This window comes from Pseudomonas sp. Irchel 3F3, assembly GCF_900187545.1.
Taxonomy (GTDB): domain Bacteria; phylum Pseudomonadota; class Gammaproteobacteria; order Pseudomonadales; family Pseudomonadaceae; genus Aquipseudomonas; species Aquipseudomonas fortuita.
Genome location: NZ_FYDS01000006.1, coordinates 57,672 through 113,093, shown reverse-complemented (window position 1 = coordinate 113,093; position 55,422 = coordinate 57,672). Strand labels below are relative to the sequence as shown.

Here is a 55,422-nt window from a genome sequence, read left to right as displayed (position 1 = left end):
TTCTATCGCTTCAGAAAGAACTGACCCCAACATCCGATGTTTCTGATGCTGGCATTAAGCTTTGTTTCAGTTGTACATGGTTAGATTCGCCACCCCCATGTCGAGTCTGCCCCATGCGTCATCTTGTTCGCCTGTTTCTTGTCCTGGTCGTTATCGGTCTGCTCCTGCTCGGCTGGGCCGGGCAGGAATTTCGCCTGTTCGAGCGGGGCTGGTTCAACCTCAAGACGTGGTGGCAGCCCGCCGAGCAGAGCATCGGCCTTGACCGCTACCGTGTGGTGGTGGAGGCGCAGCCGGTCGAGGGGCTGGATGATGATATTTCGGCGCTGACCTACGACCCGGACCGAAAAACCCTGTTCACCGTCACCAACGCCCGCTCGGAGCTGATCGAGCTGTCGCTGGACGGCCGTATCCTGCGTCGCATACCGCTGACGGGGTTCGGCGACCCAGAGGCGGTGGAGTATGTCGGGCCCAACAGCTATGTCATCACCGACGAGCGTCAACAACGGTTGATTCGTGTACGGCTGGAAGACGACACGATGTTCCTCGACGCCGGTGATGCCGAACAGCTCAGCCTGGGCATCGGCCTGAATGGCAACAAAGGGTTTGAGGGGCTGGCTTACGATTCGGCGGGCAAGCGGCTGTTCGTGGCAAAGGAACGCGACCCGATGCTGATCTATGAGGTTCATGGCTTTCCCCATGACAACCCGGAAAAGCCTTACGCCGTGCATGTGGTGCAAGACCGCAAGCGTGATTCACGGCTGTTTGTGCGGGACTTGTCGAGCTTGCAGTTCGATGAGCGCAGTGGGCATTTGCTGGCGCTTTCGGATGAGTCACGGCTGGTGCTGGAGCTGGATCTGGAAGGCGTGCCCTTGAGTACCTTGTCGTTGCGCAAGGGCTTTCAGGGGTTGCAGGCGACGGTGCCGCAGGCGGAGGGGATTGCAATGGACGAGGCGGGGACCATCTATCTGGTCAGTGAGCCTAACCTGTTCTATGTGTTCAAGCAGCCGGCGGAGTGAGCAGGTGGGGCTGCTTTGCAGCCCATTCGCAGCACAAGGCTGCTCCTACAGGAAATCGTGTACCCCTGTAGGTGCAGCCTTGGCTGCGAATCGAGGGCAGAGCCCTCGCCGAAGATTACTCGGCCTTCAGGCTCTTGACGCCTTCAGGGGTACCCAGCAGCAGCAAGTCTGCCGGCCGCGCCGCGAACAGGCCATTGGTCACCACGCCAACGATGGCATTGATTTGCGCTTCCAGCTCCACCGGGTTGGTGATCTGCAGGTTGTGCACATCGAGGATCACGTTGCCGTTGTCGGTGACCACGCCTTCGCGGTACACCGGGTCGCCGCCCAGCTTGACCAATTGACGGGCCACATGGCTGCGCGCCATCGGGATCACTTCGACCGGCAGCGGGAAAGCGCCCAGTACCGGCACCAGCTTGCTGCCATCGGCGATGCAGATGAAGGTCTTGGCCACAGCGGCGACGATCTTCTCGCGGGTCAGGGCCGCGCCGCCACCCTTGATCAGGTTCAGGTGCGCGTCGCTCTCGTCGGCGCCGTCCACGTAGAATTCCAGCTCGCTGACACTGTTCAGCTCGTAGACCGGGATGCCATGGCCCTTCAGACGCTGGGCAGTGGCTTCGGAGCTGGCGACTGCGCCGTCGAAGGCGGTCTTGTGCTGAGCCAGGGCGTCGATGAAGAAGTTGGCAGTCGAACCGGTACCGACGCCGACGACGCTCTTTTCATCCAGCTTGGGCAGAATGAAGTCGACAGCGGCCTGGGCGACGGCCTGTTTGAGTTGGTCCTGGGTCATGCGGGCTCCGAAAGGGGCAGGGCGGTTTTCAAAGTTGCCTAGTATAACGGCTTGGGCGGCTTTGCTGTGGTCGCCCGACGTAGCGCTGGGGTAGACTCGCAGCCCTTGTCCCGCGGCCCAGTGATGCTTTCCCGATGCTCGAACAGTACGTCAAGAAGATCCTCACCTCGCGCGTCTATGACGTTGCCGTCGAAACCCCGTTGCAGAGCGCCGGGCAGCTGAGCAAGCGCCTGGGCAACCAGATTTTGCTCAAGCGTGAAGACCTGCAGCCGGTGTTCTCGTTCAAGATCCGCGGGGCCTATAACAAGCTGGCGCAGCTGACGGCCGAAGAGCTGGCCCGTGGCGTGGTCACTGCCTCGGCCGGCAATCATGCCCAGGGCCTGGCCCTGGCTGCGCGCGAGATGGGCATCAAGGCCACTATCGTAATGCCTAAAACCACCCCGGAGATCAAGATCGAAGGTGTGCGCTCGCGCGGTGGCAAGGTCGTGCTGCATGGCGACTCGTTCCCCGAGGCGCTGGCCTATTCGCTGAAACTGGTCGAGGAGAAGGGCTTTGTCTATGTTCACCCTTACGACGACCCGCACACCATCGCCGGGCAAGGCACTGTGGCCATGGAAATCCTGCGCCAGCACCCTGGGCAGCTGGACGCCATCTTTGTACCCGTGGGCGGTGGCGGCCTCATTGCTGGCATTGCTGCCTATGTGAAGTACCTGCGCCCGGAAATCAAGGTGATCGGTGTCGAGCCGGACGATTCCAATTGCCTCCAGGCGGCGATGGCTGCCGGTGAGCGTGTGGTGCTGCCTCAGGTTGGGTTATTTGCCGACGGCGTGGCGGTGGCGCAGATCGGCCAGCATACATTCGATATCTGCCGCCACCATGTGGATGAAGTGGTGACGGTCAGCACCGACGAGATCTGCGCGGCTATCAAGGATATCTACGACGATACCCGCTCGATCACCGAGCCTGCCGGCGCCTTGGGCGTGGCGGGTATCAAGAAGTATGTCGAGCTTTATGGCGTGACCGGGCAGACGCTGGTGGCTATCGACTCCGGCGCCAACGTCAACTTCGACCGCCTGCGCCATGTGGCCGAGCGTGCCGAGCTGGGTGAAAAGCGCGAAGCGATCATCGCCGTGACCATCCCGGAACGCCCGGGCAGCTTCAAGGCCTTCTGCGAGGCGATCGGCAAGCGCCAGATCACCGAATTCAACTACCGCAAGCACACCTCCGACGAAGCGCACATCTTCGTTGGCGTACAGACCCACCCGGAAAACGACCCACGGGCGGCGCTGGTGCAGCATCTGACCGATCAGGGCTTCCCGGTTACCGACCTGACCGACAACGAACTGGCCAAGCTGCACATTCGCCACATGGTTGGCGGCCATTCGGCCGGTGCCAGCGATGAAATGGTGTTGCGCTTCGAATTCCCCGAGCGGCCGGGGGCGTTGTTCAACTTCCTCAACAAGCTGGGCGGGCGCTGGAATATCTCGATGTTCCATTACCGCAACCATGGCGCGGCTGACGGGCGCGTGGTGGCGGGGCTGCAGGTGCCGGAGGACGAGCGCCACCTGGTGCCGGCAGCGCTGGCCAAGATTGGTTACCCATACTGGGACGAGACCGAGAACCCGGCTTACAAGCTGTTCCTGGGTTGAGCGGCTAAGCTTGGCTTATCGCTCAAGGATGTGAAGACATGGAACACCTGACCACCCTCAAGACCTTGCACATCATCGCCACCGCACTGCTGTTTCTGGGCGCCCTGGGCCTTGCGGTGTGGACGGTGCGCGCCCGTCGACAGGGCGATGCCGAGGCCTATGCCAAACTGCTGCGCCGGCCGCTGGTATTTGTGTGGCTGGTGATGGGCCTGTGCCTGGTGAGCATGCCGTTTACCGGCTGGTGGCTGGTGCACCTGGTGGGTTGGCCGCTGGGGCAGGCCTGGGTGCTGGCGTCCAGCGTCATCTATACCTTCGGCGCGCTGGCCGTGTGGTGGCTGCTGGTGCGGCTGAACCGGCTACGCAAGGCTGAAGTGGTGGGGTTGCGGTTTACCCTGGCGCTGGCGGTGTTCAGCGGGGTCTGCTTCCTGTCCATTGCCGGGCTGATGGGCGCCAAGCCAGTCTGACAGCCTTGGGTTGCCTGTGCCGGCCTCTTCGCGGGTGAACCCGCTCCCACAGGTACGGCGCAGCCCTCAGGCCTGATACGGTCCCTGTGGGAGCGGCTTTAGCCGCGAAGAGGCCAGCACAGGAAAACCTCAATCGCGCAACGAAACCACCGGCCACCCGCGCTTCTCGGCCTCGGCCCGCAGGTTCGGGTCGGGGTCCACCGCCACCGCATGCGTCACCCGCTGCAACAACGGCAAATCGTTCATCGAGTCGCTATAGAAGTAGCTGTCCTCAAGGTCAAAGCCGTTCTCCAGCATCCAGCGCTCCAGCCGCGTCACTTTGCCTTCACGGAAACACGGTATATCGGTACTGCGCCCGGTATAGCGGCCGTCGCGCATCTCGCATTCGGTCGCCAGCAATACTCGCACCCCAAGGCGCCGGGCAATCGGTGCGGTTACAAAACGATTGGTAGCGGTGATGATCACCAGCTGGTCGCCCGCCTCGCGGTGCTGCTGCAGCAAGGCCAGGGCTTTGGGCAGGATGATCGGCTCGATGCAGTCGCGCATGAAGTCGCGGTGCCATTCGTCGAGCTGGGCCACAGGTGTTGCCGCCAGAATCTCCATGGAAAAGGCCAGGTAGGCCTGCAGGTCCAGGGTGCCGTTGAGGTAGTCCTGGTAGAAGCCATCGTTGCGTTGCTTGTAGGCGACCGGGTCGAGAATGCCGCGCTCGCAAAGGTAATCACCCCAGGCATGGTCGCTGTCGCCACCGAGGAGGGTATTGTCCAGGTCGAATAAAGCCAGGCGCATCGCGGTCACTCGCATCAGCCACAGGGGAGGCCCGCAGAATACGGAGTTTTCACGCTGCTGCACATAAGCTTGGCAGGCGCGTTGCTGCGCTCGCAAGCTTTGTGGAACAATGCGGTGACATGCGTTTGCGAGGTTGCTGCCGTGATCGACCCGGATGGTTTTCGCCCCAATGTCGGGATCATTCTCACGAATGATGCCGGGCAGGTGCTATGGGCTCGACGGATCAACCAGGATGCCTGGCAATTTCCCCAGGGTGGTATCAACCCTGACGAGACGCCGGAAGATGCCCTGTACCGCGAGCTGAACGAAGAAGTTGGCCTTGAACGCGACGATGTGGAAATTCTTGCCTGCACCCGTGGCTGGTTGCGTTATCGTTTACCCCAGCGACTGGTACGTACCCACAGCCAGCCGCTGTGCATCGGCCAGAAGCAGAAGTGGTTCCTGCTAAGGCTGGTCAGCAGTGAACAGCGGGTGCGGATGGACCTGACCGGCAAGCCGGAGTTCGACGGCTGGCGCTGGGTGAGCTATTGGTATCCGCTGGGCCAGGTTGTGACATTCAAGCGCGAGGTGTACCGGCGCGCCCTGAAAGAGCTAGCACCGCGTCTGCTGACGCGCGACTGACGACGGAGTTCGACCCCGAGCCATGCTCAATACGCTGCGCAAGATCGTCCAGGAAGTAAACTCCGCCAAAGATCTCAAGTCGGCGTTGGGGATCATCGTCTTGCGCGTCAAGGAGGCCATGGGCAGCCAGGTCTGCTCAGTCTACCTGCTTGACCCGGAAACCAACCGCTTCGTGCTGATGGCCAGCGAAGGCCTGAACAAGCGCTCCATCGGCAAGGTCAGCATGGCCCCCAACGAGGGCCTTGTTGGCCTGGTGGGTACCCGGGAAGAGCCGCTGAACCTGGAAAACGCCGCCGACCACCCGCGTTACCGCTACTTTGCCGAAACCGGTGAAGAAAAATTCGCCTCCTTCCTGGGCGCGCCGATCATTCACCACCGCCGCGTGGTCGGGGTGCTGGTCATCCAGCAAAAGGAGCGCCGCCAGTTCGACGAGGGCGAAGAAGCCTTCCTGGTCACCATGAGCGCCCAGCTCGCCGGGGTAATCGCCCACGCTGAAGCCACTGGGTCGATCCGTGGCCTTGGCCGCCAAGGCAAGGGTATCCAGGAGGCGCGCTTCGTCGGCGTGCCTGGCTCGCCTGGCGCTGCCGTGGGGCGCGCGGTGGTGATGCTGCCGCCAGCCGACCTGGAAGTGGTGCCGGACAAGGCCGTCGATGACATCGACGCTGAACTCAAGCTGTTCCAGAATGCCCTTGAAGGCGTACGTGCTGACATGCGCAAGCTGTCGGCCAAGCTGGCCACCCAGCTACGGCCTGAAGAGCGCGCGTTGTTCGATGTGTACCTGATGATGCTCGAAGATGCAGCCCTGGGCGGCGAGGTGACCGAAGTCATCAAGACCGGCCAGTGGGCGCAGGGCGCCCTGCGCCAGGTGGTCGGCGAGCACGTCAGCCGCTTCGAGCTGATGGACGATGACTACCTGCGCGAGCGCGCCTCCGACGTCAAGGACCTGGGCCGGCGCCTGCTGGCCTACCTGCAGGAAGCCCGCTCGCAGTCGCTGGTGTATGCCGACAACACCATCCTGGTCAGTGAGGAGCTGACACCGGCCATGCTCGGCGAAGTGCCGGAAGGCAAGCTGGTCGGCCTGGTCTCGGTACTGGGTTCGGGCAACTCCCACGTCGCCATCCTCGCCCGCGCGATGGGCATCCCCACGGTGATGGGCCTGGTTGACCTGCCGTACTCCAAGGTCGACGGTATCGAACTTATTGTCGACGGGTACAAGGGCGAGGTGTTCACCAACCCCAGCGAAGTGCTGCGCAAGCAATACAGCGAAGTGGTTGAGGAAGAGCGCCAGCTGGCCCAGGGCCTGGATGCCCTGCGCGAACTGCCATGCGTTACCCCCGACGGCCACCGCATGCCGCTGTGGGTCAACACCGGCTTGCTGGCCGACGTGGCCCGTGCCCAGCAGCGCGGCGCCGAAGGGGTAGGCCTGTACCGCACCGAAGTGCCGTTCATGATCAACCAGCGCTTCCCCAGCGAGAAAGAACAGCTGGCCATCTACCGCGAGCAGTTGGCCGCCTTCCACCCGCTGCCGGTGACCATGCGTACCCTCGATATCGGCGGTGACAAAGCGCTGTCGTACTTCCCGATCAAGGAAGAAAACCCGTTCCTGGGTTGGCGCGGCATCCGCGTCACCCTCGACCACCCGGAAATTTTCCTGGTGCAGACCCGCGCCATGCTCAAGGCCAGCGAGGGCCTGAACAACCTGCGTATCCTGCTGCCAATGATTTCTGGCATCCACGAGCTGGAAGAAGCGCTGCACCTGATCCACCGCGCCTGGGGCGAGGTGCGTGACGAAGGCACCGACGTGCCGATGCCCCCGGTGGGCGTGATGGTGGAAATCCCCGCGGCGGTGTACCAGACCAAGGAGCTGGCACGCCAAGTCGACTTCCTGTCGGTGGGCTCCAACGACCTGACCCAGTACCTGCTGGCGGTGGACCGCAACAACCCACGGGTTGCCGACCTGTACGACTACCTGCATCCGGCGGTGCTGCAAGCGCTGAATACGGTAGTGCGCGACGCTCATGGCGAAGGCAAGCCGGTAAGCATTTGCGGTGAGATGGCGGGTGACCCGGCGGCGGCCATCCTGTTGATGGCGATGGGCTTCGACAGCCTTTCGATGAACGCCACCAACCTGCCGAAGGTGAAGTGGATGTTGCGCCAGGTGAACATGAGCAAGGCCAAGGAGTTGCTGGCCGACGCCTTGAGCCATGACAACCCGCAGGTTATCCACAGCTCGCTGCAGCTGGCCCTGAAGAACCTCGGGTTGGCGCGGATGATCGGGCCAGGGGCCAACAAAACCCTCTGAGCGTTAGGTTGCCTGTTACGGCCTCTTCGCGGGACAAGCCCGCTCCCACAGGGGTTGCGCAGATCCTGAAGACCCCGCGGTAGCTGTGGGAGCGGGCTTGTCCCGCGAAGAGGCCCGCACAGGCAGCATCAAATGATCAGACCAGCACTTCGACCTCACCCAGATGAGGTTGCGCAGATCCTGAAGACCCCCGCGGTACCTGTGGGAGCGGGCTTGTCCCGCGAAGAGGCCCGCACAGGCAGCATCAAATGACCAGACCCGCACTTCAACCTCACCCAGATGAGGTTGCGCAGATCCTGAAGACCCCGCGGTAGCTGTGGGAGCGGGCTTGTCCCGCGAAGAGGCCCGCACAGGCAGCATCAAATGATCAGACCCGCACTTCAACCTCACCCAGATGAGGTTGCGCAGATCCTGAAGACCCCGCGGTATCTGTGGGGGCGGGCTTGTCCCGCGAAGAAGCCCGCACAGGCAGCATCAAATGACCAGACCCGCACTTCGACCTCACCCAGATGAGGTTGCGCAGATCCTGAAGACCCCCGCGATAGCTGTGGGAGCGGGCTTGTCCCGCGAAGAGGCCCGCACAGGCAGCATCAAATGATCAGACCCGCACTTCGACTTCACCCAGATGAGGTTGCGCAGATCCTGAAGACCCCGCAGTACCTGTGGGAGCGGGCTTGTCCCGCGAAGAGGCCCGCACAGGCAGCATCAAATGATCAGACCCGCACTTCAACCTCACCCAGATGCCCACCAAAGGGCCCGAAACTGCGCTCGATCAGCCGCCTTCGTCCCTGATCATCCACGATCAGCACGGTACTCGCCCGGGTCCCATAGTTCTGGCTGGCGATGAACACGCTCGACAGCAATTTCTCGGTCGCCAACCCGACACCTGTCTCGGGCAGGTCGCCATCCGCCGCCGTTTCGTTATCCGCCAGCAAAGCCAGCAGCCGATCCGGCTCTGGCGTTTCCAACAGGCCCTCCAGCCCGCTACGTGCCTTCACCAGCTTTGGCCACGGCGTATCCAGCCCTGCGTTGGATAACCCGTACACCCCGGCGTCCAGCAGGCACGGCGTGGCGTCACGGGCGTGCAGGTAACCCAGCTGTCGCCCATCACCCACCAGCAGGTTGAACCCCGAATACTGCCCACTGCGGCTGGCTACCTGATCCAGGTAAGCCTCGACCCCAAGCTCCCCCTGCAGGTAGGCCGCCACCAGTTCCCCCCGCGAGCGCGGCCCCGGTGCCTGGCCCGGATCGCGGATATTGGTCAGCGCGGCAAAGCGCCCCTGCGGGCCTACGCCCAGCCAGGTACCACCGGCCTCCAGGTCACGCCCGGCGTGCACCCCAGGCGAATCCTCCCAGGCCGCCAGGGGCTGGGTAGGGCGGGCATAGAACTCGTCGCGGTTGGCTGCCACGATCAGCGGCAGGGTGTGCCCCGGCCGCCACGCAAATACGATCAGGCACATCGGTTTGGCCTCTGTGTTTTTTGTCACTGTACCCACAGCAGTCGGGCGGATCCATCCTGACACAGAGTTCACTAGAGCCTCGAGCCCGGCTTCCGTTACCATGCCGGATTGATTTTTCGGGGAAGCCGAATGGAATTCGTGCTCTATCTGCTGTTGGGCGCTTGTGCCGGAGTGCTGGCCGGGCTGTTCGGCGTGGGCGGCGGCATCATCATCGTGCCGGTGCTGGTATTCAGCTTCACCTTGCAGGGCTTCGACGCCTCGGTGCTGACCCACCTGGCAGTCGGCACATCGCTGGCAACCATAGTATTCACTTCGATCAATGCCGTGCTTGAGCACCACCGCAAGGGTGCGGTGCAATGGCCGATCTTCGCCTGGATGACGCTCGGCATCCTCCTTGGGGCAGGTGTCGGCGCCAAGACCGCTTCACTGATCCAGGGCCCGCTGCTGCAGAAGATCATCGGCGTGTTCGCCCTGGTCATCGCCGCGCAGATGGCGCTGGACCTCAGGCCCAAGGCCAGCCGCGGCATCCCCGGCAAACCCTCATTGATCGGCGCAGGCGGTGTGATCGGCTGGGCTTCGGCGATTTTTGGCATCGGCGGTGGTTCGCTGACCGTGCCGTTCCTGACCTGGCGCAGCCTGCCCATGCAGCAGGCGGTGGCCACGTCCTCGGCCTGTGGCCTGCCGATTGCGGTGGCCAGCGCCCTGAGCTTCATGCTGCTGGGCTGGCACGAGGAGCACCTGCCGGCCCACAGCCTGGGTTACGTATACCTGCCGGCGATGGTCGGCATTGCCGTGACCAGCATGTTTTTCGCCCGCTTTGGCGCGCGTCTGGCGCACAAGCTTTCGCCCCGTTTGTTGAAACGCCTGTTCGCAGCGCTGCTGTTCTGTGTCGGCCTCAGCTTTTTGATTTGAATCGAGAGGAAGTTCCATGCTGCCTTACCCGCAGATAGACCCCGTGGCCCTGGCCATCGGGCCGCTGAAAATCCATTGGTACGGGCTGATGTACCTGATCGGCATCGGCGGCGCCTGGCTGCTGGCCTCGCGCCGGCTGAACCGCTTCGACCCCACCTGGTCGCGTGAGAAGCTTTCCGACCTGGTGTTCTGGCTGTCGATGGGGGTGATCGTCGGTGGCCGCCTGGGTTACGTGCTGTTCTACGACCTGCATGCCTACCTGGCCAACCCGACGCTGATCTTCGAGGTGTGGAAGGGCGGCATGTCGTTCCACGGCGGGTTCATCGGCGTGATGCTGGCGGCCTTGTGGTTCGGCAAGCGCAACAACAAGTCGTTCTTCGAGCTGATGGACTTCGTTGCCCCGCTGGTGCCGATCGGCCTGGGTGCCGGGCGTATCGGCAACTTCATCAACGCCGAGTTGTGGGGCAAGGCGACCGACGTGCCGTGGGCGATGGTGTTCCCGCCGTTCAGCGACCCTGCCCAGTTGCCCCGTCATCCGTCGCAGCTGTACCAGTTTGCCCTGGAAGGTGTGGCATTATTCGTGATTCTCTGGCTGTACTCGCGCAAACCGCGCCCGACCATGGCCGTTTCCGGCATGTTCGCGCTGTTCTACGGCATTTTCCGCTTTATCGTGGAGTTTGTGCGGGTGCCTGATGCTCAGCTTGGCTATATCGCATTCGGCTGGTTGACCATGGGTCAGTTGCTCTGCGTGCCAATGATCGTTGGCGGCATCTTCTTGATCTGGTTGGCCTACAACCGCAAACCTACGGCAAAACCAGCCGTATGATTTTCACGGCAGGGGTGATCCTCCCTGCCGTTCTTGTTACAGGAAAGTCATGAAACAGTATCTAGATCTGGTCCGTGAAGTCATCGAGAACGGTACGTTGCAAGGCAATCGCACCGGCATCCGTACCATCAGCATGCCGGGCGCCATGCTGCGCTTCGACCTGCAGAAGGGCTTCCCGGCCATCACCACGCGCAAGCTGGCGTTCAAGTCGGCGATCGGCGAAATGGTCGGTTTCCTGCGTGGCGTGAAGAACGCCGGTGAATTCCGTGAGCTGGGCTGCAAGGTCTGGGACCAGAACGCTAACGAAAACGCCCAGTGGCTGGCTAACCCGTTCCGCCAGGGCCATGACGACCTTGGCGAGATCTACGGCGTGCAATGGCGCCAGTGGCCGGGCTACAAGCGCATTGCGCTGAGCAACCCGGCCGCCATTGAAATGGCCGAGAAGGCCGGCTTCCGTCGTATCGCCCAGGACGAAGAGGACGGCGTCGCCTTCGTCATTCTGTACAAGGCCATCGACCAGGTGCGCCAGTGCCTGGACACCATCGCCAACGACCCCGGCAGCCGCCGCATCCTGTTCCACGGCTGGAACTGCGCGCAACTGGACGAGATGGCCCTGCCGCCGTGTCATCTGCTGTACCAGTTCCACCCGAATGTAGAGACCAAGGAAATTTCCCTGACCCTTTACATCCGCTCCAACGACCTGGGCCTGGGCACACCGTTCAACCTCACCGAAGGCGCGGCGCTGCTGTCGCTGTTCGGCCGCCTGACCGGTTACACCCCGCGCTGGTTCACCTACTTCATTGGCGATGCCCATGTGTATGAAAACCACCTGGACATGCTGAACGAGCAGCTCAAGCGCGAGCCACTGGAAGCGCCGAAGCTGGTGATCAGCGACCGCGTGCCGGCGTTTGCCGAGACGGGCAAGTATGAGCCGGAGTGGCTGGAGAAGATCGAGCCGAGTGATTTCTGGCTGGAAGGCTATGAGCACCATGCGCCGATGACAGCGCCGATGGCGGTCTGATAGATCTCCATTGTTTGAACTGGCCTCTTCGCGGGTTCACCCGCGAAGCTTTTGGCTCAATGCCCGTGACTGCGCCCCACATGCGAATGCTCGGTGTCCGGCACCGATACCGCCCCGTTCGTCTCCAGTTGCTGCAAGATCGCGCATTCGCTCCCCTGCGCGTTGCAGCGCCGCCGCAGTTCCACCAGCTGCTCCTGCAAAGCCACCAAGCCATCGATCCGCGCCTGCACATGCTCGATATGTTCGTCGATCAGCGCATTGACGCTGCCGCACGAGTCGTCGGGGCTGTCGCGCAGGCGTAGCAGGCTGCGGATTTCGTCCAGGGTCATGTCCAGGGTGCGGCAGTTGCGGATGAAGGTCAGCCGTTCCACGTGGGCCTGGGTATACAGCCGGTAGTTGCCTTCTGTACGGGCAGGCTCGGGCAGCAGGTTTTCACGCTCGTAGTAGCGAATGGTTTCCACCGCGCAGTCGGTGGCTTTGGCCAGTTCTCCGATTTTCATCACGAAATCTCCAGCAAGTGGCTTGACCCTATAGTGGCTACAGGGTGTTCACTTGGCAACAGGCTCACTTTAAGGACGACCCCATGAACCAGCCTGTCAGCCACGAACACAAGCATCCGCACGATCACGCCCATGGCGATGACGACCATGGGCACGCCGCCCTCGGCCACAGCTGCTGCGGGGCCAAAGCCGCGCCGGCGCTGGTGCAGCTGACTGAAACGGCCAGTGCCCAGGCACAGCTCAGCCGCTTCCGCATCGACGCCATGGACTGCCCGACCGAGCAGACCCTGATCCAGGACAAGCTGGGCAAGCTGGCCGGTATCGAGCAGCTGGAATTCAACCTGATCAACCGCGTACTGGGCGTGCGCCATACATTGGACGGCACTGGCGACATCGAGCGTGCCATCGACAGCCTGGGCATGAAGGCCGAGCCGCTTGGTGCCGAAGGCGACAGTACCGCCGCCGCGCCCCAACCGGCCAAGACCCGCTGGTGGCCGCTGGCATTGTCGGGTGTTGCCGCCATCGCCGCCGAAATCGTGCACTTTGCGTCGCTGGCGCCTGAGTGGCTGGTGGCGGCATTGGCGCTGGCAGCCATTCTTGGTTGCGGCCTGGGCACCTACAAGAAGGGCTGGATTGCCCTGAAAAACCGCAACCTCAACATCAACGCGCTGATGAGCATCGCCGTCACCGGTGCTGTGCTGATCGGCCAGTGGCCGGAAGCGGCCATGGTGATGGTGCTGTTTACCGTTGCCGAGCTGATCGAAGCACGCTCGCTGGACCGCGCACGCAATGCCATCAGCGGGCTGATGCAGCTGACCCCGGACATGGCCACGGTGCAGCAGGCAGATGGCCAATGGCGCGAAGTGGAAGTGCGCGAAGTGGCCGTCGGCGCGTTGGTGCGGGTGCGCCCCGGCGAGCGCATCGGCCTGGATGGCGAAGTGACCAGTGGGCAATCCAGCGTCGATCAGGCGCCGATCACCGGCGAAAGCTTGCCTGTGGAGAAGGCCGTAGGCGACAAGCTGTTCGCCGGCACCATCAACCAGGCGGGTGCGCTGGAGTTTCGCGTTACCGCTGGCGCGGGCCAATCGACCCTGGCGCGGATCATCAAGGCCGTGGAGGAAGCGCAAGGCGCGCGGGCGCCTACCCAGCGCTTTGTCGACCAGTTTTCGCGTATCTATACCCCGGTGGTGTTTGCCATCGCCCTGGCCGTGGCGGTGATCCCGCCGCTGTTCATGGCCGCAAGCTGGTTCGACTGGGTGTACCGCGCCCTGGTGCTGCTGGTGGTCGCGTGCCCGTGCGCCCTGGTCATCTCGACCCCGGTGACCATCGTCAGCGGGCTGGCCGCTGCTGCGCGCAAAGGCATCCTGATCAAGGGCGGTGTGTACCTGGAAGGCGGCCGCCACCTGGATTACCTGGCCCTGGACAAGACCGGCACCATCACCCACGGCAAGCCGGTACAGACCGACGCCAAAGTATTGGAGCCGGTGTTTGAAGGCCGTGCGCAAGCCCTGGCTGCCAGCTTGGGCGAACGTTCGGACCACCCGGTTTCCCGCGCCATTGCCCAGTTCGGCAAGGCGCAAGGCCTGGCCTTGAGCGAGGTCGATGACTTCGCTGCCCTGGCCGGGCGCGGCGTGCGTGGCACCATCGCTGGCGAGGTCTACCACCTGGGCAACCACCGCCTGGTGGAAGAACTGGGGCTGTGCTCACCCGAGCTGGAAGCCCAGCTGGATGCGCTGGAGCGCCAAGGCAAGACCGTGGTCCTGCTGCTTGACCGCAGTGGCCCGCTGGCCCTTTTTGCAGTGGCCGATACGGTCAAGGACAGCAGCCGCCAGGCCATTGCCGAGCTGCATGAGCTGGGCATCAAGACTGTCATGCTGACCGGTGATAATCCGCATACCGCGCAGGCCATCGCCGCCGTGGTGGGTATCGACCGCGCGGAGGGCAACCTGCTGCCTGCCGACAAACTGAAAACCATCGAAGCCTTGTACGCACAGGGCCATCGGGTGGGCATGGTCGGTGACGGCATCAACGATGCCCCGGCCCTGGCCCGTGCCGAGATCGGTTTTGCCATGGCCGCTGCCGGCACCGACACCGCCATCGAAACCGCCGATGTGGCACTGATGGACGACGACTTGCGGAAAATCCCGGCCTTCGTCAGGCTGTCGCGCCAAAGTGCGGCGATCCTCATGCAGAACATCGTTCTGGCGTTGGGCGTCAAGGCGATATTCCTGGCGATTACCTTTGCCGGCATGGCCACCCTGTGGATGGCGGTGTTCGCCGACATGGGCGTGAGCCTGCTGGTGGTGTTCAACGGCTTGCGCCTTTTGCGCAAATAGAGGACGTGCATGCTGAGTTCGGAGCTTAAAGCCTTTTACATGGTGGCCCGCCTGGGCAGCATCACCCTGGCGGCAAAGAAGCTCGGGCTCAGCCAGCCCACGGTGACCACGCAGATCCGCAACCTGGAAAGCCACTACACGGTCGAGCTGTTCTACCGTGGCGGGCGGCGCCTGGTGTTGAGCGAAGAGGGCGTGCGACTGCTGCCGATGGTCAAGGCGCTGTTGCAACAGGAGGCCGACATCGAGTTCGAGCTGCGCAACAGCGGCCAGGCCCAAGGCAGCTTGCGCATCGCCGCCACGGCGCCTTACTACATTCTCGACCTGGTGAAGATCTACCGCGAGCGCTTGCCGCAGGTGGATGTAGCGGTGGAGATCGGCAACTCGCAGCAGGTGCTGGAAATGCTCGAAGACTACCGGGTGGATATCGCCGCTTCGTCGCAGCTGGTGGAGGACGCCCGGCTGGTGCGGCGGGTGTTGGGCACCGATCCGCTGGTGGTGGCGGTACACCGCAACCATCCGTTGGCCTATCGCCAGACCGTGTCCATCGACGTGGTGGCCGGGCATTGCCTGTTGATGCGCGAAAAGGGCTCGACCACGCGCAAGCTGACCGAGCAGATGATGCAGGAGGCCGGGGTGACGGCCGGGGCCTTGCTGGAAATCGGCAGCCGCGAGTCGATCCGCGAAGCGGTGCTGCGCAACATCGGCATCAGCGTGATTGCCCGCCATGAGGTGCCGCACAACCCCGAACTGCGGGTGCTCGTGCTGGAGAATGCGCCGGTGATGCATGAATACCTGTACTGCCTGAAGGAACGGCGCCAGGCCAGGTTGCCGGCCGCGTTCCTGGGTGTAGCGCAAGAAGTGGCCGGTTCGCATTTCTAGACCTGTGTTGGCTACTTCGCGGGCTTGCCCGCTCCCACAGGTACTGCGCAGGGTCTGAGTTTTGTAGATATCCTGTGGGAGCGAGCAAGCCCGCGAAGAGGCCCCCACAGGCCAATACAAAATCTGCCTATACCACTATCACCGGCTTTTGCCTCAAAGCCACAGAACCTTCGCACAGCCTTCCTAGCATGGCCCCATCTCTTCGATGAGGCCCTGCCATGAACCACACCACCCCCGGCGCACAGATGAAAGTGCGCAACATCCACAAGCGCTTCGGTGCCTTTACGGCGCTCAACGATGTCTCGCTGGACATCGCCGCCGGCGAACTGGTGTGCCTGCTCGGCCCGTCCGGCTGTGGCAAGACCACGCTGTTGCGCTGCATCGCCGGCCTGGAGCGCCAGGACCGCGGCACGCTGTATATCGGCGAGCGCGATATCTCCGAGCTGCCGCCCCAGGCCCGTGACTACGGCATCCTGTTCCAGTCCTACGCGCTGTTCCCCAACCTGACCGTCGAAGCCAACATCGCCTACGGCCTGACCGGCAGTGGCCGCGAGCAGGCCCGCCAGCGGGTGGCTGAAATGCTCGAACTGGTAGGCCTTTCTGGCAGCGAGAAGAAATACCCTGGCCAGCTCTCTGGTGGCCAGCAGCAACGTGTGGCCCTGGCCCGTGCGCTGGCGCCGTCGCCATCCCTGCTACTGCTCGATGAGCCGATGTCGGCGCTGGACGCCCGGGTGCGTGAGCATCTGTGCACCGAGCTGCGCCAGCTGCAACGCCAGCTGGGCATCACCACCTTGATGGTGACCCACAACCAGGACGAAGCCATGCTGATGGCCGACCGCATTGCGGTGATGAACAACGGCCAGGTCGAGCAGTACGCCACCCCGCAGGAAATCTACGACCAGCCGGCCACGCCGTTCGTTGCCGAGTTCGTCGGCCAGGGCAACTGGCTGCCATTCCAGCGCAGCGGCGACAGCCATGCCCAGGTTGGCGGCATGAACATGCGCCTGGCGCCGGGGTCGGCCCAGGCCAGCAGCGGCCGGCTGTTCTGTCGCCCGGAGGCGATCACGGTCAACCCGGTGGTACACGAAGAAAACCTGTTCCCGGCTATGGTCCGCGAAATCACCTTTCTCGGTAACCGCTGCCGCATGAGTTTTGAACTCAAGGCCCTGCCAGGCCATGCCCTGCTGGCCGAGCTGGCCCCCGAGGCCATGCCGCGCCTGGGTTCGCAGGACATCTGGGTGGCATTGCCACCGCAGAGCCTGCAGGTGTTTGCCTGAGATGGCCGCGCCAATGTCCTTGCCGCTGAGCCAGGCCAAAGCCGCGCCGCGTGCTGGCGTTGCCTTGGGCGACCGGTTGTTCGTCGTCGGCGGCAAGAGCCTGCTGCTGATCCTGTTGGTGCTGGCCGTGCTGATGCCGCTGCTGGCGATCTTCTGGCGTGGCTTCAGCGCGGACGCGGGCCAGGGTGGCGGCTTGCTGGCAGCCAGGGAGCTGTTCGCCAGCGACAACTTCCACTGGTTGCTGGGCAACAGCCTGTCGGTGGCTTTCACCGTCGCGGCCATTGTGGTGCCGCTGGCCTACCTGTTTGCCTATGCCCTGCAACGTACGCTGATCCCGGCCAAGGGCCTGTGGCGGGGGATTTCGCTGCTGCCGCTGCTTGCCCCGTCGATGCTGCCGGCCATCGCTTTGGTCTACCTGTTCGGTAACCAAGGGCTGCTACGCGGGTTGCTCAGCGACAACATCTACGGCTTCTGGGGCATCGTGCTGGGGGAGGCCATCTACACCTTCCCGCATGCGCTGATGATCCTGCTGTCGGCGCTGTCGCTGGCCGATGCTCGGCTATTCGATGCTGCCTCCAGCATGGGCGCCGGCCCAGGTCGGGCGTTCACCAGCATCACCTGGCCGGCCACGCGCCAGGCGGTGTTTGCGGCGTTCTGCCTGGTGTTCACCCTGACCATCACCGACTTCGGTGTGCCGGTGGTGGTCGGTGGCGACTATCAGGTGCTGGCGCTGGAGGCCTACAAGGCGGTGGTCGGCCAGCAACAGTTCGGCCGTGGTGCGCTAATCGGCATGGTGCTGCTGTTGCCGGCCCTGTTCAGCTTCAGCGTCGACGCCTGGCTGCGCCGGCGCCAGGGCGACGCCATGAGCGGCCGCGCCCAGGTGTTCGAACCCAAGCCATCGCGTGGCCGCGATGCCTGCTTCCTGGCCCTCGTGCTGCTGGTGTGTGCGGCATTGCTGCTGGTGATCGGCATGGCGGTGTATTCGTCGCTGGTCACTTTCTGGCCATACAACCTGTCGTTGTCGCTGCGTCACTACATGTTCGAAGACACCGCCGGTGGCGGCTGGCTGGCCTACCGCAACAGCGTGACCATGGCCATCGGCACCGCGCTGATCGGCAGCATCGTGATTTTCACCGGTGCCTACCTGATGGAGAAGACCCAAGGGCAGCGCCTGCTCAACCAGGTGCTGCGCCTGCTCAGCTTTATCCCCATGGCCTTGCCGGGCCTGGTGCTGGGCCTGGGCTACGTCTTCTTCTTCAACCTGAACGGCAACCCGCTGCATGTGCTGTACGGCAGCATGGGGCTGTTGGTGGTATGCACCATTGCCCATTACCTGACCACCGCGCAGATGACCGCAACCACCGCGCTGCGCCAGCTTGATGGCGAGTTCGAGGCCGCGGCGCTCTCGTTGAAGGCGCCGCTGTACAAGCACTTCGTGCGGGTCACAGTGCCGATCTGCCTGCCAGCGCTGCTGGACATCATCCGCTACCTGTTCGTTTCGGCGATGACCACGGTGTCTGCGGCGATCTTCCTGTACAGCCCCGACACCATCCTGGCTGCCGTTGCCGTGCTGAATATGGACGATGCCGGCAACGTTGGCGGTGCTGCTGCCATGTCCACCCTGATCCTGCTGACCAGTGCCGGCGCTTCACTGCTGCTGGCCGCAGCCTCACGCGGCCTGCTGCGCCGCTCCCAAGCCTGGCGCCAACGCGCCGCGACCGTCTGACCTGTAAGGAACCTATCCATGTACAAGCACCTTGCACTTGCCGCTGCTGTTTGCACCGTGTTCAGCCTGCAGGCTTCGGCCGCCGGTACCCAGCTGACGGTCTACACCGCACTGGAAGCCGAGCAGTTGAAGAGCTACAAGCAGGCCTTCGAGAAGGCCAACCCGGACATCGAGATCAAGTGGGTACGCGATTCCACCGGCATCATCACTGCCAAGCTGCTGGCCGAGAAAGACCGCCCGCAAGCCGACGCGGTATGGGGCCTGGCAGCGTCCAGCCTGGCCATTCTCGACCAGAACGGCATGCTAGAAGCCTACGCACCCAAGGACCTGGGCAAGATCTCCGGCAACTACCGGGACGCTGCCAACCCGCCGGCGTGGGTGGGCATGGACGTGTGGGCCGCAACCATCTGCTTTAATACCATCGAGGCCGAGAAGCAGGGCCTGAGCAAGCCGGTGAGCTGGCAGGACCTGACCAAGCCGGAGTACAAGGGCAAGATCGTCATGCCGAACCCGGCCTCGTCGGGTACCGGCTTCCTTGATGTGAGTGCCTGGTTGCAGACCTTTGGTGAGCCGCAAGGCTGGGCCTATATGGACGCACTGCACCAGAATATCGGCCAGTATGTTCACTCCGGCTCCAAGCCATGCAAGCTGGCGGCTGCGGGCGAGTTCCCGATCGGTATCTCGTTCGAATACCCGGCTGTGCAACTGAAGCGCCAGGGCGCGCCGCTGGACATCGTGTTGCCGAAGGAAGGCCTGGGCTGGGAGATCGAGGCGACTGCTGTGATCAAAGGCTCGCCCAAGGCGGATGCGGCCAAGCGCCTGGCTGATTTCTCGGCCAGCCCGGCGGCGATGGAGCTGTACAAGGAGAACTTCGCCGTGCTGGCCGCGCCGGGTATTGCCAAGCCACAGACCGAGCTACCGGCGGACTATGAACAGCGCCTGATCAAGAACGACTTTGCCTGGGCATCGAAGAACCGTGACCAGATTCTGGCCGAGTGGCGCAAGCGCTACGACGGCAAGTCGGAGAAGGTGGCCCAGCAGTGATTGAGTGAGGGCTGGCAGGGGTATGGCTTGCGTGGTGTGGCGCCTGTGAGATCGAGCGCCGCCCGCGCGGCGCTTCGCGGGGCAAGCCCGCTCCCACATTTGTTGCAACGTGGCCATGCCTGTGGAAGCGGCGTTGTCAGCCTTGGTGCATGCTTTGAAACTAGGGGAGGGCGGCGGCGGCGGCAGCCAAGTAATCGGGTCAAGCCATCAAGGCTTACAACTATGGCCTGACAGGTTTGGCACGTTGCAACAAATGTGGGCTTGCCCCGCGAAGCGCCGCGCGGGCGGCGCTCGATCTCACAGGCGATGGAAATGCATAGGCAAACGCCTGGCGGCCCTAATGCAATTTGCCAGAAACCATAGAATCTCCCACAGAGACCGCACACGCCTAAAAAACTGCGCTATCCCTGTGGAAGCGAGCTTGCCCGCGAAGAGGCCAGACCCTGCGGGCTCAGATCTGTGAAACCAATGCCTCCAACTGTTCCTGCCGCTCAGCCTGATTCAGCTTCGCCCCGGGGTTGAGGGTGGACCACTGTGGGTGCGCCCGCGCCTTCACCAGTGCTTCTGGCAACTTGCCCTCGCGCCATGCCTTCTCATCCAGCTCACCCAGCCTGATGCTGTCTTGCGCCGCATGCCCGCGGTTATCCAGCGCCACCATCAACTGCTGCTGACGCAAAGCCAGCAGGCGCAATACCGTGTCGTCCACGGTCAGCTCGCGTTTGCCCTTGAGCTTGCCCATCAACCGTGAGCCATAGTTACGCGCCGTCTGCAGCGCACCGCCGGCAATCGCCCCGGCCAGCGCTGCCGCGCCGAGGGTAAGCCCGCCGACCAGCAGATCGACCCCGGCGCCGGCTGCAGCGCCGGCCGCCACGCCGCTGCCCAGGCGCACGCCCAGCAGCTTCAGGGTTTCAGGATTGAACAGGTCATCGCCCCAGCGGCCATCGAGCAACGGCAGGTCGCTGGCATGGGCATCCTCGCGGCGGAAGGCATACAGCTTGAGCAGGGCTTCGACGCAACGCTGTTCACGTTGGCGTATGTCCTGGCGCAGGGCCTCTATGGCCTTGGCTTCGGCCGCTGGCTCGGCCTCGACGCTACGCCGGCAGGCGGCGCAGTCCAGCAGCAACTCGGCAATCAGCCGCTTGCCACTGTGCTGGCGGGCCAGGCGCTGTGCCTGCTGGTCGTCGATCAGCCGCTGCAGGGCCGGGCGAGCATCCTCCAGCAGCAGGGCCAGGCTTTCATATAAGCGGCGCTCGCCATCCTCGGGCGGGGCCACGCTGTCGAACCGCACCAACGCGTGAAGCCCAAGCCGGGCAAGGGCTTCACGCCATTGCGGCTCGCGGTGCTGGTGGCTGGCGACGAAGTTGAGCACCGGCAGCAACGGCTTGCCGCAGCTGGCCAGCACTTCCAGTTCGTCGCGGTACTTGGCCAGCACCGGCTCGCGGGCGTCGATTACATATAGGCCGGCATCGCTGGCCAGCAACTGGCGCAGCACCTTGGCCTCCTGCTCGAAGCGCTGGCGCGCCTCGCTGCCTTGCAGAAAGCGCTCCAGGCGGGCCGGGCCGTCCAGGCGCTCGCCCGGGCGCTCCAGCCGCTCCAGGTAGTCGAGCAGGGCAATGGCGTCCTCCAGGCCCGGGGTGTCGTACAACTCCAGCAAGGGTTCGCCGTCCACCGACAAGCGCGCACCTTCTACATGGCGGGTGGTGCTGGGGCGGTGGGACACTTCGCCAAAGCTTACGTCGCGGGTCAGCGTGCGCAGCAGCGAGGTCTTGCCGACGTTGGTATGGCCGACCACGGCCAGTTTCAGTGGCTCAGTCATGGCCATGCTCCAGCCAGGTCAGTGGTGAGGTGTCGGCGTGCTGCAGGCCAAGGCGGTCGAGGGCTTCGTGCCAATCGCCCAGGCGCTGGGCATCAACAGCGTGGCCGGGTGCGGACTGCAGCAGCCAGATACGGGTTGCGCCGGCATTGCGCGCCAGTTCGGCGAGCAACGCCAGGCTGCCGCGGTCGGGCGAGCGCCGGGGGTCGCAGGCGATGGCCAGGCGTGCCGGGGGGAAGCGGCTGAGTTGTTCGAGCAGCCTGTTGCGCGATTCGCGGCTGTCGAGCACGCCAGCATCGATCACGCTGTTCGGCAGGGCGGGCGGCCAGGGGCGCTGGTCGTCCAGTTCCAGGCCCACCAGCAGGGCACCGCTGCTGCCGCTTTCCAGCTGGCCGGCGGCAAACTGTGGCAGGGCCTCGGGCGCGGCATCCTGCACGCCGATGCGTTCGCTGCGCGGCATCAGTGCATCACGCAGTTGCGCGTAGCCGGGCAGGCTCAAGTCCAGTGCCAGGCGCTCGCGGCCTTGGCGCCAGCGCCACAGGCACAATGCAGCCAGTACCAGGCGTGGTAACAGGCCATACACCAGCACCACCCCCAGCAACCAGCTGGCCCAGGCCTGTCGGGCTTGCTCCAGGGCCGGCAAGGTGTCGCCGCTGGCGCGGATCATGGCTTCGTCAGGCACGGCAAAGCCCAGCAGCGAAGGCAGGGCGCCCAGGGCTTGGGTCAGGTGGATGAACGGGTCGGCGGCAAGCAGCGTGGTTTCCCAGACAAAGCCATAGCGCCGGGTCGCCAGCAAGGCCAGCAGCATGCCCAGGGCGGTGAGCATGGCCAGCAGCCACAGGCCATGCACCAGCAGGCCGAGCAGCCAGCGGTTCAGGCGTTGGCGTTGCAGCAGCACAAGCAGCGCAGGTGCCAGGTGTGCGGCCTTGGCATCGCGGGCAAAGCGTTCACTCAGCCATAGCCACAAGCGGCCCAGCCCTGCGCCATGCTCGCCGCTTACGGCAAAACCGATGGCCCAGCCCAGCAGCATCAGCAGGTTCAGCCCGAGCAGGCTGCCCAGGGCCCAGAACACGTTCACCGGCCGCTGCCCGTCGCCCAGGGCGGCCAGGGCCAGGCCCGCGCCGCTGAGCACGGCCATCAGCAGCAAGGCCAGCAGCGCCAGGCGCGCGCCTTGCTTCCAGTGGCGCAGGGCGGTGCTCATGCCATCGCGTTCGGCCAGGAACAGTGCACGGGTTTCGATGCGGGCCGCCAGGTCGCCGCCCAATTGGCGGGCGCGACGGTTGGCTTCCTGGTCCTCCAGGGGGCCGGCGTGTTCCTCGCGCAGGCGTACCGCTTCGGTGAGCCAGCGCTTGTCCAGTGGAGTCGGTCCAGTCACAAGGTCTTCCATTGCACGGTTCAGGGCAGAAGCATAACCCACCGCGGGTTTGCTATCCTCGCTGCATGACGACTTCACTCCCCCTCAGCCTGATTGCGGCGCTCGCCGAGAACCGCGTGATCGGCATCGACAATTCCATGCCCTGGCATTTGCCGGGGGATTTCAAGTACTTCAAGGCCACCACCCTGGGCAAGCCAATCATCATGGGCCGCAAGACCTGGGACTCCCTGGGCCGACCGCTGCCGGGGCGTTTGAATATCGTGGTCAGCCGCCAACCGGGCCTGGAATTGGCGGGTGCCGAGGTTTTCGCCTCGCTGGAAGACGCGATTGTGCGCGCCGGGCAGTGGGCACGCGAGCAGGGCGTGGATGAGCTGATGCTGATCGGCGGCGCGCAGTTGTATGCACAGGCGCTGGAGAAAGGCTTGGTGAGCCGTATGTACCTGACTCGGGTGGAGCTTGAGCCGGAAGGTGATGCGTGGTTCCCCGAGTTCGACAAAGGGGAGTGGCAACTGGCGTCGAGTGAAGCGCAGGCAGAGGCGGACAAGCCTGCGTATCACTTCGAGGTGTGGAACAAGGTGTGATGATTCTGGGGCCGCATTAGCGGCCCCAGCCGTTTCAGGAGTGGCTCAACTCGGCGTGCTCATCGTCAGCCAGCACATCCTTGTCTGTCTCCTTGAGCAGTTGGCTGGTCACCACGCCTGCGGTCATCGAGCCATTGACGTTCAACGCCGTGCGGCCCATGTCGATCAGCGGCTCCACCGAAATCAGCAACGCCACCAGCTCCACCGGCAAGCCCATGGCTGGGAGCACGATCAGCGCGGCAAAGGTGGCCCCGCCACCCACGCCGGCAACCCCTGCAGAACTCAGCGTGACGATGGCCACCAGGGTAGCGATCCACAGCGGGTCGAAGGTATCGATGCCCACCGCCGGTGCCACCATCACCGCCAGCATGGCGGGATAGAGGCCAGCGCAGCCGTTCTGGCCAATGGTGGTGCCGAACGATGCGCTGAAGCTGGCAATCGACTGCGGCACACCCAGGCGGCGGGTTTGCGCTTCGATGTTCAGCGGAATGCTGGCGGCGCTGGAGCGGCTGGTGAAGGCGAAGGTCAGCACCGGCCACACCTTGCGGAAGAAGCGCAGCGGGCTCACACCGGTCGCCGCCAGGATGAGGGCATGCACCACGAACATCAGCCCCAGGCCCAGGTACGACACCACCACGAAGCTGCCCAGCTTGAGGATGTCTTCCATGTTCGAGCTGGCAACCACCTTGGTCATCAACGCCAGCACGCCATACGGGGTCAGTTTCATTACCACCCGCACCAGGCGCATCACCCAGGCTTGCAGGGTGTCGATGGCCGACAGGGCGCGCTCGCCTTTCTCGGCATCGTCCTTGATCAGCTGCAGCGCGGCCAGGCCGACGAACACGGCGAAGATCACCACGCTGATGATCGACGTCGGCTTGGCCCGCGCCAGGTCACCCACCGGGTTGCTGGGGATGAACGACAGCAGCAGCTGCGGGATGTTGAGGTCGGCGACCTTGCCGGCGTAGTCGCTGTGGATAACCTGCATGCGGGCGCTTTCCTGCACACCGGCCACCAGGCCTTCGGCACTCAGGCCGAACAGGTTGGTCAGCACGATGCCGATCAGCGCGGCAATGGCGGTGGTCAGCAGCAGGGTGCCGATGCTCAGCACGCTGATGCGGCCCAGCGACGAGGCATTGTGCAGGCGCGCCACGGCGCTGAGGATCGAGGCGAAGATCAGCGGCATGACGATCATCTGCAACAGGCCCACATAGCCGTTGCCGACCAGGTCAAGCCAGGCGATGGTGGCCTTGAGCACGGGGTGGCCAGCGCCGTAGATCGTGTGCAGGGCCAGGCCGAAGACGACGCCCAGCACCAGGCCCAGCAGTACCTTCTTGGCCAGGCTCCAGTCGGTGCGGCGGGTTTGTGCCAGGCCCAGCAACAGGGCCAGGAACGCCAGCAGGTTTAGGGACAGCGGCAGGTTCATTGAAGCTCCAGCAGAAAAAAGCAGAATTGGCATCGCCTCTGTGAGCGATTGCGAACGGAAATGCTAACAGCCTGAAAACAAACGAATTTATACCCAAATGGAATTTGCATAGTCGTTTATGGAATAACGAAGTGTCGCGTATTGCAATGAACACGGCGTTTACGGCTGTCTGGAGGTCGTTATCGAGGGTTGCCAGGGGTGATTGTTGCACTAGCGTTTCTGGGTCACTTTCAGGAGATTCGTACATGAAATCCGCTGTGAAAGCTGCCGCCATCGGCCTGTCCCTGCTGTTCAGTATCGAAACCTTCGCCACCGAGCTCCAACATTGGCCTGCCGAAGCGGCCAGGCAGCTCGACAGCATGATCGCCGCCAATGCCAATAAAGGTAACTACGCGGTGTTCGACATGGACAACACCAGTTACCGTTATGACCTGGAAGAAGCCTTGCTGCCCTTCATGGAAAACAAAGGCCTGCTGAGCCGCGACAAGCTCGACCCTTCGCTGAAACTGATGCCGTTCAAGGACACTGCCGAGCACAAGGAAAGCCTGTTCAGCTACTACTACCGGTTGTGCGAAGTCGACGATATGGTCTGCTACCCGTGGGTGGCCCAGGTGTTTTCCGGTTTTACCCTGAAGGAGTTGAAGGTGCAGGTGGATGAGCTGATGGCTTCGACCAAGCCCATCCCCAGCACTTATTACGAAGGTGACCAGGTCAAGGCCATCGAAGTACAGCCCCCCAAGGTCTTCAGGGGCCAGGCCGAGCTGTACAACAAACTGATGGAGAACGGCATCGAGGTCTATGTGATTTCTGCTGCCTCCGAGGAACTGGTGCGCATGGTCGCATCAGATCCCAAGTACGGCTACAACGTGAAGCCGCAGAACGTGATTGGCGTGAGTCTGCTGTTAAAGGACCGCAGCAATGGCCAACTGACCACGGCGCGCAAGCAGATCAGTGCCGGCCATTACGATGCCAAGGCCAATGAAGGGCTGGAGCTGACCCCGTATCTGTGGACCCCGGCTACCTGGATGGCGGGCAAGCAGGCGGCCATCCTGACCTACATCGATGAATGGAAGAAGCCGGTGCTGGTGGGCGGCGACACGCCGACCAGCGATGGCTACATGCAGTTCCACGGGGTGGATGTGGGCAAGGGCGGCATCCACCTGTGGATAAACCGCAAGGCCAAGTACATGGACCAGCTCAACGGCATGATTACCAGGAATGCGGCGGCGCAGGCCAAGGAAGGGTTGCCGGTGACGGCGGACAAGAACTGGGTGATCGTGACGCCGGAGCAAATCCAGTAGTTGTTGCGTTGTCTGTTCCGGCCTCTTCGCGGGCGTGCCCGCGAAGAGGCCGGAACAGGCATAAAAAAACCGGCACCCAGGGCGCCGGTTCTTCTTTCACGCTAGAAAAGCCTCAGAGCCCTTCGAGCATCGCCTTGTTGCGCACCGCACCTTTGTCGGCACTGGTCGCCAGCAGGGCGTAGGCCTTCAGCGCGGTGGTCACTTTGCGTGGGCGTACTTCAGCGGGTTTCCAGCCCTTCTTGTCCTGCTCGATGCGGCGCTCGGCCAGCGCTTCGTCGCTGACCAGCAGGTTGATCGAACGGTTAGGGATGTCGATCAATACCTTGTCGCCATCACGGACCAGGCCGATGGCGCCGCCAGCAGCAGCTTCTGGCGAGGCGTGGCCGATCGACAGGCCCGAGGTGCCGCCCGAGAAGCGGCCGTCGGTGAGCAGGGCGCAGGCCTTGCCCAGGCCTTTGGACTTCAGGTACGAGGTCGGGTACAGCATTTCCTGCATGCCCGGGCCGCCTTTCGGGCCTTCGTAGCGGATGATCACGATGTCGCCGGCTTTCACCTCGTCGGCGAGGATGCCGCGCACGGCGCTGTCCTGGCTCTCGAAGATTTTGGCGTTGCCCTCGAACACGTGGATCGACTCGTCGACACCGGCGGTTTTCACCACGCAACCGTCGACCGCGATGTTGCCGTACAGCACGGCCAGCCCGCCTTCTTGCGAGTAGGCGTGCTCGAAGCTGCGGATGCAGCCGTTTTCACGGTCGTCATCAAGGGTTTCCCAACGGGTCGACTGGCTGAATGCGGTCTGGGTCGGGATACCGGCAGGGCCGGCCTTGAAGAAGGTGTGCACGGCTTCGTCATCGGTCTGGGTGATGTCCCATTTGGCGATGGCTTCTTCCATGCTGCGGCTGTGCACGGTCGGCAGGTCGGTGTGCAGCAGGCCGCCACGGGCCAGCGAACCGAGGATGCTGAAGATGCCGCCGGCGCGGTGCACGTCTTCCATGTGGTACTTCTGGATGTTCGGCGCCACTTTGCACAACTGCGGCACTTTACGCGACAGGCGGTCGATGTCACGCAGGTCGAACGCGACTTCGCCTTCCTGGGCTGCGGCCAGCAGGTGCAGGATGGTGTTGGTCGAGCCGCCCATCGCGATGTCGAGCATCATGGCGTTTTCAAACGCCTTGAAGTTGGCGATGCTGCGGGGCAGCACCGACTCGTCGTTCTCGCCGTAGTAGCGCTTGCACAGCTCGACGATGGTGCGGCCGGCAGTGAGGAACAGCTGCTCGCGGTCGGCGTGGGTGGCCAGGGTGGAGCCATTGCCCGGCAGGGCCAGGCCCAGGGCTTCGGTCAGGCAGTTCATCGAGTTGGCGGTGAACATGCCGGAGCACGAACCGCACGTCGGGCAGGCACTGCGCTCGTATTCGGCGACTTTTTCATCGGAGGCCGAGGCATCGGCGGCGATGACCATGGCGTCGACCAGGTCCAGGCCGTGGCTGGCCAGCTTGGTCTTGCCGGCTTCCATCGGGCCGCCGGAAACGAAGATCACCGGGATGTTCAGGCGCAGGGCGGCCATCAGCATGCCGGGGGTGATCTTGTCGCAGTTGGAGATGCACACGATGGCGTCGGCGCAGTGGGCGTTGACCATGTATTCCACGGCGTCGGCAATGATCTCGCGGCTTGGCAGCGAGTACAGCATGCCGTCGTGGCCCATGGCGATGCCGTCATCGACCGCGATGGTGTTGAATTCCTTGGCCACGCCACCGGCGCGCTCGATCTCGCGGGCGACCAGCTGGCCCAGGTCCTTCAGGTGCACGTGGCCCGGGACGAACTGGGTGAACGAGTTGGCGATGGCGATGATCGGTTTCTTGAAGTCTTCGTCTTTCATCCCGGTGGCACGCCACAAGGCACGGGCGCCGGCCATGTTGCGGCCTTGGGTGGAAGTCTTGGAACGATAATCAGGCATGAAGCACTCCTGGCGGCTTAATCAGGTCACAAAAAGGGGAGTGAGCTTCTCTTTTCCTATGCGCCTTAGGCCGGTTGCCACTGGCACGGATGGGGCCGAAGACAGCACGGGATCGCCGCGTGCTCGACCAGAGCTCATAAACCCGCCGGGGATGACTGGCGATGAATAGCCCGATTCTACACCGCTGGCGCGGCGAGGGAATGGCGATGTGTCTGGGCGGTGGCATCGGGCGCGCGATGGGCGTTTTTGCAGGACCGTTCTGAAACCCGCCCCGTGGCGCTGACAAGCAGTGCACTCCAAGCCTTAAGCTGCCTTGAAAGGCCAGCTGCTATCGGCTTGCCACGAACCCATAGCTGCAGCTGAATGCGGTGTTAAGCGCTTTTTATAACGATTGAGCGCGTGTGAGATGAGCAGGTGGCTGCTGGGGTGCGTACCAGTGCCACTAGTTTAAAACTTGACATGTAATCAAGGTTGGGTTTTGAAAGCGTGTGCTCTACCGTTTCTGTGGGCTCACTTATTTTTTTGTGAGCAATTTCATTTTTACGCGAAGCACTGTTCAGGGCCAGTAAAAAAACTTCATCGCCCGCTATCAGCTCGGCGCTCAATGCTGTGGTAAAAGCATATTTCCCTGGGCTGCTCTCAACAGCACTCATCTGGGCGGGGGAGTAGGCGTCCTCCGCGTACATGTGGGTCGGGTTCGGAGCCAATACCTGAGCTTCGCTCCAGAAGCTGACAGAGGGGGAAGTGCGTGCCTCGCCGTCACGGACGACTTGATAAATAATGTGCACTTCGCCGCCGTTGGTGGGGAACGCCAATTCTTTTCCAATGGCTATTTCGAGTGGTTGCCCCACGTCGCCGAATTGTTCTTCAAGTATTCCACTGGCGAGAGGGTGGGACCCTACAAAGAACAGCCGAATGGTATCGGATGGTGTGGCGCCAGGGTACACGGGTATCGTAACGCTGAACCCATTTTTTACAGCGTCCCAAGGCAGCACGCCTTCTACGATGTCTTTTGCAACAGGATGATAGAGCTCTGCACCGAAATCATACGTGGTGGTCGGTGATGTATTGCCAGTTCTAACGATTATGTAATTTAACGTGACGCGGCGCCCATGCTGCTCATTCAGCCGTTCGCCGGATATGAAATGTTCGATTGTTTCCCCGGGCGCTTCACAATCTAATAATATAAAGCTGCTTATCTGGCCCACGTTTATGACGATGTGGTCGCCTTTCTGGAATACGCTCGACCCTGGAATCAGGATGGTTATGCCTTGGTTTAGTGTTTCAAACGGTAAGAAGTTATCGCTGTTGGCTTCTTTAATGGTTGGGGCTTCCAGCCCTTGGTGGTGATGGTTATTTCTCATTGCCGTTTTCTCCAATTTTCCCGGGTGGCTGGGCTTATTGGAATCCGGTGAGGGGGCGAAGACAACTGGCAGAAATGCCAGGCGTAGGCCGTTAATCGACACTGCTGTACGAAATATGGGAAGGGCCTCGGCTGTGCAGGCCGAGGCCGTAATCGTCGTTTCGGGAAACTAAACGGAATTCCCGGAACCCTTACTTAACTGTTGGGCAGCAACCGGCAGGTGATGCTCTTGATGTAGCGGGTTTCTGCAATGGCCGGGTGTACCGGATGGTCCGGGCCTTGGCCACCGCGCTCGAGCAGCTGCATGTTGCGGTCCAGGTGGCGGGCGCTGGTGAGCAGGATGTTGTTCAGGTCGTCCTCGGGCAAGTGCATCGAGCACGAAGCGCTGACCAGAATGCCATCTTTGTTCAGCATGCGCATGGCCTGTTCGTTCAGGCGGCGGTAGGCCGCTTCGCCGTTTTTCAGGTCCTTCTTGCGTTTGATGAAGGCGGGTGGGTCGGCAATGATCACGTCAAAGCGCTCTTCGGCAGCCTTGAGCTCGCGCAGGGCTTCGAACACGTCGCCTTCGATGCAGGTCAGCTTCTCGCTGATGCCGTTCAGTGCAGCGTTACGCTCCACGCCATCCAGGGCAAAACCCGAGGCATCGACACAGAATACTTCGCTGGCGCCGAAGGCACCGGCCTGCACGCCCCAGCCACCGATGTAGCTGAACAGGTCGAGTACACGCTTGCCCTTCACGTACGGCGCCAGGCGCGCGCGGTTCATGCGGTGGTCGTAGAACCAGCCGGTCTTCTGGCCTTCACGCACCGGGGCTTCGAACTTGACGCCGTTCTCTTCCAGCGGCACCCAGTCCGGCACCTCGCCGTAGACGGTCTCGACATAGCGCTGCAAGCCTTCGGCATCACGCGCAGCGGAGTCGTTCTTGAACAGGATGCCGCTGGGCTTGAGCACCTGCACCAAGGCAGCGATCACGTCATCCTTGTGCGCTTCCATGGTGGCCGAGGCCAATTGCACCACGAGGATATCGAAGAAGCGGTCGACCACCAGGCCCGGCAGCAGGTCGGAATCGCCGTAGACCAGGCGGTAGCATGGTTGATCGAACAGGCGCTCGCGCAGCGACAGGGCGACGTTCAGGCGGTGTACCAGCAGCGACTTGTCCAGCGGCAGCTTGATGTCGCGCGACAGCAGGCGGGCGCAGATCAGGTTGTTCGGGCTGAGTGCGACGATGCCCAGCGGTTTGCCGTTGGCTGCCTCGAGAACGGCCTGCTGACCGGCCTGAAAGCCTTGCAGCGGGGTCGCGGTGACGTCGACTTCGTTGCTGTAGACCCACAGGTGGCCGGCGCGCAGGCGGCGGTCGGCGTTGGCTTTGAGGCGAAGGCTGGGCAGGGACATGACGTCGCTCCGGGAAAAAAGAGCGGGAGTATAGCGTGTCTGCGGTGCTTTCGCCTTTAGAGGTGCAGCGCCTGGGAGATCGAGCGCCGCGCGGGTGGCGCTCAATCTCGCAGCCGCTGCACCTGTCACGGCGAGCGCAGAGAGGGTTAAAATCCCCGGTCCTAAACGAGTGTGCACGTATGTCCCAAGAACTCAGCGCCGAACAGATCCAGCAAGCCTTGCAAGGCATCACCATTCCGCCGCAACCGCAGATCATGGTCGACCTGCAGTTCGAGCAATACATGCCTGACCCGGATCTGGAAACCATTGCCAAGCTGATTTCCCAGGACCCGGGGCTCTCGGGCGCCTTGCTCAAGCTGGTCAACTCCCCGCACTTCGGCCTTTCCAACAAGATCGGCTCGATCCAGCGCGCAGTGAACCTGCTGGGCAGCCGTTCGATCATCAACCTGATCAACGCCCAGTCGATCAAGGGCGAGATGAGCGACGAGACCATCGTCACCCTCAACCGCTTCTGGGATACCGCCCAGGACGTGGCGATGACCTGCCTGACGCTGGCCAAGCGCACCGGTGTCCAGGCCGCGGACGAGGCTTACACCCTGGGCCTGTTCCATGACTGTGGCGTGCCGCTGATGCTCAAGCGCTTCCCCGACTACATGGATGTGCTGGTGCAGGCCTATGCTCAGGCCAGCGCGCAAACGCGGGTCGTCGACACCGAAAACCGCGTGTTCAACACCAACCATTCGGTAGTCGGTTATTTCACCGCCAAGTCGTGGCGCCTGCCTGAGCACCTCACGGCAGCCATCGCCAACCATCACAATGCACTGGCCGTGTTCCGTGATGAGAGCTCGCGCAATACCCAGAGCCAGTTGAAAAACCTGCTGGCGGTACTGAAGATGGCCGAGCACATCTGCGCGTCCTACCGGGTGCTGGGCAACCAGGCGGTGGACCACGAATGGAACGCGGTCGGCCCGCTGGTGCTCGATTACATTGGCTTGTCGGAATACGATTTCGAAAACCTCAAACAGAACATTCGCGAGCTGAGCGGGCACTGACACATGCCGGAATTGCCAGAAGTAGAAACCACCCGGCGCGGTATCGCGCCCCACCTGGAAGGCCAGCGTGTCAGCCGCGTGGTGGTGCGTGACCGGCGCTTGCGCTGGCCAATCCCGGAAGACCTGGACGTGCGCCTGTCGGGGCAGCGCATTGTCAGTGTCGAGCGGCGCGCCAAATACCTGTTGATCAATGCCGAGGTGGGTACGCTGATCAGCCACCTGGGCATGTCGGGCAACTTGCGGCTGGTCGAACTGGGTTTGCCGGCGGCCCGGCATGAACATGTCGACATCGAGCTGGAGTCGGGGCTGATGCTGCGCTACACCGACCCGCGCCGCTTCGGGGCCATGCTGTGGAGCCTGGACCCGCTGAACCACGAGCTATTGCTGCGCCTCGGGCCAGAGCCGCTGACTGATCTGTTTGACGGTGAGCGCCTGTTCCAGCTGTCGCGCGGGCGGTCGATGGCGGTCAAGCCGTTCATCATGGACAACGCGGTGGTGGTGGGGGTGGGCAACATCTACGCCACTGAAGCGCTGTTTGCTGCAGGTATCGACCCGCGTCGGGAGGCGGGCGGGATTTCACGGGCGCGCTACCTGAAGCTGGCGATCGAGATCAAGCGGGTGCTGGCGGCGGCGATCGAGCGCGGCGGTACCACCCTGCGCGACTTCATCGGGGGCGATGGGCAGCCGGGTTACTTCCAGCAGGAACTGTTTGCGTACGGCCGTGGCGGGCAGCCGTGCAAGGTGTGCGGCACGGAGTTGCGCGAGGTGAAGCTGGGGCAGCGGGCGAGCGTGTATTGCCCGCGCTGCCAGCGCTAAGGTGTATCGCTGTCCCCTGTGGGAGCGGCCTTGTGTCGCGATGGGGCGCGAAGCGGCCCCATTGGTTTAGCTTCGCAGCAAAAATTGCCGGGGCCGCTGTGCGGCCCATCGCGACGCAAGGCCGCTCCCACAAGGACCGCACAGAGGCGAGCAGGCAGTGATCAGTCCTTGCCGGTAATCCGACGGTACTTGGCCATCAGCTGTTCTTCGGTTTCCGGGTGCGCTTCATCCAGCGGAATGCAGTCGACCGGGCAGACTTGCTGGCACTGCGGCTCGTCGTAATGGCCCACACACTGGGTGCACAGGTTAGGGTCGATCACGTAGATCTCTTCGCCTTGGGAGATGGCCTCGTTCGGGCACTCGGGTTCGCAGACGTCGCAATTGATGCAATCGTCGGTGATTATCAGGGACATGGGGACTCCGGCCGGGGCTCAGTGCCCGGGCATGTTCAACGCAATGGGCACAATTGTGCCGCATTCGCGCCCGCAGTGCACGCGGGCGCGATAATCAGGCGATTGGGCTTACTTCTTGAAGCGTTCAGTCAGCGCTTCGGCCACCACCGGGTGGACGAACTTGCTGATATCACCACCCAGTGCGGCGATTTCCCGGACCAGGGTCGAGGAAATGAACGAATACCGCTCCGAAGGCGTCAGGAACAGGCTCTCGACATCGGGGGCCAGTTGCCGGTTCATGTTCGCCAACTGGAACTCGTACTCGAAGTCGGACACCGCACGCAGGCCACGGAGGAAGACGTTGGCGCCCTGTTCCTTGGCGAAATGCGCCAACAGGGAGGAGAAGCCGATGACTTCGACATTGGGCAGGTGCTTGGTGACCTCACGCGCTAGCGCCACCCGCTGCTCCAGTGGGAACAGGGGGTTTTTCTTCGGGCTGGCCGCCACCGCGATGATCACGTGGTCGAACAGCCGCGAGGCGCGCTCGACCAGGTCGCCATGGCCTTTGGTAATGGGGTCGAAAGTACCCGGGTACAACACTCGGTTCATCGCGTCATCCTGGCTGGAGTGCGTTGGGGAGTCGGATGGTAGCGCAGCGACTGCGCCCGGCCAAGTCATGCGGCCAGCTGATGGCACTATAGACAGGGGCCGCAATCGTTGTCATGCACTGTGTGCCAGGCGGGCAATCAGGGCCTCGGTGAGCCTGGCACTGATGGCATACGGTGCACAGGCAGGCGCTCAGCGGATGAAAAGCTTGTAGACCAGGCGCTGCAAAGTTTTGCCGTAAGGCGGGTAGATCAGCCGTGCGGCGTTGAAGCGGTGCTTGGCGAGTATCGCCTTGGCCTTGCTGAAGGTCAGGAAACCGTCGTGGCCATGGTAGTGGCCCATGCCGGAAGGGCCGATGCCGCCGAAAGGCAGATCGTCCTGGGCTACATGCAGCAGGGTGTCGTTCAGGCAAACCCCGCCAGAGTGGGTGTGGCGCAGCACATGTTCCTGGGCGGCCCGGTCATGACCGAAGTAGTAAAGCGCCAGAGGGCGCGGGCGTTGGTTGATGTAGGCCAGCGCCTGGTCGAGGCTGTCGTAGGGCACCAGTGGCAGCAGCGGGCCGAAGATTTCGTCCTGCATTACCTGCATGCTGTCGTTGACGTCCAGCAGCAGGTGGGGTGGCAAGCGCCGGCCCTGGCGGGTTTCAGCGGGGTACAGGTCCAGTACCTGCGCACCTTTGTCGCGGGCATCGTCCAGCAGGTGCTGCAAGCGCTGAAGCTGGCGGGGGTTGATGATGGCGGTGTAGTCGGGGTTGTCGGCGATGTGTGGGTACATACGCCGCACGGCCTGCTGATAGGCGTCGCTGAAGGCTGATAGCCGTTCGCGTGGCACCAGCACATAGTCGGGGGCGACGCAGGTCTGGCCGGCGTTGAGGGTCTTGCCGAAGGCGATGCGCTCGGCGGCGCTGTCCAGCGGCACATCGGCCGACACGATGGCCGGTGACTTGCCGCCCAGCTCCAGGGTGACCGGGGTCAGGTTCTGCGCGGCAGCCAGCATGACCTGTCGGCCTACGCTGGTGGCGCCGGTGAACAGCAGATGGTCGAAGGGCAAGCGGGCGAAGGCCTGGCCCACCTCTACCTCGCCCAGCACAACGCTGACCAGGTCGGCAGGAAACACTTGCTCCAGCAATTGTTTCAAGGCTTGGGCACTGGCGGGTGTAGCTTCACTGAGTTTGAGCATGACTCTGTTGCCGGCGGCCAGGGCGCAGGTCAGCGGGCCGATGGCGAGGAACAGCGGGTAGTTCCACGGCACGATGACACCGACCACCCCCAGCGGCTGATAACGTACTTGAGCGCTGGCCGGCTGGAAGGCCAGGCCGACCCGTCGCCGGCTGGCGCGCATCCAGCGATGCAGGTGCCTTTCGGCGTGACGCAGGCCCTGTATCGAGGGCAGCAGCTCGGCCAGCAGGGTTTCGTCGGCGCTACGCCCGCCAAAGTCCTCGCTGATGGCCTCGATCAATCCGGCCTGGCCGGCCAGCAGGGCTTCGCGCAGGCTTCTCAGCCATTGCAGGCGCTGGGCAGCCGGCGGCAGGGGGTTGCCGGCAAATGCCTGGCGCTGGGCAGCGAACATCGCTGCGAGGTCGAGGTCGGATTGCACTGAGGACAAGGCACTGGGCGCGTTCATGGCGGCTTCGGATCCGGGCAGTGAGTGCCTAGAGCCTATACTCTAATCTGCACGATGGTGCGAATTTTTCCGTGGCGTCGAACGGTGCTTCCACCAGCAATACGCCGTAAGATGATCCTTTGATGAAGGCCCGCAGACTGGGAGCTGAGCATGGCCCCGCGCATGAAGACCCGAGAGCGCATCGTGCAGAACAGCCTGGAGTTGTTCAACGAGCAGGGCGAACGCAGCGTCAGTACCAACCACATTGCCGCGCACATGGAAATCTCGCCCGGCAATCTGTATTACCACTTCCCCAACAAGCAGGCGATCATTGCCCTGTTGTTCAGCCAGTATGAAGAACTGGTCGACAGCTTCCTGCGCCCGCCCCAAGGCCGCAAGGCCACCGTGGAGGACAAGCGCTTCTACCTCAAGGCCTTGTTGGCGGCGATGTGGAACTACCGCTTCCTGCACCGCGACCTGGAGCACCTGCTGGACAGTGACGCGGAACTTGCCGCCCGTTACCGGCGTTTTTCCGAGCGCTGCCTGCGCCAGGGCCAGGCGATCTACCGTGGCTTTGTCGACGCGGGGATCCTGGCCATGGTACCGGCGCAGATCGAATCGCTGACCATCAATGCCTGGATCGTGCTGACGTCCTGGGTTCGTTTTCTCAGCACCACGCGTGAGCATTCCGCGCATCTGGGTGAAGAAGCCTTCAAGCGGGGCGTCTATCAGGTGCTGGTGCTGGAACTGGGCTTCGTCACCGACAACGCCCGCGCCGCCGTGGACGGCCTGTGCCAGGAATTCCATGTACCGTTCAACCAGGCTCTGGAGCGCTAGCCCAGGGCCCTAGTGCCATCGATCAGGAGATTGTCATGCCCCTTGCGCAATTGATCACCCCGCAGCAGTTGGCCGAGCGATTGGGCTCGCCCAAGTTGGTGGTCCTCGACTGTCGCTTTGCCCTCGAGGATGTGGACTATGGCCAACGCAGCTATGCCCAGGGGCATATTGCCGGGGCGCATTTTGCCGACCTGGACCGCGACCTGAGCGGGCCGGTGAGCAAGGGGCGCACCGGGCGTCATCCACTGCCAGATGCGCAGCGGCTGTTCGCGCGCCTGCGTGAGTGGGGCCTGGACAACGACAGCGAGGTGGTGCTGTACGACGATGGCCCGGGTGCCTTTGCCGCCCGGGCCTGGTGGCTGCTGGTCTGGCTGGGCAAGCGCAACGGTGTGGCTATCCTCGACGGTGGCCTGAAAGCCTGGCATGCGGCGCACCTGCCGTTGAGCCTGGACTCACCGCCCAAACGCGAAGGCACCTTCAGTGGTGAGCCGGATGCCAAGCTGCTGATCGATGCCGACCACTTGGGCAAGCGTCTCGGGAGCACAGACCTGACCTTGATCGACGCGCGAGCCGTGCCGCGTTTTCGCGGTGAGGTGGAGCCGATCGACCCGGTGGCGGGGCATATTCCCGGGGCCCAGTGCGCGGCGTTTACCGACAACCTGGGGGCTGATGGGCGCTTCTTGCCTGTGGATCAACTCAAGCAGCGCTTTGCCGAAAAGCTGGCCGGGCGGGCACCGGAGCAGTTGGTGTCTTACTGCGGGTCTGGGGTGACGGCTTGCCATAACCTGTTTGCGATGGCGCTGGCGGGGTACCCGCTGGGCAAGCTGTACGCCGGGTCGTGGAGCGAGTGGATCAACAACCCGCAGCATGCCGTAGCTACCGGCGAGTAAGCAGGCCCGGCGATCAGGCCGGTACTGCCAATGAAAACTGCGGTGCTTACTGGCCTTCGACCAGCCACTGCGGAATCCGCCGCTCCAGGTAATACCCTGGGTGACGCAGGCTGCCATCGACGAAGCCCACATGGCCACCGCGGCTGTGCAGTTCGAAGCGTGTTTGGGGTGCCAGTTCACGGGCCGTAGGCAGGCTATGGGCGGACACGAACGGGTCATCGCTGGAATGGATGATCAGCGTCGGCGTGCGGTTGTGGCTGAGAAAGAAGTGGCTCGATGAGCGACGATAATAATCGTGCACATCTCGAAACCCGTTGAGTGGGGCAGTGACTTTGCCGTCGAAGTCCCAGAATGTGCGCAGGTTGCTCAATTGCCCCAGCCGCTCCAGCGCCGCCAGCCGTTCATGCTGGCCCTGGTCGTGGAAGTGCCGCTGCTTGAGCTGAACGTACGCCAGCATCTCGCGCATGAAATGCGCCTGATACACCTTGGAGAACCCCTGGCCGATACGGTCGGCACAGTGGTCCAGGCGAAATGGCACCGACACTGCAACTGCCGCCTCCAGCTGGCTGGCAACGCCGCTTTCGCCCAGGTATTTCAACAGCACATTACCACCCAGTGAGTAACCCACGGCATACAGCGGGGCCAACGGGCGCTGGGCGCGCAGGTGACTGACAATTTCCGCCAGGTCTTCGCTGGCACCGGAGTGGTAGCTGCGTGGCAACAGGTTGGGCTCGCCTGAGCAACCACGCCAGTTCACCGCCACGCTGGCCCAGTTGCGACGTTGCAACGCCTGCTGCAAGCCTTTTACATAAGGTGATTGAGACGAACCGGTCAGCCCATGCAGCACGACTACCAGTGGCGCTTGTGGCTGATGCGGGCCGTGCCAGTCGAGGTCGATGAAGTCGCCGTCGGCCAGCCACAAGCGCTCGCGGTTGCGCTGCAGGTCTGGCAGTTTGCGCCACAGCGGCCCCCACAGCGTTTGCAGGTGGGGGTTGGACAGGCCGATGGCCGGACGGAAGGTGGCGCTTTGGCTGGGCATGCTGGGCAACTCGTGATGTGCCTGCCTAGAGTGCCATGAAAAAGCGCCACTGTACCTGCGCTATTGGTCGGTGGCTGGCAGCGGCTGTTGCTCGGCGCGTGGGCCGACACTGACACGTACTGCGTTGCTCAGATCCAGCCGACGCTGCATGACGGCGCGGACGTCTTCTGGTGTCAGGCTGGCGAGGCGCTCGATGCGGGTGGCGAGATAATCGGCGGGCTGGCGTTGATAGGTGATCTGCGTGAGCAAGGCTGCCAGGTGCTTGTTCTGTGCCACATCGCGCAGCAGTTGCCCTGCCAGCTGTTTACGCGCCACTTGCAGCTCGGCCTGGGTTGGCCCTTGGTCGATGAACTCGCGCAGCAAGGTCACCACCAGTTCTTGAGAGCCTTCGACATACGCGGGCGTGATGTCCCATTCGGCGCTGAACAGGCCACCCGCGCTCAATGCATTTACCCGGGTATGGATGCCATACGTCAACCCGCGGCGGTGCCGCAGTTCATTCATCAAGCGGGACGCGATTCCCGACCCTAGCACCTCGTTGGCCAGCACCATGGCCTGATATTCCGGATGATGGGCGGGTACGCCCATGGGTAACGCAATCAGGACGGCACTGCTCGCGCCAGGCTGTTCGACGTTGAGCGTGGTGCCGGCTGCCGGGGCAGCCGTCGGCAGCTCGATTGCGGACCAGCCTTGGGGTAGGGCCTGACTGATCCGTTGTGCAATGGCCTGGGCCTGTGCAACGGAAACGTCACCCACTATCACGATGTCCAGGTTGCTTGCGCAGTAGGCACGTTGGTGGAAGCGCTTCAGATCCTCAGGCGTAGTCTGGTCTATCCCTTGCTGGGTGCTCCCCAGCGGGTTGCCATATTGATGCCCACTGAACAAATGACGAAAGGCTTCGCTGCGCGCCCTAAGGCGGGGGTACTGCTCACGAGATGCATTGTGCCGCAGCAGTTGGCATTTTATCTTGGCTAACGCGTCGGCGGTGAAGGCAGGGCGTGCGACGAGGTCAATGAAAAGCGCCAGCGCCGGGTCGAACAGCGCATGGGTGCTCAGGCTTCGCAGGCTCAGGGTCGCGTGCTCCAGGCGTATCTGCTTTTCCAAAACAGCCCCCAGGCGCTCCAGTTGCTCTGCTTGCTGGGTGGCGGTGTGCAGCTGGCTGCCTTCGTCGAGCATGTACAACACCAGGGATGCCAGGCCGGGGAGTGCGGTGTCCTGAGTCGTGCCGGCCTTGAATCGCAGCACGATATCGACAATTGGCAGCCCTCGGGCTTCGACGAATTTCACACCTGTGCCGTTATCTGTGGTCCACGCTTGCACCTGCGTATCAATGGGTTCCAAGCGGTCAAGATCAACCCCCTGGGCCGAAACCAGGCCACCATGAACTGGACTGATCGCAGCAGGACGCTGTGGGTTTGAGCTCAAGTCATTCATCAGCGCTTGCCTTCTGGTACGTAAAGGTAATGGTGGTCCGGGATTCGGTCAGGAAGTCATAGGCAGCCAGGCCTACCTGCTCGGCTGTCACGGCTTCGATGGCTTGCCGTTCATCCTCCAGTGCAACAGGGTCCAGGCCACAGGCGGCCTGCTTGCCGATGGCATCTGCCTGGTGACTGATATCGTCCCTGTCGAATAATTGCCCGGCCAGAAGCCGTGCCTTGGCGCGCTGGAGGTCTTCTTTGCCGGGCGCTGACTGGCGGAACGCTTCGATCTCCATCAGCAGCCGTTCTGCCGCCGCCTCGGGTGCCACTTGCGGGCTGCAGAACGCGTAAATGATGAGCAGGCTGTCCCCACGCTGCCAGGGCTCGTACTTCGCCCCCACACCTTGCAGTAGCGGTTCATCGTGCACCAGCAGGCGCTGGAGGATGCTGGCTTGGCCTTGGGCAAGAATCTGGGGTAGCAGGCGCAGTGCATATGCTTGTGACTCAGACTGGGCGGTGCATTGACTGGGTAGGTTGAAACTGATGATCACACCCGTGCGCAGGCCTTGCTGGCGCAGGGTTTGGACGCGCCGAGCCAGCGAGGAGGGCTCTGCAGGTATTTGCCGGGCTGGCAGGCGATGCGCGGGGATCGCTGCAAAATGTCGCGTTACCAGCGTTTGCAGTTGCGCCAGTGTAATGGCGCCGGCCACTGCAAGCGTCGCGTTGTTGGGGTGATACCAGGTCTGGTACCAGGTGCGTGCCGCCGCAGGCGTCATGTGGCCAAGGTCGGTCTTGTGGCCGATCACAGGCGTACCATAGCCGCTGTTGCCATAGGCCAGCAGCAGATGATGCTCCAGAGCCAATGCCCACGGGTTGTTATCGACATCCTCGCGTCGTTCGGCCATGACAACCGCCAGTTCGCGGGCAAAGGGTGCATCGCTGAGGGTGGCACTGGCCATGATATCGGCCATGGCTTCCAGGGCGATCTCCAGGCGGCTGGCTGGCAACGTCAGCGGGAAGGCCGTGGCATCCGTGAGGGTGAATGCATTTGCCTCACCACCCAACTGGGTCATGAGGGCGGAGTATTGGCCGCCAGCCAGTTTGCTGCTGCCTTCGAACAACAAATGTTCAAGGGCATGCGAAAGGCCGGTATGGCCTTCGGGCTCGTAGCTGGAACCCACGTGATACCAAAGCTGCACGCTGACCAGAGGTGCGCGGTGGTCTTCACGCAGACAGACGCGCAGGCCATTGGCGAGGGTAAAAGCACTTACCCGGCTAGCCGGTGTGGGCGGGGAGGGGTGTTCGGTCATGGTTGAAGTGCTCCTTCAAGAAACAAAGGAGCAGCTTCAGCCACGCAGGCGGCGGGAATGCGGTAACTAAGTAAGCCAAACCCGGTTTACCGGGTCATCCTCGCTGCCAGAGCGCGTAATGCACCTGGCCGGTTTTCTTCTCGCGGTGCAGGCGCCAGTTGCCGGGCATCGGCAGTGTTGACGGCGCCGCTTCGCTTTCGGTGTAGATCAGCGCCTGTTCGCCCAGCCACTGGTTCTGCTCCAGCAGGTTGCAGGTGTTGGCCAGCAGGTCCTTGTGGAACGGCGGGTCGAGGAACACCACGTCGAACTGCTGCTTGGCCGGGCCTTGCAGGTAGCGCAGGGCATCGGTTTGCAGAATTTGCCCGCGCGGGCAACGAAGGATCTCGAGGTTGTTCTTCAGGTTGCCGATCGCCGCGGGGTTGCTGTCCAGTGCCACGGCATCCTTGGCGCCGCGAGACAGGGCTTCGAGCACCAGGGCACCGCTGCCGGTGAAGGCATCCAGTATGCGGGCACCCTCGATGTGCGGCGCCAGCCAGTTGAACAAGGTTTCGCGCACGCGGTCTGGCGTTGGCCGCAGGCCTTCACCTTCCGGTACCGCCAGGCGGCGGCTACGCCACTCGCCGGCGATGATGCGCAGGTGGCCCTGGCCCTTGCTTTGGCCCGATTGCGGGCGGGCGGGAGGGGTGGATCTTGGCATTAGTGCTCCGGTACCCCGAGCGCTTGCTCGGAGGGCTTTTCAGTAGGTGCTGGCAGGGGTTTCTGTGGCACTTTCGGGCCCACGGTGACGATCACCAGTTTATCGGCTGACAGGTGTTTGTTCATGGCTGCCTTGACCTGCTCGACGGTGAGGGCCTGGGACTGCTGCATGAAGTCTTCCAGCCAGGTCAGCGGCAGATTGTAGAAACCGATTGCACCCAATTGGCCGACGATGCTGGCGTTGCTGGCATTGGACAGCGGGAAGCTGCCGGCCAGTTCGCGCTTGGCATCGTCAAGCTCTTGCTGGGTGGGGCCTGTCGAGAGGTAGTCGGCAAGTATGCCCTGCACCAGCTTGAGCGTGCCTTCACTGAGCTCGGCACGGGTCTGCAGGTTGATCATGAACGGGCCACGCACCTGCATGGGGCTGAACACCGAGTACACGCCGTAGGTCAGGCCACGCTTTTCACGCACTTCGCTCATCAGCCGGGTACCGAAGGCACCACCGCCGAGGATCTGGTTGCCCAGCGACAAGGCTGGCCAATCCGGGTCTTGGCGGTCGATACCCAGTTCTGCCAGCATCAGGTGGGTCTGTTTGGACGGGAAGTCGATGTGGGTCAGGCCAGCCTTGGCTTCGCTGGGCTGGGCCGGCGCGGCAAGCGCCGGGCCCTTGGGCAGGCCTGCCGAAACCTGGGCAGCGATGGCTTCGGCCTCGGCCCGGCTGAGGTCGCCGACCAGTGCGATCACCGCGTTGCCACCGGTATAAGCCTTGGCGTGGAAGGCACGCAATTGTTCCAGGGTAATGCCGTTGATGGTTTCTGCGGTGCCATCGCTTGGGTGGGCGTAGGGGTGGTCACCATAAAGGTTGCCGAACAGGGCCTTGCCCGCGATCTTGCCGGGGTTCTGCTTTTCGTATTCAAAGCCGGCCAGCATCTGGTTCTTGATGCGCTTGAGGGCGTCCTCGGGGAAGGTCGGCTTGCCTGCCACTTCGGTGAACAGTTTGAGCGCAGGCTCACGTTTGTCCTTGGCGCTGAGGCTGCGCAGCGACGCCACAGCCATGTCGCGGTAGGAGCCGTTGCCAAAGTCTGCGCCCAGGCCTTCAAAACCTTCGGCGATGGCGGTTACGTCCTTACCGGCCACACCCTCGTTGAGCATGGCGTTGGTCAGCGCCGCCACGCCGGGTGTTCCACCGTCCTGGCTGCTGCCGGCGGCGAAGGTGACGCGCAGGTCGAACATCGGCAGTTCGCGGGCTTCGACGAACAGCACCCGGGCACCCTCAGCGGTGCTCCAGTGCTGAATGTTCAGCTGGCGCCGGCTGGGGGCCTTGCCATCCAGCTCGGCCAGCGACTGCAACGTGTTGGCCGGCCGGGCGGCGCTGTTGTCAGCCTTGGCGGAGTTGTCGGCCATGGCCGGTGCGGCCAGCACTGCCGCCAGCGCCAGGGCGCGGATGCCGGTGGCCAGCAGGGTTGGGCGTGGTGCGCGACGATCACTCATGAGCGGACTCCTCGGGCAGTACATGGGCAACGCTCAGGCGTTCACGGGTGAAATAGGTGCGCGCGGCGTTCTGGATGTCCTGCGGGGTGACTTGCTTGAGCTCGTCCAGCTCGCTGTCGATCAGTTTCCAGGACAGGCCGACGGTTTCCAGCTGGCCGATGGTGGTGGCCTGGCTGCTGATGGAGTCACGGTCGTAGACCAGGCCCGCAATGACTTGAGCGCGCACGCGTTCGAGCTCTTCGGCGCTGGGCGGGGTGGTCTTGAGTTCTTCAAGCAATTGCCAGATGCCTTTTTCCACATCGTCGAGGGTTTTCTGCTTCTGCACATTCGGCGTGGCCGAGATCAGGAACAGGCTGTCGCCGCGGGTGAAGGCGTTGTAGCTGGACGAGGCGCCGGCGACCAGCTCCTGGCCACGCTCCAGGCGTGCCGGCATGCGCGCGCTGTAACCGCCGTCGAGCAGTGCCGAGATCAGGCGCAGGGCATGCACGGTGCGCGGATCTTTGGCGGTGGGCAGGCCGGGCACGTTGAAGCCATAGATCAGGCTGGGCAGTTGGGTGCGTACGTGCAGGGTCAGCTGGCGCTGGCCAGGTTCGGCCAGCTCCAGGGGCAGTTTGGCTGGCGGTACGGCACGCTTGGGAATGCTGCCGAAGTACTTCTGCGCCAGGCCCTTGACCTCGTCGGCGGTGACATCGCCGACCACCACCAGAGTGGCATTGTTGGGGGCGTACCAGGATTCGTACCAGTGGCGCAGCTCTTCGACCTTCATGCGCTCCAGGTCGGCCATCCAGCCGATGGTCGGCGTGTGGTAGCCGCTGGCCGGATAGGCCATGGCGCGGAACAGCTCGAACGCCTTGGAATTGGGCTGATCGTCGGTGCGCAGGCGGCGCTCTTCCTTGATCACCTCGATTTCGCGGCTGAATTCGTCGGCCGGCAGGCGCAGGCTGGCCAAGCGGTCGGCCTCCAGCTCCAGGGCGACCGGCAAGCGGTCACGGGCCAGTACTTGGTAATAGGCGGTGTAGTCGTCGCTGGTAAAGGCGTTTTCTTCGGCGCCCAGGTCACGCAGGATGCGTGAAGCTTCGCCGGGGCCGACCTTGGCGCTGCCCTTGAACATCATGTGTTCCAGCGCATGAGACAAGCCGGTCTGGCCGGGGGTTTCGTAGCTGGAGCCGACCTTGTACCAGATCTGCGAGACCACCACCGGCGCGCGATGGTCTTCGCGCACGACCACCTTCAGGCCATTGTCGAGGATGAATTCGTGGGTGGGCTGCACATCGGCGGCGAAGGCGGCCAGTGGCAGGCACAGCGTGCCGAGCAACAGGCCAGCGGCGCGGCGGGCTAGAGCATTCATAAGGTGTTTAACCTGTTCGGCGGCCCGCTGGGTTTAGCGTCGACGGGCCAGGAGGTGCTAGGATACTGATCCGGTTGCCTGGCGACCATGCCTGTCGCCGTTCTGGCCCACAGGACACTACGACAAAACGTTGCGCATGAACCAGCCGGCTTCAAGATAGTCTGTTCTGCGTAGAGAGAATTCCCGATGTGCCATTGCTGGCTCATCGCTACCCTGAGATAGCCGTCCTCCATGTTTGGTTCCAACGACGACAAAAAAGCGCCGGCCGAGGCTGGCGAGAAGAAAGGCCTGTTCAGCTGGTTTCGCAAGAAGCCGCAGCAACCTGTCGCCGAACAGCCACAAGTCCCTGAATCCCAGGCTGCAGAGCCTGTAGCGCCGCCGTCTGCCGTCGAGCACCCTGAAGCTGCTCCGGTCGAGCCGGTGGTTGCTGAAGCACCCGCAACTGCAACTGAGGCCCCTCGGGCTGCTGAGCCAGCACCTGCCCCGGTGGCTGCCCCGGTTCCTGAGCCAGTACCTGCCCCGGTGGTTGCACCGGTCCCTGAGCCAGCACCTGCCCTGGTGGTTACCCCAGCTCCTGAGCCGGCCCCCGCCCCTGTGGGAGCGGGCGTGCCCGCGAATGCGGAACCTGCGGCCCCGCAGCTCGAAACCCCTGCGCCAGTTGCAGCCCCGGCCCATCAGGCTGTCGAACCCCCGGTCAGCAACCTGGTCCTGCCCGTTGCCGAGGAGCCCGTCGCGCTCGTCCCTGACCTGGAGCCTAAGGCCCCGCCAGCGATTCCCGAGCGTCCGGTAGCAGAGCCCGTGCAGGCAGAGCCCGAGCCTGTCGCTGCCGCAACCGTTGCCGAACAAGCCAAACCCGGCTTCTTTGCCCGCCTCAAGCAGGGCTTGTCCAAGACCAGCGCCAGCATCGGCGAAGGCATGGCCAGCCTGTTCCTCGGCAAGAAGGTCATCGACGATGACCTGCTCGACGAAATCGAGACCCGCCTGCTGACCGCCGACGTCGGTGTAGAAGCCACCTCGGCCATCGTCCAGAACCTGACCCAGAAGGTCGCACGCAAGCAGCTGGCCGACGCCGACGCGCTGTACAAGTCGCTGCAGGAAGAACTGGCCGCGTTGCTGCGCCCGGTCGAGCAGCCGCTGAAAGTGCAGGCGCAGAACAAACCCTATGTGATCCTGGTGGTCGGCGTGAACGGCGCCGGCAAGACCACCACCATCGGCAAACTGGCGAAAAAACTGCAGCTCGAAGGCAAGAAAGTGATGCTGGCTGCCGGTGACACCTTCCGTGCTGCAGCGGTCGAGCAGTTGCAGGTGTGGGGCGAGCGTAATCAGATTCCGGTGATTGCCCAGCATACCGGCGCCGACTCTGCGTCGGTGATCTTCGACGCAGTGCAGGCCGCCAAGGCCCGTGGCGCCGACGTGCTGATCGCCGACACTGCCGGCCGCCTGCACACCAAAGACAACCTGATGGAGGAGCTGAAAAAGGTCCGCCGGGTCATCGGCAAGCTGGACGCCGACGCACCGCACGAGGTGTTGCTGGTACTCGATGCCGGCACCGGCCAGAACGCCATCAGCCAGGCCAAGTACTTCAACCAGAGCGTCGAACTGACCGGTCTGGCCCTGACCAAGCTGGACGGCACTGCCAAAGGCGGGGTGATCTTCGCCCTGGCCAAGCAGTTCAACATCCCGATTCGCTTCATCGGTGTCGGTGAAGGTATCGATGACCTGCGCACCTTCGAAGCCGAGCCGTTCGTGAAGGCTCTGTTCGCCGAGCGAGACTGACCATGATCCGATTCGAACAGGTTGCCAAGCGCTATCCCAACGGTCATGTGGGTTTGCATGAGCTGAGTTTCCGGGCGCGCCGGGGCGAATTCCTGTTCGTCACCGGCCACTCGGGCGCTGGCAAGAGCACCTTGCTGCGTCTGTTGCTGGCCATGGAGCGCCCGACCAGCGGCAAGCTCATGCTGGCAGGGCAGGACCTGGGCCAGATCAGCAATGCGCAGATCCCGTTCCTGCGTCGGCAGATCGGCGTGGTGTTCCAGAACCACCAATTGTTGTTCGACCGCACTGTGTTCAACAACATCGCCTTGCCCCTGCAGATTCTTGGCCTGTCCAAGGCCGAGATCGCCAAACGTGTGGACTCGGCCCTGGAGCGTGTCTCGCTGGCCGACAAGGGCGAGCTGTTCCCGGCCGACCTGTCTACCGGGCAGCAGCAGCGGGTGGGTATCGCCCGCGCCATCGTTCACCAGCCGGCCCTGCTGCTGGCCGACGAACCCACCGGTAACCTCGACCCGCGCCTGGCAGCAGAGATCATGGGTGTGTTCGAGGACATCAACCGCCTGGGGACCACGGTATTGATCGCCAGCCACGACCTGGCACTGATTGCGCGCATGCGCCACCGCATGCTGACCTTGCAGCGCGGCCGCTTGATCGGCGATGGGGAGGCCGGGCAATGAGCACTACACGTACGCCGAAGGTTTCCGAGCGGGTTGCGCCAAAGCCTGCCGACCCGCAGCCGACGAAGAAAAAGCGCGGCGAAGACGATGACGGCCCGGATTTCCGTACGCTGCTGCATGCCTGGCTGGAAAGCCACCGTGCCAGCATGGCCGACAGCCTGCGCCGCTTGGGCAAGCAGCCGATCGGCAGCTTTTTCACCTGCCTGGTGATGGCGGTGGCGCTGAGCATGCCCATGGGCCTGTCGTTGCTGCTGAAGAACGTCGAGCAGCTTGGCGGTTCGTGGCAGCGCGCTGCGCAAATATCGCTGTACCTCAAGCTCGATGCTGGCAGCCGGGATGGCGAAGCGCTGCGCGACGAGATCAAGGGCATGCCGGGTGTGGCGGACGCGCAATTCGTCAGCCGCGAGCAGGCACTGGAAGAATTCCAGCAGCAGTCCGGTCTGGGCGAGGCCCTGCGCGAACTGCCCGACAACCCGCTACCAGGGGTGGTGGTAGTGACCCCGACCGAGGTCGACAAGCCGGCCCTGGACGCCTTGCGTCAGCGCCTGTCGGAGCTGTCGCGGGTGGAAGTGGCGCAACTGGACCTGGTGTGGGTCGAGCGCCTGGCGGCAATCCTCAAACTGGGTGACCGCTTTGTCTTCGGCCTGGCCGTGATGCTGATTTCTGCGCTTCTGTTAGTAATCGGTAACACAATTCGTCTACACATTGAAAACCGCCGTGTGGAAATTGAAGTGATCAAGTTGGTAGGCGGCACTGACGCCTACGTGCGCCGGCCTTTCCTGTACATGGGCGCCCTGTATGGCCTGGGTGCGGGCCTGCTGGCTTGGGGTATCCTGGCGTTTGGCCTGAACTGGCTCAACGACGCGGTGGTAGGGCTTTCCGGGCTGTACGGCAGTGACTTCGCCCTGGGTGGGGTGCCGGCGTCCGATGGTCTGTCGCTCTTGATCGGAGCGGTGTTGTTGGGGTATATCGGTGCATGGATTGCCGTCGCCCGCCACTTGAACGAGCTGGCGCCGCGATAGTTTTTACGTGCCAGCATTGACATTTTCTTCACTACGGAACTTGTACCGTCGTTCCAGGTCAATGTTGGCAGTGCCCACAAGGCGCGAGTTTAGTAAGTCGGAGGTTCTTGAATGACCACATCGTTGCAACCTGCCTATGCCCTGGTACCCGGTGCAAACCTGGAAGCCTATGTGCACACGGTCAACAGCATTCCGCTGCTGACGGTCGAGCAGGAGCGTGATCTGGGCGAGCGTCTCTATTATGAGCAGGATGTCGAGGCCGCTCGTCAAATGGTGATGGCCCACCTGCGTTTCGTCGTACATATCGCCCGTAGCTATGCAGGCTACGGGCTGGCCCAGGCCGACCTGATCCAGGAAGGCAACGTCGGCCTGATGAAAGCCGTCAAGCGCTTCAACCCGGAGATGGGCGTGCGCCTGGTGTCGTTCGCCGTGCACTGGATCAAGGCAGAAATCCACGAGTTCATCCTGCGCAACTGGCGCATCGTCAAGGTGGCCACCACCAAGGCCCAGCGCAAGCTGTTCTTCAACCTGCGCAGCCAGAAGAAGCGTCTTGCCTGGCTGAACAACGACGAAGTGCATCGCGTGGCAGAAAGCCTTGGTGTCGAGCCGCGTGAAGTGCGCGAGATGGAAAGCCGCCTCAGTGGCCAGGACATGGCCTTCGACCCGGCAGCAGAAGCTGACGACGACAGCGCCTTCCAGTCGCCTGCGCATTACCTGGAAGACCACCGTTACGACCCGGCGGTGCAGTTGGAAGATGCCGATTGGAGCGACAACTCCACCAGCAACCTGCACGAGGCACTGCAAGGTCTGGACGAACGTAGCCGCGATATTCTCTACCAGCGCTGGCTGGCGGAAGAGAAGGCCACGTTGCATGAGCTTGCCGACAAGTACAGCGTATCGGCTGAGCGGATTCGCCAGCTGGAGAAGAATGCGATGAACAAGGTCAAGGCACTGATCGCAGCCTGATCGAGCCTTGGTTGTAGAGAAAGCCGCTGGCCCCGATGGGGCGAGCGGCTTTTTTGTGCTCGGCGTGAATGTTGTGACGCCCGTGAGATCGAGCGCCGCGCGGGCGGCGCTCGATTTGCGCATCACCGCAAAACTCAAAGCTTGCGCGATGTATCCAGCTGCATCAGGTAACCGGGCCCGCCCAACTGGCTCATTTGCCGGCGAATCCAGCCAGCCCGGCTGGCCACGTAGGTACTTGGCCTGCTGGCACTCCACTTGATCGGGCTTGGCAGCACCGCAGCCAGTTGTGCGGCCTGCTGGCGGCTGAGTCGGCTGGCATCGACACCAAAGTGATAGCGCGCCGCCGCCTGCGCACCAAACACGCCCTTGCCCCATTCGGCACTGTTCAGGTAAACCTCGAGAATGCGCTCTTTCGACCAGAACAGCTCAATCAGCGCGGTGAACCAGGCCTCTAGCCCTTTACGGAACCAACTGCGCCCGGACCACAGGAACAGGTTCTTGGCCACTTGCTGGGTCAGGGTGCTGGCCCCGCGCACATTGCCGCCACGCTCGTTGTAGGCCAGCGCCGCCTGGATGGCCGGGATGTCGAACCCCCAGTGAGTGGCGAATTTTTGGTCCTCGCCAGCAATGACCGCGACCTTGAGCTCATCGGAGATGTTCTCCCACGGCTCCCAGTCGCGCTGCAGGTCGATCGGCTCGCCATTAACCCAGGACTGGACCTTTCGCTCGACCATCAGCGCCGTGCCGGGCGGTGGCACCCAGCGGAACACCAGTACCAGCACGACGCTGCCGGCAGCGAACCAGAGCAGGGCGCGGAAGAGGCGACGGATAAAGGTTGGCAGCATGGCGATGGCTTGGCCGTACGGGTGGAAGGGGCCATTATACAGACCCGATACAAGGAGTCGTCCCATGCTTCGCAGCTTCCTGATGCTTGCCGCCTTTTTCGGCTTTACCGGGGTCGCCCTGGGTGCCTTCGCCGCCCATGGCCTGAAAAGCCGGCTGACGGCAGACTACCTGGCGATCTTCCACACTGGCGTGACCTACCAGCTGGTGCATGCCCTGGCGATCTTCGGTGTCGCCGTGCTCTCGGCGCACCTGCCCGGGCGCCTGGTTGGCTGGGCTGGCGGCCTGTTTGCGCTAGGGATAGTGCTGTTTTCCGGCAGCCTGTACCTGCTGACCCTCAGCGGGGTGGGCAAGCTGGGCATGATCACCCCGATTGGCGGCCTGTGCTTCCTGGCCGGCTGGCTGTGCCTGGGCCTGGCAGCTTGGCGACTGGGCTGACCGAGTGGTCCACAATCGCGACTAATGGCGTGCACCGGCCTTGGGTTGCAGGCCGGTTCGGCGCTAGAATGCGGGCCCCAAAGAACAATGGTGGCCGTGCGCATGCGCATTCAACTGAACGGTGAACCTTACGAACTGCCTGCTGGCGAAAGCGTTGCAGCCCTGCTGACGCGCCTGGAGCTGGCCGGGCGCCGTGTGGCAGTGGAACTGAACCTGGATATCGTGCCGCGTAGCCAGCACGACAGCACGCTGCTGAACGACGGCGACCAGGTCGAAGTGGTCCACGCCATCGGTGGCGGCTGACAGCAGCCCGGCGGTTTACAAGCAAGCCCAGCAACCTTTTCTCGAGGAACAACGATGAGCAACGTTCGTAGCGACAAGCCCTTCACCCTGGCCGGGCGCACTTTTCAGTCGCGCCTGCTGGTCGGTACCGGCAAGTACCGTGACATGGAAGAAACCCGCCTGGCCACCGAGGCCTCGGGTGCCGAAATCGTCACCGTCGCCGTGCGCCGCACCAACCTTGGTCAGAATGCGGGCGAGCCGAACCTGCTCGACGTACTGTCGCCCGACAAGTACACCATCCTGCCGAACACTGCAGGCTGCTTTGACGCGGTAGAAGCGGTACGTACCTGCCGTCTGGCCCGCGAACTGCTCGACGGGCGCAAATCGCACGAGTCCCGGACGCTGGTAAAGCTGGAAGTGCTGGCCGACCAGAAAACCCTGTTTCCCAATGTGATCGAAACCCTCAAGGCCGCCGAAGTGCTGGTCAAGGAAGGTTTCGACGTGATGGTGTACACCAGCGACGACCCGATCATCGCCCGCCAGCTGGCTGAAGCCGGCTGCATCGCGGTCATGCCGCTGGCTGGCCTGATTGGCACTGGCCTGGGTATCTGCAACCCCTACAACCTGCAGATCATTCTGGAAGAGTCCAAGGTGCCGGTGCTGGTCGATGCCGGCGTAGGTACTGCTTCCGACGCCACCATCGCCATGGAAATGGGTTGCGAGGCGGTGCTGATGAACTCGGCCATCGCCCACGCCCAGCAGCCGGTGCTGATGGCCGAAGCCATGAAGCACGCCATTGTCGCCGGTCGTATGGCCTACCTGGCCGGCCGTATGCCGAAGAAACTCTATGCCAGCGCCTCTTCGCCGCTGGATGGTCTGATCAAGTAAGAGCTCCTGATGACTGAATCGCACGATACGCCGATCACTCCCGACGGCGAAGCCCGCCCACACCGCCGCATCAAGAGCTTCGTGATGCGCGCCGGGCGCATGACCGAAGGCCAGCAACGCGGCCTGGATCAGGGCGGCCCGCTGTACATCCTGCCGCTGGCCGACAGCCCGGTGGACTATGACCAGGTATTCGGCCGGTCGGCGCCGCGCACCCTGGAGATCGGCTTCGGCATGGGCCATTCCTTGCTGGAAATGGCTGCTGCCGCACCTGAGCAGGACTTCATCGGTGTGGAAGTGCACCGCCCGGGTGTAGGTGCGCTGCTCAACGGCGTACTGACCCAGGGGCTTAAGAACCTGCGTGTATACGACTGCGATGCCATCGAAGTGCTGAACCGCTGTGTGGCGGACAACAGCCTCGACCGCCTGATGCTGTTCTTCCCCGACCCTTGGCACAAGGCGCGCCACCACAAGCGCCGCATCGTACAGCTTGAGTTTGCCGAGCTGGTCCGTCGCAAGCTCAAGCCTGGTGGCGTGTTCCACATGGCCACCGACTGGGAACCGTATGCCGAGTACATGCTGGAAGTGATGAGCGCCGCCCCGGGCTACCGCAACCGTGCGGCTGACGGCACCTACGTGCCACGCCCGGAAGAGCGCCCGATCACCAAATTCGAGCGCCGCGGTGAGCGGCTGGGGCATGGGGTGTGGGATTTGAAGTTCGAGAAGGCGGATTGATCGGCTGATCTGGCCTTTCGATGTGCTGGTGCTTGCAGAAATGCAGGCGAAAAAAACCGCCTTGAGAAAGGCGGTTTTTTTGTGAGCGCCAGGACTGAGTATCCTTGGCTCTGAGACTTCACCTCAAACATCCCCACAGAAATTACGCAACCGTCAGATTTTGAGCAAGGCAGTGGCCCTTGCAAGGGCCTTTGTAGGTGGAATCAACCCCTGCGATCAGCCACCACGCCAATCAAGACCAGCACCACCAGCAACACCGGCGCCAGCGCGTAGTTGTTGAACTGGCCCAACCCCTTCACTACCCACGGCGTGGCATAGATTAGCGCTGCACCGCTGCCGACCACCACCATCAGCGCCATGAACGGCACCCGCAGTGCGCCCGCCAGCCCACCCAGGCGTTGCTCGGCCCAGCCTTTGACATCGGTGCCGAACAGCACCAGCAGGCAGCCTACCAAGGCCAGTGAAATCTCCGACAGGTTGCTGCGGCTCCAGCGGGAAACCGTCGCGAGCAGATCAAGTACCAGATCCATGGGTCATCCTTAGGTCAAGAAATACTGCAGCAGGTCATTGAGAAACAACTGGCCCCTTGGCGTGGCTGCCAGTCGATCCGGTTCGACCTGTAAAAGGCCCTTTTGTTCGGCGGCGCGGCGTGCCTCGCGCAGCTGTGCCAGCGGCAATCCCGTGCGCTGGGTGAACAGTTCGGCCTCCACGCCATCGGTAAGCCGCAGGGCGTTCATCAGGAATTCGAACGGCAGCTCGTCGACCGGCAGCAGCTTCTCGCCGGCCTTGAACGGTTTGGCCAGGTTAAGGTAGTCCTTGGGCAGGCGGGTTTTCCAGGTGCGCAGGATGCGCCCGTCGGCGAAGGTCAGTTTGCCGTGGGCACCGGCACCAATACCTATGAAGTCGCCGAAACGCCAGTAGTTGAGGTTGTGTTGCGCAGCACGGCCCGCCTGGGCGTAGGCCGAGACTTCGTACTGGCGGAACCCGTGCTTGGCCATCAATGCCTGGCCGGCTTCCTGGATGTCCCAGAGGATGTCGTCTTCGGGCAGCTCTGGCGGCTGGTTCCAGAACACCGTGTTCGGCTCCACGGTCAGCTGGTACCAAGACAGGTGCGTCGGCCCAAGGTCGATGGCCTGTCGCAGGTCGCCCAGTGCGTCATCCAGTGATTGGTCGGGCAGGCCATGCATCAGGTCCATGTTGAAGTTGTCGAAGCCCGCGGCACGCGCCATGCCGGCGGCACGGACTGCTTCGTCACCATTGTGTATGCGCCCCAGTGCCTCCAGCTTGGCGGCCTGGAAGCTCTGTACGCCGATGGACAGGCGGTTGATGCCGGTTTGCCGGTAGGCCTTGAACTTGTCCTGCTCGAACGTGCCCGGGTTGGCCTCCAGCGTGATTTCGATGTCTGGGGCAAACGGGATGCGTTGTTCCACGCCGCGTAGCAGCCGGCCCAAGGCGTTGGCACTGAACAGGCTGGGCGTACCGCCACCAAAGAAGATCGAGCTGATCGGGCGGCCCTGTACCGCGGCCTGCTCCTGGTCCAGGTCGTCCAGCAGGGCTGTGACGTAGGCGTCTTCGGGCAGTTCAGGCCCGGCAGCGTGGGAGTTGAAGTCGCAATATGGGCATTTGCGCACGCACCACGGTATGTGGATGTACAGCGCCAGCGGCGGCAGGCTGGTAAAGCCCGCCGCGCCGGGTGAAGACAGCGTTGCGATCATGCCAGGCCCAGACGTTGGCGCAGCAGGGCCATGGCACGGGCGCGGTGGCTGAGCTGGTTTTTATCCACAGGGGCCAGGTCGGCGCTGGAGCAGTTGCGCTCCGGTACCCAGAACAGCGGGTCATAGCCAAAGCCGTGCTCACCGCTGGCCTCGAACAGGATGCTGCCGTGCCACAGGCCTTCGCACAGGATCGGCAGCGGGTCATCAGCATGGCGCACCAGCGCCAGGACGCAGACGAACTGTGCGCCGCGTTCGGCCTCGGGCACGTCTTTCAGGGCCTCGAGCAGTTTGGCGTTGTTCGCCGCGTCACCCTTGCCGTCGGCATAGCGTGCCGAGTAAATGCCCGGCGCCCCACCGAGGAAGTCCACGGCCAGGCCGGAATCGTCGGCCAAGGCGGGCAGGCCGGAAATACGCGCGGCATTGCGTGCCTTGAGGATGGCGTTCTCGACGAACGACAGGCCGGTTTCTTCGGGCTCGACCTGGCTGAACTCACCAATCGAGCGCAGCTGCACGGACTGGCCGAGCATGGCCTGGAGTTCCTTGAGTTTGCCGGCGTTATGGCTGGCCAATACGAGTTGCTGGAAATTCATCATTCGCCTGGGAAAACTTCCTGATTGAAACTGAGGGAGTTGCTGATGCCGCCGGTTTCGATGTTCAGGTCGAAGGTGACGGTTTCTGGCTGTTCGATCTTGAACTGAGCGATGTAGTACACCGCGCCCTGTTCGGTAACCTGCTTGAATGACAGCGGGCTGCTGCGCCCGGTCAGGTCCTTGACTGTGCCGCTGACCAGCGCCGGGGCGGGCTTGCCGGCCTTGAGCACGGCAATGTTGAGCACGCCCTGGTTCTTGCTGCGCACCAGGCCGGTGGCTGCGGCCACCTCGGGTGTGAGCATGCTTGATGTGAATGCGCTGTAGTGCACCGTCACGTCGCCAAACACTTCCTTGCGCTCGGGCCGGGCGGCATCGGCAGCCAGTACCGGCAATGCCAGGCACAGGCTGAACAGGAACAGGGCTAGGCGACGCATGGTGCGATTCCTCCAGTGGGCGTCAGACGGCGAGCTGATGTTCTTGCAGGGCCGGGCTGCTGACGCGATAGATGCCGATTTCACCTAGAAGATTAGGCCATAGCCGGCCACCCCACCCGTTGCGGTGCAAGTGATCGACGGCCAGGCGGTCTAGTACCTTGGCCCTGCGTTCGTGCACCAGTTCTTCGAAGTCGGCGAAGGTGCAGAAGTGGATGTTCGGCGTGTTGTACCAGGTATACGGCATGAAGTCCGATACTGGCATGCGGCCTTTGGTCGCCAGGTACCAGCGGCAGCGCCAGTGGCCGAAGTTGGGGAAGGTGATGATGCACTGGCGGCCCACGCGCAGCATCTCGTCGAGGATGCGGTCGGGGTACTCCACGGCCTGCAGGGCCTGGGTCATGATCACGACGTCGAAGCTGTTGCTGGCAAAGTTGCCCAGACCCTTGTCCAGGTCCTGCTCGATAACGTTGACGCCTTTGGCCACGCAGGCGGCGATGTTGTCGGCGTCGATTTCCAGGCCATAGCCGGTGACCTGTTTACGGTCACGCAGCGAGGCCAGCAGTTCGCCGCTGCCGCAGCCCAGGTCAAGTACCCGGCTGCCGGCGGGGATCCAGTCGTGGATGATTTCCAGATCGGCTCTCATGCTGTCCTCAGATGACAATGCGGTTCATGTAGTTCGAGAAGCCCTGCATATAGCGAGGTGTAGGGATCAGGAAGGCATCGTGCCCGTAAGGCGAGTCGATCTCCAGGT

The 55,422-nt window shown here is 63.1% G+C and carries 54 protein-coding genes (2 of these 54 running past the window's edge); 28 read left to right on the top strand and 26 right to left on the bottom strand.

Translation table 11 applies throughout. The annotated features are described in order from the left end of the window. Both CKW35_RS14180 and CKW35_RS14175 read left to right on the top strand, forming a co-directional pair. Positions 1-24: the end of an SdiA-regulated domain-containing protein gene (locus tag CKW35_RS14180; RefSeq protein WP_016489691.1), read on the top strand. Its footprint begins 897 nt before the window's first position; only the last 24 of its 921 coding nucleotides appear in the window; the start codon falls outside the window, past its left edge; the stop codon is at positions 22-24. An 89-nt stretch (positions 25-113) separates the two neighbouring features. Further along, positions 114-1,016, top strand: a complete 903-nt coding sequence (locus tag CKW35_RS14175; protein ID WP_060516809.1) for an SdiA-regulated domain-containing protein — start codon at positions 114-116, stop codon at positions 1,014-1,016. Positions 1,017-1,131: 115 nt separating this feature from the next. Here the strand turns inward: CKW35_RS14175 and rpiA are convergent, their stop codons facing one another. Further along, the gene (rpiA, locus tag CKW35_RS14170; RefSeq protein ID WP_016489689.1) at positions 1,132-1,806 is read right to left on the bottom strand and encodes a ribose-5-phosphate isomerase RpiA; all 675 of its coding nucleotides are present in this window, start codon (positions 1,804-1,806) and stop codon (positions 1,132-1,134) included. A gap of 134 nt (positions 1,807-1,940) precedes the next feature. Between rpiA and ilvA the strand changes: the two genes are divergently transcribed. Together ilvA and CKW35_RS14160 are read left to right on the top strand one after the other, a co-directional pair. Further along, positions 1,941-3,455 (top strand): threonine ammonia-lyase, biosynthetic, encoded by a 1,515-nt coding sequence (ilvA, locus tag CKW35_RS14165; protein ID WP_023047246.1) that lies wholly within the window; start codon positions 1,941-1,943, stop codon positions 3,453-3,455. A gap of 38 nt (positions 3,456-3,493) precedes the next feature. Continuing rightward, entirely contained in the window at positions 3,494-3,919 is a 426-nt protein-coding gene (locus tag CKW35_RS14160; RefSeq protein ID WP_016489687.1) for a DUF2269 domain-containing protein, read from the top strand. A gap of 129 nt (positions 3,920-4,048) precedes the next feature. Here the strand turns inward: CKW35_RS14160 and CKW35_RS14155 are convergent, their stop codons facing one another. Beyond that, positions 4,049-4,705 (bottom strand): HAD family phosphatase, encoded by a 657-nt coding sequence (locus CKW35_RS14155; RefSeq protein WP_016489686.1) that lies wholly within the window; start codon positions 4,703-4,705, stop codon positions 4,049-4,051. Positions 4,706-4,846: 141 nt separating this feature from the next. Here CKW35_RS14155 and CKW35_RS14150 point away from each other — a divergent pair, with 141 nt between their 5' ends. Both CKW35_RS14150 and ptsP read left to right on the top strand, forming a co-directional pair. Then, positions 4,847-5,326, top strand: coding sequence for an RNA pyrophosphohydrolase (locus CKW35_RS14150; protein ID WP_095116385.1), 480 nt, complete (start codon positions 4,847-4,849; stop codon positions 5,324-5,326). Positions 5,327-5,348: 22 nt separating this feature from the next. Continuing rightward, positions 5,349-7,628 (top strand): phosphoenolpyruvate--protein phosphotransferase, encoded by a 2,280-nt coding sequence (gene ptsP, locus CKW35_RS14145; RefSeq protein ID WP_016489684.1) that lies wholly within the window; start codon positions 5,349-5,351, stop codon positions 7,626-7,628. Positions 7,629-8,341: 713 nt separating this feature from the next. Here the strand turns inward: ptsP and CKW35_RS14140 are convergent. Next, entirely contained in the window at positions 8,342-9,088 is a 747-nt protein-coding gene (locus CKW35_RS14140; RefSeq protein ID WP_024717934.1) for an NRDE family protein, read from the bottom strand. 129 nt (positions 9,089-9,217) lie between these two features. Here CKW35_RS14140 and CKW35_RS14135 point away from each other — a divergent pair, with 129 nt between their 5' ends. Genes CKW35_RS14135 through CKW35_RS14125 form a run of 3 tightly spaced genes read left to right on the top strand, consistent with a single transcriptional unit; the run spans position 9,218 to position 11,847 of the window. Beyond that, entirely contained in the window at positions 9,218-10,000 is a 783-nt protein-coding gene (locus CKW35_RS14135) for a sulfite exporter TauE/SafE family protein (protein WP_016489682.1), read from the top strand. A gap of 16 nt (positions 10,001-10,016) precedes the next feature. Next, positions 10,017-10,826: a prolipoprotein diacylglyceryl transferase gene (gene lgt, locus CKW35_RS14130; RefSeq protein WP_016489681.1), complete on the top strand. Its 810-nt coding sequence runs from the start codon at positions 10,017-10,019 to the stop codon at positions 10,824-10,826. Positions 10,827-10,875: 49 nt separating this feature from the next. Then, the gene (locus tag CKW35_RS14125; RefSeq protein ID WP_016489680.1) at positions 10,876-11,847 is read left to right on the top strand and encodes a thymidylate synthase; all 972 of its coding nucleotides are present in this window, start codon (positions 10,876-10,878) and stop codon (positions 11,845-11,847) included. 56 nt (positions 11,848-11,903) lie between these two features. Here CKW35_RS14125 and cadR read toward each other — a convergent pair whose 3' ends face one another. After that, positions 11,904-12,347, bottom strand: a complete 444-nt coding sequence (gene cadR, locus CKW35_RS14120) for a cadmium resistance transcriptional regulator CadR (RefSeq protein ID WP_016489679.1) — start codon at positions 12,345-12,347, stop codon at positions 11,904-11,906. A gap of 83 nt (positions 12,348-12,430) precedes the next feature. Between cadR and CKW35_RS14115 the strand changes: the two genes are divergently transcribed. The 5 genes from CKW35_RS14115 to CKW35_RS14095 all read left to right on the top strand — a co-directional run bounded on the left by CKW35_RS14115 (position 12,431) and on the right by CKW35_RS14095 (position 19,609). Continuing rightward, complete coding sequence (locus CKW35_RS14115) at positions 12,431-14,683, top strand: heavy metal translocating P-type ATPase (protein ID WP_095116187.1); 2,253 nt, start codon at positions 12,431-12,433, stop codon at positions 14,681-14,683. A gap of 9 nt (positions 14,684-14,692) precedes the next feature. Further along, positions 14,693-15,562, top strand: a complete 870-nt coding sequence (locus CKW35_RS14110; RefSeq protein WP_016489677.1) for a LysR family transcriptional regulator — start codon at positions 14,693-14,695, stop codon at positions 15,560-15,562. A 218-nt stretch (positions 15,563-15,780) separates the two neighbouring features. Further along, positions 15,781-16,839 carry a putative 2-aminoethylphosphonate ABC transporter ATP-binding protein gene (locus CKW35_RS14105; RefSeq protein WP_023047214.1) on the top strand — a complete coding sequence of 353 codons (1,059 nt, stop codon included), beginning with the start codon at positions 15,781-15,783 and terminating at the stop codon, positions 16,837-16,839. A 1-nt stretch (position 16,840) separates the two neighbouring features. After that, on the top strand, positions 16,841-18,565 hold the full coding sequence (locus tag CKW35_RS14100) for a putative 2-aminoethylphosphonate ABC transporter permease subunit (protein ID WP_095116185.1): 1,725 nt from the start codon (positions 16,841-16,843) through the stop codon (positions 18,563-18,565). Between the two features lie 18 nt (positions 18,566-18,583). After that, positions 18,584-19,609, top strand: coding sequence for a putative 2-aminoethylphosphonate ABC transporter substrate-binding protein (locus CKW35_RS14095; RefSeq protein ID WP_016489674.1), 1,026 nt, complete (start codon positions 18,584-18,586; stop codon positions 19,607-19,609). 451 nt (positions 19,610-20,060) lie between these two features. Here the strand turns inward: CKW35_RS14095 and CKW35_RS14090 are convergent, their stop codons facing one another. Further along, the gene (locus CKW35_RS14090; protein ID WP_095116183.1) at positions 20,061-21,425 is read right to left on the bottom strand and encodes a GTPase/DUF3482 domain-containing protein; all 1,365 of its coding nucleotides are present in this window, start codon (positions 21,423-21,425) and stop codon (positions 20,061-20,063) included. Then, positions 21,418-22,809 (bottom strand): DUF2868 domain-containing protein, encoded by a 1,392-nt coding sequence (locus tag CKW35_RS14085; protein WP_095116181.1) that lies wholly within the window; start codon positions 22,807-22,809, stop codon positions 21,418-21,420. Before CKW35_RS14085 ends, CKW35_RS14090 begins: the two co-directional genes overlap by 8 nt. 53 nt (positions 22,810-22,862) lie before the next feature. Here CKW35_RS14085 and CKW35_RS14080 point away from each other — a divergent pair, with 53 nt between their 5' ends. Beyond that, positions 22,863-23,378: a dihydrofolate reductase gene (locus CKW35_RS14080; RefSeq protein WP_016489671.1), complete on the top strand. Its 516-nt coding sequence runs from the start codon at positions 22,863-22,865 to the stop codon at positions 23,376-23,378. A 34-nt stretch (positions 23,379-23,412) separates the two neighbouring features. Here CKW35_RS14080 and CKW35_RS14075 read toward each other — a convergent pair whose 3' ends face one another. Then, positions 23,413-24,804, bottom strand: a complete 1,392-nt coding sequence (locus CKW35_RS14075; protein WP_023048385.1) for an L-cystine transporter — start codon at positions 24,802-24,804, stop codon at positions 23,413-23,415. Between the two features lie 245 nt (positions 24,805-25,049). On the opposite strand from CKW35_RS14075, the gene CKW35_RS14070 reads away from it, so the two are divergent. Continuing rightward, the gene (locus tag CKW35_RS14070) at positions 25,050-26,105 is read left to right on the top strand and encodes a phosphorylcholine phosphatase (protein ID WP_016489669.1); all 1,056 of its coding nucleotides are present in this window, start codon (positions 25,050-25,052) and stop codon (positions 26,103-26,105) included. A gap of 112 nt (positions 26,106-26,217) precedes the next feature. Here CKW35_RS14070 and ilvD read toward each other — a convergent pair whose 3' ends face one another. From ilvD to CKW35_RS14055, 3 genes are all read right to left on the bottom strand, one after another. Then, positions 26,218-28,059 carry a dihydroxy-acid dehydratase gene (gene ilvD / locus CKW35_RS14065; RefSeq protein ID WP_016489668.1) on the bottom strand — a complete coding sequence of 614 codons (1,842 nt, stop codon included), beginning with the start codon at positions 28,057-28,059 and terminating at the stop codon, positions 26,218-26,220. A gap of 371 nt (positions 28,060-28,430) precedes the next feature. Next, complete coding sequence (locus CKW35_RS14060) at positions 28,431-29,423, bottom strand: hypothetical protein (RefSeq protein ID WP_095116179.1); 993 nt, start codon at positions 29,421-29,423, stop codon at positions 28,431-28,433. A 194-nt stretch (positions 29,424-29,617) separates the two neighbouring features. After that, complete coding sequence (locus CKW35_RS14055) at positions 29,618-30,814, bottom strand: class I SAM-dependent rRNA methyltransferase (protein WP_016489666.1); 1,197 nt, start codon at positions 30,812-30,814, stop codon at positions 29,618-29,620. Between the two features lie 233 nt (positions 30,815-31,047). Here CKW35_RS14055 and CKW35_RS14050 point away from each other — a divergent pair, with 233 nt between their 5' ends. After that, on the top strand, positions 31,048-31,866 hold the full coding sequence (locus tag CKW35_RS14050; RefSeq protein ID WP_172455958.1) for an HDOD domain-containing protein: 819 nt from the start codon (positions 31,048-31,050) through the stop codon (positions 31,864-31,866). A 3-nt stretch (positions 31,867-31,869) separates the two neighbouring features. Further along, complete coding sequence (mutM, locus tag CKW35_RS14045; protein WP_016489664.1) at positions 31,870-32,682, top strand: bifunctional DNA-formamidopyrimidine glycosylase/DNA-(apurinic or apyrimidinic site) lyase; 813 nt, start codon at positions 31,870-31,872, stop codon at positions 32,680-32,682. Positions 32,683-32,843: 161 nt separating this feature from the next. Here mutM and CKW35_RS14040 read toward each other — a convergent pair whose 3' ends face one another. The 3 genes from CKW35_RS14040 to CKW35_RS14030 all read right to left on the bottom strand — a co-directional run bounded on the left by CKW35_RS14040 (position 32,844) and on the right by CKW35_RS14030 (position 35,303). Further along, positions 32,844-33,095 carry a YfhL family 4Fe-4S dicluster ferredoxin gene (locus CKW35_RS14040; protein WP_016489663.1) on the bottom strand — a complete coding sequence of 84 codons (252 nt, stop codon included), beginning with the start codon at positions 33,093-33,095 and terminating at the stop codon, positions 32,844-32,846. Between the two features lie 108 nt (positions 33,096-33,203). Further along, positions 33,204-33,683 carry a pantetheine-phosphate adenylyltransferase gene (gene coaD, locus CKW35_RS14035; RefSeq protein ID WP_016489662.1) on the bottom strand — a complete coding sequence of 160 codons (480 nt, stop codon included), beginning with the start codon at positions 33,681-33,683 and terminating at the stop codon, positions 33,204-33,206. Positions 33,684-33,872: 189 nt separating this feature from the next. Next, on the bottom strand, positions 33,873-35,303 hold the full coding sequence (locus tag CKW35_RS14030) for a coniferyl aldehyde dehydrogenase (protein ID WP_095116177.1): 1,431 nt from the start codon (positions 35,301-35,303) through the stop codon (positions 33,873-33,875). A 150-nt stretch (positions 35,304-35,453) separates the two neighbouring features. Here CKW35_RS14030 and CKW35_RS14025 point away from each other — a divergent pair, with 150 nt between their 5' ends. Both CKW35_RS14025 and CKW35_RS14020 read left to right on the top strand, forming a co-directional pair. Further along, positions 35,454-36,119, top strand: coding sequence for a TetR/AcrR family transcriptional regulator (locus CKW35_RS14025; protein WP_095116175.1), 666 nt, complete (start codon positions 35,454-35,456; stop codon positions 36,117-36,119). 35 nt (positions 36,120-36,154) lie between these two features. After that, entirely contained in the window at positions 36,155-37,009 is an 855-nt protein-coding gene (locus tag CKW35_RS14020; protein WP_095116173.1) for a sulfurtransferase, read from the top strand. Between the two features lie 46 nt (positions 37,010-37,055). Here the strand turns inward: CKW35_RS14020 and CKW35_RS14015 are convergent, their stop codons facing one another. From CKW35_RS14015 to CKW35_RS13990, 6 genes are all read right to left on the bottom strand, one after another. Then, positions 37,056-38,048 carry a hydrolase gene (locus tag CKW35_RS14015; RefSeq protein ID WP_016489658.1) on the bottom strand — a complete coding sequence of 331 codons (993 nt, stop codon included), beginning with the start codon at positions 38,046-38,048 and terminating at the stop codon, positions 37,056-37,058. 60 nt (positions 38,049-38,108) lie between these two features. After that, entirely contained in the window at positions 38,109-39,482 is a 1,374-nt protein-coding gene (locus CKW35_RS14010) for a pitrilysin family protein (RefSeq protein WP_095116171.1), read from the bottom strand. Further along, positions 39,475-40,776 carry a pitrilysin family protein gene (locus tag CKW35_RS14005; RefSeq protein ID WP_016489656.1) on the bottom strand — a complete coding sequence of 434 codons (1,302 nt, stop codon included), beginning with the start codon at positions 40,774-40,776 and terminating at the stop codon, positions 39,475-39,477. Before CKW35_RS14005 ends, CKW35_RS14010 begins: the two co-directional genes overlap by 8 nt. A 94-nt stretch (positions 40,777-40,870) precedes the next feature. Further along, entirely contained in the window at positions 40,871-41,473 is a 603-nt protein-coding gene (gene rsmD / locus CKW35_RS14000; protein ID WP_016489655.1) for a 16S rRNA (guanine(966)-N(2))-methyltransferase RsmD, read from the bottom strand. After that, positions 41,473-42,963, bottom strand: coding sequence for a pitrilysin family protein (locus CKW35_RS13995; RefSeq protein ID WP_016489654.1), 1,491 nt, complete (start codon positions 42,961-42,963; stop codon positions 41,473-41,475). The genes rsmD and CKW35_RS13995 overlap by 1 nt, the downstream gene beginning before the upstream one ends. Continuing rightward, a complete protein-coding gene (locus tag CKW35_RS13990; RefSeq protein ID WP_023048333.1) occupies positions 42,956-44,311 on the bottom strand; it encodes a pitrilysin family protein in 1,356 nt (451 codons plus the stop codon). Before CKW35_RS13990 ends, CKW35_RS13995 begins: the two co-directional genes overlap by 8 nt. Positions 44,312-44,542: 231 nt before the next feature. Between CKW35_RS13990 and ftsY the strand changes: the two genes are divergently transcribed. From ftsY to rpoH, 4 genes are all read left to right on the top strand, one after another. After that, on the top strand, positions 44,543-46,087 hold the full coding sequence (gene ftsY / locus CKW35_RS13980) for a signal recognition particle-docking protein FtsY (RefSeq protein WP_095116169.1): 1,545 nt from the start codon (positions 44,543-44,545) through the stop codon (positions 46,085-46,087). Between the two features lie 2 nt (positions 46,088-46,089). Further along, positions 46,090-46,761, top strand: coding sequence for a cell division ATP-binding protein FtsE (ftsE, locus tag CKW35_RS13975; RefSeq protein WP_009684915.1), 672 nt, complete (start codon positions 46,090-46,092; stop codon positions 46,759-46,761). Further along, positions 46,758-47,783, top strand: coding sequence for a permease-like cell division protein FtsX (gene ftsX, locus CKW35_RS13970; RefSeq protein WP_095116167.1), 1,026 nt, complete (start codon positions 46,758-46,760; stop codon positions 47,781-47,783). The genes ftsE and ftsX overlap by 4 nt, the downstream gene beginning before the upstream one ends. Positions 47,784-47,894: 111 nt before the next feature. Continuing rightward, positions 47,895-48,749 carry an RNA polymerase sigma factor RpoH gene (rpoH, locus tag CKW35_RS13965; RefSeq protein WP_003249083.1) on the top strand — a complete coding sequence of 285 codons (855 nt, stop codon included), beginning with the start codon at positions 47,895-47,897 and terminating at the stop codon, positions 48,747-48,749. Between the two features lie 134 nt (positions 48,750-48,883). Here rpoH and mtgA read toward each other — a convergent pair whose 3' ends face one another. Continuing rightward, positions 48,884-49,594 carry a monofunctional biosynthetic peptidoglycan transglycosylase gene (mtgA, locus tag CKW35_RS13960; protein WP_024717568.1) on the bottom strand — a complete coding sequence of 237 codons (711 nt, stop codon included), beginning with the start codon at positions 49,592-49,594 and terminating at the stop codon, positions 48,884-48,886. A gap of 64 nt (positions 49,595-49,658) precedes the next feature. On the opposite strand from mtgA, the gene CKW35_RS13955 reads away from it, so the two are divergent. From CKW35_RS13955 to trmB, 4 genes are all read left to right on the top strand, one after another. After that, positions 49,659-50,030: a DUF423 domain-containing protein gene (locus CKW35_RS13955; protein WP_016489649.1), complete on the top strand. Its 372-nt coding sequence runs from the start codon at positions 49,659-49,661 to the stop codon at positions 50,028-50,030. Positions 50,031-50,132: 102 nt separating this feature from the next. Continuing rightward, positions 50,133-50,333 (top strand): sulfur carrier protein ThiS, encoded by a 201-nt coding sequence (gene thiS / locus CKW35_RS13950; RefSeq protein ID WP_012274654.1) that lies wholly within the window; start codon positions 50,133-50,135, stop codon positions 50,331-50,333. Positions 50,334-50,387: 54 nt separating this feature from the next. After that, positions 50,388-51,200: a thiazole synthase gene (locus CKW35_RS13945; RefSeq protein ID WP_016489647.1), complete on the top strand. Its 813-nt coding sequence runs from the start codon at positions 50,388-50,390 to the stop codon at positions 51,198-51,200. A 9-nt stretch (positions 51,201-51,209) separates the two neighbouring features. Continuing rightward, positions 51,210-51,932 carry a tRNA (guanosine(46)-N7)-methyltransferase TrmB gene (gene trmB / locus CKW35_RS13940; protein WP_060516925.1) on the top strand — a complete coding sequence of 241 codons (723 nt, stop codon included), beginning with the start codon at positions 51,210-51,212 and terminating at the stop codon, positions 51,930-51,932. Positions 51,933-52,135: 203 nt separating this feature from the next. On the opposite strand, the gene CKW35_RS13935 is transcribed toward trmB, so the two are convergent. The 6 genes in view from CKW35_RS13935 to CKW35_RS13910 are tightly spaced (at most 22 nt apart) and all read right to left on the bottom strand, a layout consistent with a single transcriptional unit that may run on beyond the window. Continuing rightward, entirely contained in the window at positions 52,136-52,462 is a 327-nt protein-coding gene (locus CKW35_RS13935; RefSeq protein WP_095116165.1) for a DUF3392 family protein, read from the bottom strand. Between the two features lie 9 nt (positions 52,463-52,471). Then, positions 52,472-53,647, bottom strand: a complete 1,176-nt coding sequence (gene hemW / locus CKW35_RS13930; protein WP_016489644.1) for a radical SAM family heme chaperone HemW — start codon at positions 53,645-53,647, stop codon at positions 52,472-52,474. Further along, entirely contained in the window at positions 53,644-54,240 is a 597-nt protein-coding gene (gene rdgB, locus CKW35_RS13925) for an RdgB/HAM1 family non-canonical purine NTP pyrophosphatase (RefSeq protein WP_019097207.1), read from the bottom strand. Before rdgB ends, hemW begins: the two co-directional genes overlap by 4 nt. Beyond that, entirely contained in the window at positions 54,237-54,671 is a 435-nt protein-coding gene (locus CKW35_RS13920) for a DUF4426 domain-containing protein (RefSeq protein WP_016489642.1), read from the bottom strand. The genes rdgB and CKW35_RS13920 overlap by 4 nt, the downstream gene beginning before the upstream one ends. 22 nt (positions 54,672-54,693) lie before the next feature. After that, positions 54,694-55,314, bottom strand: coding sequence for a methionine biosynthesis protein MetW (gene metW / locus CKW35_RS13915; protein ID WP_016489641.1), 621 nt, complete (start codon positions 55,312-55,314; stop codon positions 54,694-54,696). 7 nt (positions 55,315-55,321) lie between these two features. After that, positions 55,322-55,422: the 3' end of a homoserine O-acetyltransferase gene (locus CKW35_RS13910; protein WP_016489640.1), read on the bottom strand. The gene runs 1,039 nt beyond the window's last position; only the last 101 of its 1,140 coding nucleotides appear in the window; its start codon lies beyond the right edge, outside the window; it ends in the stop codon at positions 55,322-55,324.

Coding starts and splice junctions, on each gene's coding strand:
- CKW35_RS14175 (WP_060516809.1), top strand. CDS start 114: ATGCGTCATCTTGTTCGCCTGTTTCTTGTCCTGGTCGTTATCGGTCTG.
- rpiA (WP_016489689.1), bottom strand. CDS start 1,806: ATGACCCAGGACCAACTCAAACAGGCCGTCGCCCAGGCCGCTGTCGAC.
- ilvA (WP_023047246.1), top strand. CDS start 1,941: ATGCTCGAACAGTACGTCAAGAAGATCCTCACCTCGCGCGTCTATGAC.
- CKW35_RS14160 (WP_016489687.1), top strand. CDS start 3,494: ATGGAACACCTGACCACCCTCAAGACCTTGCACATCATCGCCACCGCA.
- CKW35_RS14155 (WP_016489686.1), bottom strand. CDS start 4,705: ATGCGCCTGGCTTTATTCGACCTGGACAATACCCTCCTCGGTGGCGAC.
- ptsP (WP_016489684.1), top strand. CDS start 5,349: ATGCTCAATACGCTGCGCAAGATCGTCCAGGAAGTAAACTCCGCCAAA.
- CKW35_RS14140 (WP_024717934.1), bottom strand. CDS start 9,088: ATGTGCCTGATCGTATTTGCGTGGCGGCCGGGGCACACCCTGCCGCTG.
- CKW35_RS14135 (WP_016489682.1), top strand. CDS start 9,218: ATGGAATTCGTGCTCTATCTGCTGTTGGGCGCTTGTGCCGGAGTGCTG.
- lgt (WP_016489681.1), top strand. CDS start 10,017: ATGCTGCCTTACCCGCAGATAGACCCCGTGGCCCTGGCCATCGGGCCG.
- CKW35_RS14125 (WP_016489680.1), top strand. CDS start 10,876: ATGAAACAGTATCTAGATCTGGTCCGTGAAGTCATCGAGAACGGTACG.
- cadR (WP_016489679.1), bottom strand. CDS start 12,347: ATGAAAATCGGAGAACTGGCCAAAGCCACCGACTGCGCGGTGGAAACC.
- CKW35_RS14115 (WP_095116187.1), top strand. CDS start 12,431: ATGAACCAGCCTGTCAGCCACGAACACAAGCATCCGCACGATCACGCC.
- CKW35_RS14110 (WP_016489677.1), top strand. CDS start 14,693: ATGCTGAGTTCGGAGCTTAAAGCCTTTTACATGGTGGCCCGCCTGGGC.
- CKW35_RS14105 (WP_023047214.1), top strand. CDS start 15,781: ATGAACCACACCACCCCCGGCGCACAGATGAAAGTGCGCAACATCCAC.
- CKW35_RS14100 (WP_095116185.1), top strand. CDS start 16,841: ATGGCCGCGCCAATGTCCTTGCCGCTGAGCCAGGCCAAAGCCGCGCCG.
- CKW35_RS14095 (WP_016489674.1), top strand. CDS start 18,584: ATGTACAAGCACCTTGCACTTGCCGCTGCTGTTTGCACCGTGTTCAGC.
- CKW35_RS14090 (WP_095116183.1), bottom strand. CDS start 21,425: ATGACTGAGCCACTGAAACTGGCCGTGGTCGGCCATACCAACGTCGGC.
- CKW35_RS14085 (WP_095116181.1), bottom strand. CDS start 22,809: ATGGAAGACCTTGTGACTGGACCGACTCCACTGGACAAGCGCTGGCTC.
- CKW35_RS14080 (WP_016489671.1), top strand. CDS start 22,863: ATGACGACTTCACTCCCCCTCAGCCTGATTGCGGCGCTCGCCGAGAAC.
- CKW35_RS14075 (WP_023048385.1), bottom strand. CDS start 24,804: ATGAACCTGCCGCTGTCCCTAAACCTGCTGGCGTTCCTGGCCCTGTTG.
- CKW35_RS14070 (WP_016489669.1), top strand. CDS start 25,050: ATGAAATCCGCTGTGAAAGCTGCCGCCATCGGCCTGTCCCTGCTGTTC.
- ilvD (WP_016489668.1), bottom strand. CDS start 28,059: ATGCCTGATTATCGTTCCAAGACTTCCACCCAAGGCCGCAACATGGCC.
- CKW35_RS14060 (WP_095116179.1), bottom strand. CDS start 29,423: ATGAGAAATAACCATCACCACCAAGGGCTGGAAGCCCCAACCATTAAA.
- CKW35_RS14055 (WP_016489666.1), bottom strand. CDS start 30,814: ATGTCCCTGCCCAGCCTTCGCCTCAAAGCCAACGCCGACCGCCGCCTG.
- mutM (WP_016489664.1), top strand. CDS start 31,870: ATGCCGGAATTGCCAGAAGTAGAAACCACCCGGCGCGGTATCGCGCCC.
- CKW35_RS14040 (WP_016489663.1), bottom strand. CDS start 33,095: ATGTCCCTGATAATCACCGACGATTGCATCAATTGCGACGTCTGCGAA.
- coaD (WP_016489662.1), bottom strand. CDS start 33,683: ATGAACCGAGTGTTGTACCCGGGTACTTTCGACCCCATTACCAAAGGC.
- CKW35_RS14030 (WP_095116177.1), bottom strand. CDS start 35,303: ATGAACGCGCCCAGTGCCTTGTCCTCAGTGCAATCCGACCTCGACCTC.
- CKW35_RS14025 (WP_095116175.1), top strand. CDS start 35,454: ATGGCCCCGCGCATGAAGACCCGAGAGCGCATCGTGCAGAACAGCCTG.
- CKW35_RS14020 (WP_095116173.1), top strand. CDS start 36,155: ATGCCCCTTGCGCAATTGATCACCCCGCAGCAGTTGGCCGAGCGATTG.
- CKW35_RS14015 (WP_016489658.1), bottom strand. CDS start 38,048: ATGCCCAGCCAAAGCGCCACCTTCCGTCCGGCCATCGGCCTGTCCAAC.
- CKW35_RS14010 (WP_095116171.1), bottom strand. CDS start 39,482: ATGAATGACTTGAGCTCAAACCCACAGCGTCCTGCTGCGATCAGTCCA.
- CKW35_RS14005 (WP_016489656.1), bottom strand. CDS start 40,776: ATGACCGAACACCCCTCCCCGCCCACACCGGCTAGCCGGGTAAGTGCT.
- rsmD (WP_016489655.1), bottom strand. CDS start 41,473: ATGCCAAGATCCACCCCTCCCGCCCGCCCGCAATCGGGCCAAAGCAAG.
- CKW35_RS13995 (WP_016489654.1), bottom strand. CDS start 42,963: ATGAGTGATCGTCGCGCACCACGCCCAACCCTGCTGGCCACCGGCATC.
- CKW35_RS13990 (WP_023048333.1), bottom strand. CDS start 44,311: ATGAATGCTCTAGCCCGCCGCGCCGCTGGCCTGTTGCTCGGCACGCTG.
- ftsY (WP_095116169.1), top strand. CDS start 44,543: ATGTTTGGTTCCAACGACGACAAAAAAGCGCCGGCCGAGGCTGGCGAG.
- ftsE (WP_009684915.1), top strand. CDS start 46,090: ATGATCCGATTCGAACAGGTTGCCAAGCGCTATCCCAACGGTCATGTG.
- ftsX (WP_095116167.1), top strand. CDS start 46,758: ATGAGCACTACACGTACGCCGAAGGTTTCCGAGCGGGTTGCGCCAAAG.
- rpoH (WP_003249083.1), top strand. CDS start 47,895: ATGACCACATCGTTGCAACCTGCCTATGCCCTGGTACCCGGTGCAAAC.
- mtgA (WP_024717568.1), bottom strand. CDS start 49,594: ATGCTGCCAACCTTTATCCGTCGCCTCTTCCGCGCCCTGCTCTGGTTC.
- CKW35_RS13955 (WP_016489649.1), top strand. CDS start 49,659: ATGCTTCGCAGCTTCCTGATGCTTGCCGCCTTTTTCGGCTTTACCGGG.
- thiS (WP_012274654.1), top strand. CDS start 50,133: ATGCGCATTCAACTGAACGGTGAACCTTACGAACTGCCTGCTGGCGAA.
- CKW35_RS13945 (WP_016489647.1), top strand. CDS start 50,388: ATGAGCAACGTTCGTAGCGACAAGCCCTTCACCCTGGCCGGGCGCACT.
- trmB (WP_060516925.1), top strand. CDS start 51,210: ATGACTGAATCGCACGATACGCCGATCACTCCCGACGGCGAAGCCCGC.
- CKW35_RS13935 (WP_095116165.1), bottom strand. CDS start 52,462: ATGGATCTGGTACTTGATCTGCTCGCGACGGTTTCCCGCTGGAGCCGC.
- hemW (WP_016489644.1), bottom strand. CDS start 53,647: ATGATCGCAACGCTGTCTTCACCCGGCGCGGCGGGCTTTACCAGCCTG.
- rdgB (WP_019097207.1), bottom strand. CDS start 54,240: ATGATGAATTTCCAGCAACTCGTATTGGCCAGCCATAACGCCGGCAAA.
- CKW35_RS13920 (WP_016489642.1), bottom strand. CDS start 54,671: ATGCGTCGCCTAGCCCTGTTCCTGTTCAGCCTGTGCCTGGCATTGCCG.
- metW (WP_016489641.1), bottom strand. CDS start 55,314: ATGAGAGCCGATCTGGAAATCATCCACGACTGGATCCCCGCCGGCAGC.